Annotated in this window: 50 protein-coding genes and 5 pseudogenes (1 of these 55 running past the window's edge); 16 read left to right on the top strand and 39 right to left on the bottom strand. The window is 60.9% G+C overall.

The window, feature by feature from the left end; genetic code table 11:
* Positions 1-580: 580 nt before the first annotated feature.
* Positions 581-795, top strand: a pseudogene (locus AC1DGP_RS29720) (transposase); the annotation flags it as partial.
* Positions 796-814: 19 nt separating this feature from the next.
* On the opposite strand, the gene AC1DGP_RS29725 reads toward AC1DGP_RS29720, so the two are convergent.
* Positions 815-5971, bottom strand: a complete 5157-nt coding sequence (locus AC1DGP_RS29725; protein ID WP_476832900.1) for a RecQ family ATP-dependent DNA helicase — start codon at positions 5969-5971, stop codon at positions 815-817.
* Positions 5972-6441: 470 nt separating this feature from the next.
* Here AC1DGP_RS29725 and AC1DGP_RS29730 point away from each other — a divergent pair.
* Positions 6442-6654 (top strand): annotated as a pseudogene (locus tag AC1DGP_RS29730) (phage integrase N-terminal SAM-like domain-containing protein); the annotation flags it as partial.
* A gap of 100 nt (positions 6655-6754) precedes the next feature.
* Here AC1DGP_RS29730 and AC1DGP_RS29735 read toward each other — a convergent pair.
* From AC1DGP_RS29735 to AC1DGP_RS29785, 11 genes are all read right to left on the bottom strand, one after another.
* Positions 6755-7546, bottom strand: coding sequence for a metallophosphoesterase (locus AC1DGP_RS29735; protein WP_476770979.1), 792 nt, complete (start codon positions 7544-7546; stop codon positions 6755-6757).
* Between the two features lie 285 nt (positions 7547-7831).
* On the bottom strand, positions 7832-8926 hold the full coding sequence (locus AC1DGP_RS29740; protein WP_476776440.1) for an HAD-IA family hydrolase: 1095 nt from the start codon (positions 8924-8926) through the stop codon (positions 7832-7834).
* Between the two features lie 76 nt (positions 8927-9002).
* The gene (locus tag AC1DGP_RS29745) at positions 9003-9758 is read right to left on the bottom strand and encodes a metallophosphoesterase (RefSeq protein WP_476770977.1); all 756 of its coding nucleotides are present in this window, start codon (positions 9756-9758) and stop codon (positions 9003-9005) included.
* A 266-nt stretch (positions 9759-10024) separates the two neighbouring features.
* On the bottom strand, positions 10025-10279 hold the full coding sequence (locus AC1DGP_RS29750) for a hypothetical protein (RefSeq protein WP_476832875.1): 255 nt from the start codon (positions 10277-10279) through the stop codon (positions 10025-10027).
* 94 nt (positions 10280-10373) lie between these two features.
* Complete coding sequence (locus AC1DGP_RS29755) at positions 10374-10628, bottom strand: Txe/YoeB family addiction module toxin (protein WP_476776442.1); 255 nt, start codon at positions 10626-10628, stop codon at positions 10374-10376.
* Positions 10625-10879 carry a type II toxin-antitoxin system Phd/YefM family antitoxin gene (locus AC1DGP_RS29760; protein WP_089173402.1) on the bottom strand — a complete coding sequence of 85 codons (255 nt, stop codon included), beginning with the start codon at positions 10877-10879 and terminating at the stop codon, positions 10625-10627. The genes AC1DGP_RS29755 and AC1DGP_RS29760 overlap by 4 nt, the downstream gene beginning before the upstream one ends.
* Before the next feature lie 106 nt (positions 10880-10985).
* Positions 10986-11327 (bottom strand): DUF2958 domain-containing protein, encoded by a 342-nt coding sequence (locus AC1DGP_RS29765; protein WP_476770976.1) that lies wholly within the window; start codon positions 11325-11327, stop codon positions 10986-10988.
* 336 nt (positions 11328-11663) lie between these two features.
* Complete coding sequence (gene istB, locus AC1DGP_RS29770; RefSeq protein ID WP_476768778.1) at positions 11664-12506, bottom strand: IS21-like element helper ATPase IstB; 843 nt, start codon at positions 12504-12506, stop codon at positions 11664-11666.
* A 20-nt stretch (positions 12507-12526) separates the two neighbouring features.
* Entirely contained in the window at positions 12527-14026 is a 1500-nt protein-coding gene (gene istA / locus AC1DGP_RS29775) for an IS21 family transposase (protein WP_441508073.1), read from the bottom strand.
* A gap of 231 nt (positions 14027-14257) precedes the next feature.
* On the bottom strand, positions 14258-14857 hold the full coding sequence (locus tag AC1DGP_RS29780) for an amino acid synthesis family protein (protein WP_476832876.1): 600 nt from the start codon (positions 14855-14857) through the stop codon (positions 14258-14260).
* 59 nt (positions 14858-14916) lie between these two features.
* Positions 14917-15711 carry an alpha/beta fold hydrolase gene (locus AC1DGP_RS29785; RefSeq protein ID WP_476832877.1) on the bottom strand — a complete coding sequence of 265 codons (795 nt, stop codon included), beginning with the start codon at positions 15709-15711 and terminating at the stop codon, positions 14917-14919.
* Positions 15712-15776: 65 nt separating this feature from the next.
* Here AC1DGP_RS29785 and AC1DGP_RS29790 point away from each other — a divergent pair, with 65 nt between their 5' ends.
* The 5 genes from AC1DGP_RS29790 to AC1DGP_RS29810 all read left to right on the top strand — a co-directional run bounded on the left by AC1DGP_RS29790 (position 15777) and on the right by AC1DGP_RS29810 (position 21167).
* Positions 15777-16757: an aldo/keto reductase gene (locus tag AC1DGP_RS29790; protein ID WP_476832878.1), complete on the top strand. Its 981-nt coding sequence runs from the start codon at positions 15777-15779 to the stop codon at positions 16755-16757.
* A 72-nt stretch (positions 16758-16829) separates the two neighbouring features.
* A complete protein-coding gene (locus tag AC1DGP_RS29795) occupies positions 16830-18305 on the top strand; it encodes an aldehyde dehydrogenase (RefSeq protein ID WP_476832879.1) in 1476 nt (491 codons plus the stop codon).
* A gap of 92 nt (positions 18306-18397) precedes the next feature.
* Entirely contained in the window at positions 18398-19183 is a 786-nt protein-coding gene (locus tag AC1DGP_RS29800; RefSeq protein WP_476832880.1) for an ABC transporter permease, read from the top strand.
* Positions 19180-20211 (top strand): ABC transporter ATP-binding protein, encoded by a 1032-nt coding sequence (locus tag AC1DGP_RS29805; protein ID WP_476832881.1) that lies wholly within the window; start codon positions 19180-19182, stop codon positions 20209-20211. The genes AC1DGP_RS29800 and AC1DGP_RS29805 overlap by 4 nt, the downstream gene beginning before the upstream one ends.
* Positions 20211-21167 (top strand): ABC transporter ATP-binding protein, encoded by a 957-nt coding sequence (locus AC1DGP_RS29810; RefSeq protein WP_476832882.1) that lies wholly within the window; start codon positions 20211-20213, stop codon positions 21165-21167. The genes AC1DGP_RS29805 and AC1DGP_RS29810 overlap by 1 nt, the downstream gene beginning before the upstream one ends.
* Before the next feature lie 253 nt (positions 21168-21420).
* On the opposite strand, the gene AC1DGP_RS29815 is transcribed toward AC1DGP_RS29810, so the two are convergent.
* Positions 21421-22137 carry a GntR family transcriptional regulator gene (locus AC1DGP_RS29815; RefSeq protein WP_476832883.1) on the bottom strand — a complete coding sequence of 239 codons (717 nt, stop codon included), beginning with the start codon at positions 22135-22137 and terminating at the stop codon, positions 21421-21423.
* A 639-nt stretch (positions 22138-22776) separates the two neighbouring features.
* On the opposite strand from AC1DGP_RS29815, the pseudogene AC1DGP_RS29820 reads away from it, so the two are divergent.
* Positions 22777-23014, top strand: a pseudogene (locus AC1DGP_RS29820) (hypothetical protein); the annotation flags it as partial.
* Between the two features lie 124 nt (positions 23015-23138).
* On the opposite strand, the gene AC1DGP_RS29825 reads toward AC1DGP_RS29820, so the two are convergent.
* The 4 genes from AC1DGP_RS29825 to AC1DGP_RS29840 form a co-directional block, all read right to left on the bottom strand.
* Entirely contained in the window at positions 23139-24077 is a 939-nt protein-coding gene (locus AC1DGP_RS29825) for an ABC transporter permease (protein ID WP_476832884.1), read from the bottom strand.
* Between the two features lie 94 nt (positions 24078-24171).
* Positions 24172-24966, bottom strand: coding sequence for a hypothetical protein (locus tag AC1DGP_RS29830; protein WP_476832885.1), 795 nt, complete (start codon positions 24964-24966; stop codon positions 24172-24174).
* Positions 24963-26753 carry a hypothetical protein gene (locus AC1DGP_RS29835; protein WP_476832886.1) on the bottom strand — a complete coding sequence of 597 codons (1791 nt, stop codon included), beginning with the start codon at positions 26751-26753 and terminating at the stop codon, positions 24963-24965. The genes AC1DGP_RS29830 and AC1DGP_RS29835 overlap by 4 nt, the downstream gene beginning before the upstream one ends.
* Before the next feature lie 68 nt (positions 26754-26821).
* Complete coding sequence (locus tag AC1DGP_RS29840) at positions 26822-28348, bottom strand: ABC transporter substrate-binding protein (RefSeq protein WP_476832887.1); 1527 nt, start codon at positions 28346-28348, stop codon at positions 26822-26824.
* Positions 28349-28511: 163 nt separating this feature from the next.
* Between AC1DGP_RS29840 and AC1DGP_RS29845 the strand changes: the two genes are divergently transcribed.
* On the top strand, positions 28512-29228 hold the full coding sequence (locus AC1DGP_RS29845; RefSeq protein WP_476832888.1) for a GntR family transcriptional regulator: 717 nt from the start codon (positions 28512-28514) through the stop codon (positions 29226-29228).
* Positions 29229-29253: 25 nt separating this feature from the next.
* On the opposite strand, the pseudogene AC1DGP_RS29850 reads toward AC1DGP_RS29845, so the two are convergent.
* Positions 29254-29490: pseudogene (locus AC1DGP_RS29850) on the bottom strand (integrase core domain-containing protein); the annotation flags it as partial.
* Positions 29491-29563: 73 nt separating this feature from the next.
* Between AC1DGP_RS29850 and AC1DGP_RS29855 the strand changes: the two are divergent.
* Both AC1DGP_RS29855 and AC1DGP_RS29860 read left to right on the top strand, forming a co-directional pair.
* A pseudogene (locus tag AC1DGP_RS29855) lies at positions 29564-29815 on the top strand (IS6 family transposase); the annotation flags it as partial.
* Between the two features lie 691 nt (positions 29816-30506).
* Positions 30507-31244 (top strand): hypothetical protein, encoded by a 738-nt coding sequence (locus AC1DGP_RS29860; protein ID WP_441513492.1) that lies wholly within the window; start codon positions 30507-30509, stop codon positions 31242-31244.
* Positions 31245-31371: 127 nt separating this feature from the next.
* Here the strand turns inward: AC1DGP_RS29860 and AC1DGP_RS29865 are convergent, their stop codons facing one another.
* Entirely contained in the window at positions 31372-33612 is a 2241-nt protein-coding gene (locus AC1DGP_RS29865) for an AAA family ATPase (RefSeq protein WP_476832889.1), read from the bottom strand.
* Between the two features lie 351 nt (positions 33613-33963).
* Between AC1DGP_RS29865 and AC1DGP_RS29870 the strand changes: the two genes are divergently transcribed.
* Together AC1DGP_RS29870 and AC1DGP_RS29875 are read left to right on the top strand one after the other, a co-directional pair.
* Complete coding sequence (locus AC1DGP_RS29870) at positions 33964-34206, top strand: SLATT domain-containing protein (protein ID WP_441470837.1); 243 nt, start codon at positions 33964-33966, stop codon at positions 34204-34206.
* A 7-nt stretch (positions 34207-34213) separates the two neighbouring features.
* Positions 34214-34738, top strand: coding sequence for a hypothetical protein (locus tag AC1DGP_RS29875; RefSeq protein WP_476832890.1), 525 nt, complete (start codon positions 34214-34216; stop codon positions 34736-34738).
* A gap of 486 nt (positions 34739-35224) precedes the next feature.
* Here AC1DGP_RS29875 and AC1DGP_RS29880 read toward each other — a convergent pair.
* From AC1DGP_RS29880 to AC1DGP_RS29910, 7 genes are all read right to left on the bottom strand, one after another.
* Positions 35225-35988, bottom strand: a protein-coding gene (locus AC1DGP_RS29880; protein WP_441470062.1) for an IS5 family transposase whose coding sequence is annotated in 2 segments (ribosomal slippage) — positions 35225-35644 and positions 35647-35988 — 762 coding nt in all. Because the reading frame shifts where the segments join, the coding sequence is not laid out codon by codon here.
* Between the two features lie 406 nt (positions 35989-36394).
* The gene (locus tag AC1DGP_RS29885) at positions 36395-37576 is read right to left on the bottom strand and encodes an IS91 family transposase (RefSeq protein WP_476832891.1); all 1182 of its coding nucleotides are present in this window, start codon (positions 37574-37576) and stop codon (positions 36395-36397) included.
* A 9-nt stretch (positions 37577-37585) separates the two neighbouring features.
* Positions 37586-38455 (bottom strand): site-specific integrase, encoded by an 870-nt coding sequence (locus AC1DGP_RS29890; protein ID WP_476768886.1) that lies wholly within the window; start codon positions 38453-38455, stop codon positions 37586-37588.
* 99 nt (positions 38456-38554) lie between these two features.
* Positions 38555-39079 (bottom strand): SDR family oxidoreductase, encoded by a 525-nt coding sequence (locus tag AC1DGP_RS29895; protein ID WP_476832892.1) that lies wholly within the window; start codon positions 39077-39079, stop codon positions 38555-38557.
* A gap of 179 nt (positions 39080-39258) precedes the next feature.
* Positions 39259-39912 (bottom strand): HD domain-containing protein, encoded by a 654-nt coding sequence (locus AC1DGP_RS29900; protein WP_061971550.1) that lies wholly within the window; start codon positions 39910-39912, stop codon positions 39259-39261.
* Positions 39913-40065: 153 nt separating this feature from the next.
* On the bottom strand, positions 40066-40896 hold the full coding sequence (locus tag AC1DGP_RS29905; protein WP_476796544.1) for an alpha/beta fold hydrolase: 831 nt from the start codon (positions 40894-40896) through the stop codon (positions 40066-40068).
* A 494-nt stretch (positions 40897-41390) separates the two neighbouring features.
* Complete coding sequence (locus AC1DGP_RS29910) at positions 41391-42278, bottom strand: LysR family transcriptional regulator (protein WP_476796532.1); 888 nt, start codon at positions 42276-42278, stop codon at positions 41391-41393.
* Between the two features lie 74 nt (positions 42279-42352).
* On the opposite strand from AC1DGP_RS29910, the gene AC1DGP_RS29915 reads away from it, so the two are divergent.
* The gene (locus AC1DGP_RS29915) at positions 42353-43102 is read left to right on the top strand and encodes an SDR family NAD(P)-dependent oxidoreductase (RefSeq protein WP_476832893.1); all 750 of its coding nucleotides are present in this window, start codon (positions 42353-42355) and stop codon (positions 43100-43102) included.
* 72 nt (positions 43103-43174) lie between these two features.
* Here the strand turns inward: AC1DGP_RS29915 and AC1DGP_RS29920 are convergent, their stop codons facing one another.
* The 11 genes from AC1DGP_RS29920 to AC1DGP_RS29970 all read right to left on the bottom strand — a co-directional run bounded on the left by AC1DGP_RS29920 (position 43175) and on the right by AC1DGP_RS29970 (position 55490).
* On the bottom strand, positions 43175-43876 hold the full coding sequence (locus tag AC1DGP_RS29920) for a response regulator transcription factor (protein ID WP_061971278.1): 702 nt from the start codon (positions 43874-43876) through the stop codon (positions 43175-43177).
* Positions 43866-44255, bottom strand: a complete 390-nt coding sequence (locus AC1DGP_RS29925; RefSeq protein ID WP_476832894.1) for a response regulator — start codon at positions 44253-44255, stop codon at positions 43866-43868. The genes AC1DGP_RS29920 and AC1DGP_RS29925 overlap by 11 nt, the downstream gene beginning before the upstream one ends.
* Before the next feature lie 2 nt (positions 44256-44257).
* Positions 44258-44899 (bottom strand): response regulator transcription factor, encoded by a 642-nt coding sequence (locus AC1DGP_RS29930; protein ID WP_476796533.1) that lies wholly within the window; start codon positions 44897-44899, stop codon positions 44258-44260.
* Positions 44889-47813, bottom strand: coding sequence for a PAS domain-containing protein (locus tag AC1DGP_RS29935; RefSeq protein ID WP_476832895.1), 2925 nt, complete (start codon positions 47811-47813; stop codon positions 44889-44891). The genes AC1DGP_RS29930 and AC1DGP_RS29935 overlap by 11 nt, the downstream gene beginning before the upstream one ends.
* Positions 47814-47999: 186 nt before the next feature.
* Positions 48000-48947, bottom strand: coding sequence for a mechanosensitive ion channel family protein (locus AC1DGP_RS29940; protein ID WP_476832896.1), 948 nt, complete (start codon positions 48945-48947; stop codon positions 48000-48002).
* Between the two features lie 87 nt (positions 48948-49034).
* Positions 49035-49787 carry an SDR family oxidoreductase gene (locus tag AC1DGP_RS29945; protein ID WP_476832897.1) on the bottom strand — a complete coding sequence of 251 codons (753 nt, stop codon included), beginning with the start codon at positions 49785-49787 and terminating at the stop codon, positions 49035-49037.
* A 145-nt stretch (positions 49788-49932) separates the two neighbouring features.
* Positions 49933-50850, bottom strand: a complete 918-nt coding sequence (locus AC1DGP_RS29950) for an MBL fold metallo-hydrolase (protein WP_061971266.1) — start codon at positions 50848-50850, stop codon at positions 49933-49935.
* Positions 50851-51132: 282 nt separating this feature from the next.
* Positions 51133-51912 carry an alpha/beta fold hydrolase gene (locus AC1DGP_RS29955; protein ID WP_061971264.1) on the bottom strand — a complete coding sequence of 260 codons (780 nt, stop codon included), beginning with the start codon at positions 51910-51912 and terminating at the stop codon, positions 51133-51135.
* Positions 51913-52011: 99 nt separating this feature from the next.
* A complete protein-coding gene (locus AC1DGP_RS29960; protein WP_476832898.1) occupies positions 52012-52542 on the bottom strand; it encodes a hypothetical protein in 531 nt (176 codons plus the stop codon).
* A 243-nt stretch (positions 52543-52785) separates the two neighbouring features.
* Complete coding sequence (locus AC1DGP_RS29965) at positions 52786-54429, bottom strand: DHA2 family efflux MFS transporter permease subunit (protein WP_244493000.1); 1644 nt, start codon at positions 54427-54429, stop codon at positions 52786-52788.
* Positions 54426-55490: an HlyD family secretion protein gene (locus tag AC1DGP_RS29970; RefSeq protein ID WP_061971262.1), complete on the bottom strand. Its 1065-nt coding sequence runs from the start codon at positions 55488-55490 to the stop codon at positions 54426-54428. The genes AC1DGP_RS29965 and AC1DGP_RS29970 overlap by 4 nt, the downstream gene beginning before the upstream one ends.
* A gap of 95 nt (positions 55491-55585) precedes the next feature.
* Here AC1DGP_RS29970 and AC1DGP_RS29975 point away from each other — a divergent pair, with 95 nt between their 5' ends.
* On the top strand, positions 55586-56182 hold the full coding sequence (locus AC1DGP_RS29975) for a TetR/AcrR family transcriptional regulator (RefSeq protein WP_476832899.1): 597 nt from the start codon (positions 55586-55588) through the stop codon (positions 56180-56182).
* 12 nt (positions 56183-56194) lie between these two features.
* Positions 56195-56443, top strand: a complete 249-nt coding sequence (locus AC1DGP_RS29980) for a hypothetical protein (RefSeq protein WP_061971258.1) — start codon at positions 56195-56197, stop codon at positions 56441-56443.
* Between the two features lie 22 nt (positions 56444-56465).
* Here AC1DGP_RS29980 and AC1DGP_RS29985 read toward each other — a convergent pair whose 3' ends face one another.
* Positions 56466-56819 (bottom strand): SPW repeat protein, encoded by a 354-nt coding sequence (locus AC1DGP_RS29985; RefSeq protein ID WP_061971257.1) that lies wholly within the window; start codon positions 56817-56819, stop codon positions 56466-56468.
* Between the two features lie 467 nt (positions 56820-57286).
* Positions 57287-57671, bottom strand: the 3' portion of a protein-coding gene (locus AC1DGP_RS29990) for a hypothetical protein (RefSeq protein ID WP_061971255.1). It continues 197 nt past the right edge of the window; only the last 385 of its 582 coding nucleotides appear in the window; its start codon lies off the right edge, out of view; the stop codon is at positions 57287-57289.

Consider the following 57671-nt stretch of genomic DNA (forward strand, 5'->3'; position numbering starts at 1 on the left):
GATCCCAGTGAGCCGTCCTTCGCGGCGTTTCAGCAGCCCCGCTGAGGTCTGGCATTCATCATGGTTGGTTTATCCGGTTCTACTGAAATTAATTGCACATAAGCGTGGGAAAAAACCCCGTAGCCACCAGCTTGGGAGCCATGGCGCTAAAAGCCACACGGCGTACCGGATGATCTCAGGCGGGAACTGGTGACGGGCGTAGGAAATCGGCTGCATGCCCCTACCCTACCGGAGCAGGCTCAGATCGTACCATTCCCGTGACAATGCCTCCCCCTCTTTTGTTAACACCAGCGAACGCGCCAGCACCAACCATCAGCCGCTCCTCGCCACCCCTTCTTTACGTCACGCTGATGTCAGGCGGCGACACACCCTGGGCTAGTCTTTGCCTGCATCTACCTCCGCAAAGCATCCGGCGCATGCAGTACATCCCTCTTGAAGACGTCGAACCTACCACATGATTTGCAAGGCCGATGCTCGTGGGTGAAAGCTTGTAACGACATGGGCTTGATCTTAAAACTGGATCGCTTTGGGTTAGAATTTTCCGGGTCGTTCCCCTTTGGGCTGGGAGGAGCGGAAAGCGATGAAGGATTCGAAGTTCTCGGACACGCAGAAGGCGTTCATCCTGAAGCAGGGCGCGGATGGGATTCCGGTGGCGGAAATCTGCCGGCGGGCCGGGATCAGTTCAATTGGAAGTAGAAGTACGAGGGGCTGCCGCCGGCCGAGATGCGCCGGCTGAAGCAACTCGAGGACGAGAACGCGAAGCTGCGCAAGCTCGTCGCCGACTTGGCGCTGGACCTCCGCCGCTCTTGAGCCCTCAGTTGGTCGCCGTCGGAAGCGTTGCCTCGGGTGAGACCCTTCCTGAGCTGGACGGCCCGAAAGCGAGATCCGGCACTATCGTTTCCCAGACTTCTTGTTGAAGGCGCGCCCGGAACTCTTCCTGGTTGTCCGACTTGCGCCAGCGCACGATCGCGCCGACCTCGCCGCGCAAGAGGCTTAGATCTTCGGGAGGCGACCAACTCCCGGCCATTCGTCCAAGCGTTTGTCCTCGTCTGTCTTGGATCATCCAAGACTGGCCATCGCGCACGATTTGAACAGGATCTCCTACTTTTGCGACCGAGATTGCGGCAAGCGATCGATGCCCTGACCTGAGGCGTCCCGCCCATGAAAGATCCACATTCTTGAGGTCCGGAACCTGGTAAACCGTTGTCGGAAGCGTGATAGCATCAGTGACAGTTGGCGCAGGCCGGCGCAGCACATACGCTGCGTCCAGCGGAATGAATGGATGGCGCCCATCGGACATGATGACGAGGCTGCGTCGCGCTCGGGTCATGGCAACATAGAACAGGCGGCGCGGCGCGTCGGAATCCTCGCCTTGTGAAGCCTTGTCCCATCCACCGCTCAAGATGGCGACATCATCGAACTCCAATCCCTTAGCGCGATGTGCTGTTAGAAGTAGTAGGCCGCGTTGCTCACCGCGGGCATCACGTGCCCATTCCGCGAACCATTCGATAAGGTCCGGCACGGGCATGCTCTTGCTCGCCAGCTCCATCGCCAATGCAGCAATGCCTTCGGCGATCAGGTCCGTCCAGCGGTTGGACGGAATTGCGTTCAGCATGTCGATCAGATCGTGAACCTTAAGCAGTCGGGTAGAATGTCGCCGCAGGGCGTCGATGAACTGTTGCATCTCGCGAAGACGCCAAATGCTGGGCAGGCTCTCGTTTGCCATCTCCACCGGGATGCCAAGCGTTTCGGCATAGGCCCGCACCGGGATTAGCCGCCGCCAGTCGCGCGCGATGATCGCCGCACGGGACCAACTCCACTCTGGGTCAAGGCGCGATAGCCGGACGAGTTCATCAACCGCCGCCATCGCCTGCGCCACATCTCCGGTTGAGCAGTCCAGCACTTGGACCCGCCCCTGGGCCACGGGATCCAACGCCGCCAACTCTCCGCCGTGCGGCGCCTTCTTGCGCTTTCGATCGATGTCAATGTCGTGGCCAGCTTTCATGCGGGCAGCGGCTTGCGCAATGACCGCGTTGGCGGCGGCAATGATATGTCTGGTTGAGCGGTAGTTCTCGATCAGGAACTCCGGTCGCGCACTATAGTCGGCCTCGAACTGGCGGATAAAACGGATCGAGGCCCCGGCGAAGGCATAGATATTCTGATCGTCATCGCCCACCGCAAACAAGCTGATCCGAAGGTCCTTATCCTCCAGAGAACGGCCTGCAACGGCGGAGATCAGCGCGTATTCCTCAGGACCTATGTCCTGATACTCGTCCACGAGAATCCAGCGATGACCCGGGATCAGTGTTTCGCGTTGCGCTTCCGCCTCAGGCTTGCTGAGGCCTTCCCCGTTCAGTAGTCGCACCGCTTCCAAGACTATCCCGTCGAAGTCGTGCGTCGTCTCGCCGCTGGCTCCAGCAAAGCTGGCTCCCACCAGTCGCATCGCGAGGGCATGGCATGTGGATATCGTCACCGCATTCGCCTCCTCGCCGATCAGATGCCGCAGTCGGATGCGTATCTCGGCAGCGGCGTGACGGTTGTAGGTGAGCACGAGGATGCCGCGCGGGTCTTCGCGGCGGACACGAATAAGGTAGGCGATGCGGTGAACCAGAACGCGGGTCTTGCCCGATCCCGGTCCTGCCAAGACCAACACACTTGTCTCGTCACGAAGATCCGAGACGATCTTCTGCTGTGTCTGATTGTTCAGCGAATCGACGATTGTCTTCCACGACGCTCCGGTCGTCTGGCGTCGTATATCGGCGGCTTTTCCCGGCATCCATCGACTAAGGAAGGTGTCACGCTCCAGTACGAAATAGTCTTCGGACAGCCGCATCGCCTGATTTATCGCCGTAATACCTCGTTCGGCATACGCTGCCATCACATGGGTCTGGATGGTCTGCTCGGCGTAGTGTTCGTCCAAGGGCACGAAATCCTGCGCGGTGAACTGGCCGCCGGTGGGATTGAGGTGGACTGTCATAGCTTGCCGGAAGACTGTTAGCCCTTTGCCCAGCGTGACGACCTCCTGCTCGTGAAGCCACAGAAGCGAGCGGTCCATGAGCTTGGTCATGTCCTGAATACCGCTGCTGCGAAGAAAGGCGTCCCCCGTCAGGGCCGCGAGCAGATCGCCCATTGTGGTTTCGATCTGTATATCCTTGCCTCGGGAGCCTTTCGGCAACTTTCCCAGAAGATGGACTAGCAACAGCTCGGCCCCCTGCCGTCGTAGCCCTGCCGTCTGTTCCAATGCCTGCCAGGTCCGTTGCAGCGTAACCATCAAGGTGTTGCGCGAGACCTTACGCAGCCGCAGGCTACCCTTGCCGCCATCCTGATCGCGGCCGTCTCGCCCCATGCTTCGGAGCAATTTTTCCACGATGTCGGGACGAATTGCACCGTGCCCCTGATTGCGTAGCGCTTGGCAGGTCTCGGCCAAGTGAAGGGGAGCCCCCTCGCCACCATCGGCATCAGGGGCGGCTTCGCGCATCAGCGCAATCAGCGCTGTTTCGACCTGCGCCGCCTGCGCCAACCGCTGTTGCGAATGGCCCTCGACGGCGACATGGGCAAAGACCGTGACCACGACGTCGTTTCGGGCGACCCCGAGTGCCTCAAGATCGGCCATTGCCTGGTTCAGTTTGGTCCCAGTCAATCCGCTGATCCCGGCCAGCTCATCAGTGGAAATGCCTTGATCAGCAGGGGCGTTCATCAAGTGCCGGGTGATATCTAGAAGCTGATTGCGACGGGTGCCGGTGATAGCAGCCTTGGCAAGTATGGCCTCGGCCTCCTCCAGGGTGCGAATTCTTAGCGAGGAGGGAAATACTTGAACGCGGTTTTCTTCGCGGCTCAGCAACGCGGCTTCTTCTAGCCAGGACACCGCGGTTTTGACCCTTGTGTCGTCGGTCGCACTATCTCGCTCGAACTCCTGATCGCGTTCGGCTCGCACGATCTCGCCCGAAGTGGCAACCACGGTGCCTGTTTTCTTCAGCCGGTCGTTCAACCGTCGCAGGGCTTTGAGAACGGCTCCGATTTCGTGCCGGGCCAATCGCGAGCGGGCTGAAAGCGAGAACTGCCGCTCGACATCCTCGGTGGCAAACAGCAAGACGCAATGGGCATGGGCCCTATCGCGCCCCGCCCGCCCAGCTTCTTGCAAGTAGTTCTCTAGTGACCCTGGAATGTCGCCATGGACCACGAGCCGGATGTCGGGCTTGTCAATCCCCATCCCGAAAGCGTTGGTTGCCGCGATGATCCGCAATTCGCCTACGCGAAATCGTTCCTGGATGTCCCGCTTTTCCTCGGGCGGCAGCCCTGCATGAAATCGTTCCGCTAGTAGACCCTGCTGCTTGAGGAAGTCGGCGACGCGTTCCGTCTCGCCACGGGTAGCGCAATACACCACGGCACCCGAAGCGCCGTCCTGTGGTAGCTTGGCCTCGATTACATCGAGGATATCAGCCAGCTTTGTGCCGCGCTGCGTGGGCCGGACGTCAAAGCTGAGATTGGTGCGCACCGCGCCGCCGTCCAGCAGTAACAATTCGCGCTCAAGGCGCGACTGGAAATGGTCGCGGATGTCACGGACTACTTCGGGCTTGGCTGTGGCAGTCAGGCAGAGCACCGGAGCAGGCGCGTTATCGCCCGAGGACTCTTTGATAAAGCGGCTGACATAGCGGTAGTCCGGCCGAAAATCGTGCCCCCATTTCGACACACAGTGGGCCTCGTCCAGCACCCAGAGCCCGATCTCACGCTGCGCCAGAACCGACCGGACCGAATTGCTGCGCAATTGCTCGGGAGAGATTAGAAGCATCGCCGCCTCTCCCATGCGCACACGGTCCAGCGCCTCCTGCCGCTCGGGTATAGACAGCATTCCATTGACGGTGGTGGCTGAGGAAATTCCTACCCGTGCCATTCCCTGCACCTGATCGGCCATCAACGCGACCAGCGGCGAGATCACTACGGTCAGCGCCCCGATCTTGTCGAACTTCGAGAGGGCGGGGATTTGGTAACAGACCGATTTTCCGGTCCCGGTTGGCAGAATGCCGAGAAGGCTGGCTCCCCGCATCGCCTCATCGACGATCCGCTCCTGCAGAGGCCGGCCCATATCGTCCACTGGCTGCGCGCGAAAGGCTTCAAACCCGAACCAGCGAGACAGCGCGCGGACCGGATCATTCCTTTCACGGCACCAGGTGCAAACCGAGCTTTTGCAATCGGCGTCACGCAGATCCCGCACAATCTGCGCAGACTTGGGGTATTGCGCCCGCACCCATGGTGGCATGACGGAATCTCCGCCCGCGACCAGGATCCAGGACAAAGCATAAGCTATAGGCCATCCGAGTTGTGGGCTCGAAAGCCAGTTCAGTGTCTGTTGCACCCGTCTCTCGCAAGCGCGTCCCTCCAGTAGCTGGGAAATCGCTTCCCGTGCTTCGAGAGGATTGGGCGCAGGCGCCCCCCGCACCTCCTGGAATACCGCGTCGAAGCCGCCTGAGTTCTCGCTCCTTGTTGTAAGGAAATGAAAGGCTGCCACAGCATGGGGCTGATCGGCGTGTTGCTGCGTCAAAGCCGTCAGTTGATTGCGCAGCACCTGAAACACCAGGCGCGCATCCATTTCCGGATCGTTGACGTGCCCTGCTTGTAGGCGCCCGTCATGGTAGTGCTTGACCAAATGGTGATAGGGATTGCGTGGAAATGCGAGCGGATTGAGCCACAGCGTGTCGATCGGAGATTGCGCAATCCCCGCCAATCGGGGCCGCACCGCGGCAATGTGAGGCAAATCATGCCGAATGATGTTGTGGCCGATCAGATGCTCGGCCTCGGCCGACTCTGCTTCCAAGCGATCGAGGGCTGCCGCCAGATCGCGCTTCTTAGCCAGGATCGGTGAACGAGCATCATCGCGCACCGCCGCAAGAGCGAAGATCGTGGCGGTTCCTGGATCCACTTCGAGATCGATCGAAACGCAGCGGTCCAGGAACGCTTGGAAAGGCTCAGACATACTGCAACGATGCCAATCCGGGATGAAATGGTCAGCGATCATGATCGCGCGCGCCGAAAGGTCAAACGGGCCAGTAGAGTCACCGGACCCTTTGCCCGAGGGCCGCTTTCGGAGCGGTCCCAGGGGTGGCCCCAAGATCAAGACTTGGCGGCTCACAATCGACCGTTCACCCAGGGATAATACCCGGCACCGTCCAGTCCTACGATCAAGCGTCGGCGAGGGCCGAGCATCTCGCAAGCTAGACACTTAATGGGTAGGGCGTCCGCTTCCGACCCACGCCGGCTGCATGAGGGCCCGACGCCGCTGAGCGCCACAGGACTAAGCCGCTCTCGCGGCAGGGCGCTGCGGCGCGGTTATCGCGGAGATTTCGCCTGTGAGGCGCTGCATCCGAGGATTTCGGGGTCGTTTCCCCTGATCCCGTGGAGGCCTCCATGACCGATCCCGTCACCGTCARCCCGCTRCGCCAGCGGATGATCGAGGACATGACCATCCGCCRGTTCGGYGAGCAYACGCAGCGCGACTAYGTYCGGCAGGTCCGCGCGTTCACGGCCTTTCTSGGCGKCTCGCCCGACCGGGCCGARCCRGAAGATCTGCGKCGCTAYCAGCTKCACCTGGCKTCGYTSGRYGCGAGCTATKCSCGGATGAACCAGGCCTGCACGGCGCTGCGCTTCTTCTTCCAYGTCACGCTSGGCCGGACCGGCTTCGGCGACCGGATGGCGCTCCAGATCGTCACGTCGCGGCGACAGGCACTGTCAGCACGAGCGCCCATAGCTCTTGGATTGATCAAACCTCGACGACGCAGCCGGGATCAAACCATGGATTCTCGCGATCGCCATTGCGGTTGGGGTAGCCAGCTTGATTGGCCAGGATGCGCGTCCGACCGACCTTGTAGTCATGTGACCCATGATCATGGCCGTGGATCCAGAGCTCAGGCTGGTATTCCTCGATCAGGGCGCCGAGGTCCGATACGAAGGCCGGCGACAATTCGCTCCCCTGGTGCCTCGGTTGAACCGATTGCGGGTGTGGCGCGTGGTGCGTGACCACTACCGTAGGACCATCGTGCGGCTTCCCTAGCTCGCTACGGATGAACGCCAGATCGAGCCGATGCTCAGCCGCTGCATGCCACGGCATAAAGCGGCTGTAGTGACCGCTTTCCTCCCGGTAGCGGATAAGGCGGTGATCGTTCAGCTCCTGCCCGGCAAAGACCATCGACGGCTTGGGCGTCCCGAGAAGGCGGTAGTCCGTCCAAAGCGTACAGCCGATGAAGCGGACCTGCCCGATCATAACGGTGCGGCGATGCAGTAGATGGATGCCGACCTTGTCAGCGAGGTCGCTTCCAGCGGCCAGGCTGCCCTTCATCTCGCTCTTGTAGAACTCGTGGTTGCCAGCGACGTAGACGATTTCGCGGTCACGGAGCGGCCCGGCTTCCCGCTGCTCCACCATCCACTCGAGCGCAGCACTGATCGGCTTGTGCACATCGCCGGCGAAGACCGCGACATCAAACTCCGGCATCGGTTTGGCGAACAGGAACGGACCGAATTCGAGATGCATATCGGAAATCACCAAAAGGCGCATCCTGCCCTTCCTCATCTATCTGGCATTGTTGGCGGAATGCGCCTCGCTTCAGCCGCCTGACGCCGAGGAGCGCTACGCGATGCGCTTGGACCCAGCAAGCTGCAGCCTGCGGCGTCCACACGCGTTCGAACGCTTTATGACGCAGTCTGAAAGCTTTCCTGTAGCGTCCACACGCGCTCGAACGCGTTATGACGCAGTCTGAAAGCTTTCCTGTAGCGCCTACACGCGTTCGAACGCTTTATGACGCGTTAGATCGCGTCATAAAGCACGCACGTGCACGCGCATTCAAACATGGCTCGGCGCAACCGCGGCGCGTTCAAGGAGCTCGTTGACAGGTTTCGGAGCCCCGGGCGCCGTTCCCTGAGCAAGTCCGGATTCGAATTCGTCAATGTGCATTGCGAACAATCCAGCCTTCCGCGGGCCTATTACGTCTGCCTCGATGCTGTCCCCGACGAAAAGAACCTGATGCGGCTCCAAATTGAGCCGCTGGCAAACGAGCCGATAAATCTCGGCTTGAGGTTTCATCAGGCCGACCTCAAACGACAGAACGACCGTATCCGGCGCACCAGGCAGGCAATCGAGCAAAGCGTTCGCGTATGGTGCAGCGAGATTGGAGCAGACGCCAATTTTCAATCCGAGCTGCCCCAAGGTGTTCCAAATGGCATCGATTCCCGGTCGTAGCCGTGTCGAGGCGGTTTCCGCCAACAAGTCAGCCTCCAACTCGGCAAGCCGCGCATCGTCTGTGATCGTCGCAAGATCCTGGGCAAGATCGCGCAGGCTCATCGGAGTTGTCAGCGCTTGGGTTGCCGCCTTCGATGAAGTGGCACTGCCGATGAGTGCTCTGAACGGCCAGCGCTTGTCTTCAATTTCCACAAGTGTCCCGAACCCATCGAAGCAGACAGCCTGGATCTGCGGCGTAGCGTCCTGCCAGATCAGATTTGCCTCTGTGTATGGCGTGAAGTTCTCGTCGACCGCGTTTGGCGCGATCCCCGCACCCCATCTAATCGCTGCGACGTAGCTCCGCACAGCAAGCTGGTCGTCGAGTGTGCCGCTTAGAAGATCCAGGGCTGTCCGCCCGTTGAATGGCGCCGTCTTATGGTCATCAAACAGCCAATCCCTTTGTTGATCCGGTGATGCGAAAAGATGCTGCAGATCCGCATAGAGACCCAGAAGCGCAGAGATCCGCATCAGGACAGCAGTTTCAAGGACGAGTGATCCGTGTGTGCGCGCGATGGTCGACCAGTCGTGAAACTGAGCCGCGTCGCACTGCAGAATCGCGAGCCGGTCGGCCGAGGACAATTCCCAGCGGTCCGCGATGTTCAAGAACGTGCGGAGTGCCGGCGCGCTTACGCGAGCTCGTTCCTCAGGTGACCTTTCCATCAATGTGCTCCCAGCTTGCCACTCAGAGGAGACAGAATAGCTGATTTGCGGACGTCAAAGTTCGAACCGACCCGGCTTAGTTGGCGACCTCGACCACCAGGCTCTCGTCAAACGCCGAATTGGAGAACAAGGCTCCGGCTGGATTGCAGAGGATCCGTGTTCCGCCTGGCCGGCGCATGTCGATGCTGTGATGAACATGGCCGTGCACCCACATCTCGGCGCAGCCAGAATCCGTCAGCTCGGATAGGTCAGACGCACAGTTTCCGGCGATCCATTTTCCGGTGTCGGCCGGCGCTACGCAGGCAGGGTGCGGAGCGTGATGAGTTACAACCACGCGAGGGAAAGAGGTCTCCTGGTCTATGAGATGTCGCAAGCACTCGCGACTTGAGTGATGCAGCTGCTGAGCATCCTGAACGCGAAAGGGACGCTCCCCCGTTCCGTCGCGAAACCGAATGTCCTCACCAGTCGGCATTGTAGCATCGATGGCTCCTGCCAGACTGTAATCGGACCAGAGCGTAGCGCCGAGAAACTGCACGCCCTGGAGGTTGGTTGCGTCGCCCTCGAGCAGTGAGATGTCATTGGCTTCGGCAGCGCGCCGAGCGGCGGCGATCGTCGCACTCGGTTCGCCTCGCCAATGCTCGTGATTGCCGAGCGTTGCAATGACGGGCCTGTCTCCGGCCAGGTGGCGCAGGAATTGGAATCCGGCCGGGATATTCCCCTGCCAAATATCGCCGGCCGACACCAGGACATCGAACGCCGGACGGGGAGGAGCGAATGCCGAAGGAAATGGGAACCCTTCAAGATGCAAATCGGATAGAATCCAGATTCTCACTGCGCTCTTCTCTCATGGTGATTGCTTGGAAGATCCCGCCACCGAACGCATACCCGTGACAATCGAGCTACGATTCTCCGCAGAGGATCTCACTCGCATTGATCGGTCTGCCAAATTTGAGGGTCTTGAACGGGCCGAGTTTTTACAACGCGCCGCGACAGTCGGCGTAAAAGAGGCACTACGATCGTCTGAAATCGCCCAATCTTTTGACGGAGGCCGCGATGATTGAATGATCTCTGTAAGGGTAACTCACTCCATCAGCAGGTTTATGCATATACCCCTGCACGCACCGCCTCTAAATATTCTAGAACGAGATTTTCTTCACCCCCGCAAACGAGATCGTACGCTGTTTTCCCTGAGTACCCCGGAATAGGTTGGTTCTTGAACCAGTTTATGGCTTCTTTTTTGGAGCCCCGCATTTCAACAACTATTTTAGTAATATCGTCGATCAGTTTGACCAATTCGCTCTGAGGCGCGCCAAACTGCTTAGACAGCCGGTGGATGGACTTCTTGTCGATCACTGCCAGATGACCCCTAACTCTCAGGCGCGTATCGTTCCACTTTATACATTCTTAGGTATCACGGGCCCGTCTACCTGCCCTCGCGGACGCGCCATCAGTAGTGATATCGGCACTGCGCGATCATTAGACCGCCCTCACTCGGCCGATAGACCAAGCGGTGCTCCTGTGTGATCCGTCGCGACCACCAGCCCGACAGCGGACCGCGCAACGGCTCCGGCTTGCCGGTGCCATTAAATGGCGTGCGCATGCATTCTTTGATGAGCCCGTTGAGCCGGACCAGGAGCTTGGGATCGGTCGCCTGCCAATGCAGGTAATCCTCCCAGGCCTGTTCGTGGAAAACGAGCTTCATTCGGCAAGGACGCGCTCGGTTCCCTTGCCTTCATCGAGCTCCTTTACGGCCTTGAGCAACCGGTCGGCATTGCGCGGATTCCGGAGGAGATAGCGCGTTTCCTCATAAGAGGCGTAATCTTCGAGCGACATCAGCACCGCCGCAGGTTTTCCCTTGTCCCTGGTGATGAGCATTGGCGCATGATCCTCCGTCACCCTGTCGAGCATGGTGGCTAGGTTCTTTCGCAGGTCGGTGTAGGACGTTGTTCGCATCTCGCTATTGTACTCAATTACGTACGTTAAGCAAGCGCGGTGCGATCGGTCGGGCCACCGCCCTCCGACCGGCCAGGACTAGTTTGAAGCTGCAAATCGCCGGCAGCTAGGCTGAGTGCTCGGCCAAGTACTGGTTTAGCGTCTTCTGAGCCCGCCAGTGCTGATCGATCTCGACGCGGAGATCTGCTGGACCTTCCAGCGCAGCAATCTCGGCCAGACTGAAGTCGCCGAGCTCCGCCTCATCCGAAAAAATTGCGAGCCCAAATAGGCTGTCTCGATCGCGCGGGTTCATTTCAGAGACGAGCCACGTAACCGGCGCCCATGGCAGGAATAGCTTCAACACCGGCGTCGGATCAAAACTCTTGTCCTGGCGGCTCCGATGCCAATTCGAAGTCAATGCCTCCTGAATCTCCTGAGAGATCGCAATCATTTCCGGGCCCTTTGTCATTTATGGGGTTTACCTCGCCGAGGAAGTCAGCCCGAGCTCGCCAAGAAGTTTGCAGCTGCAAACAATGAGCGGCGCCCCCAGCCTGTGCGCATCGACTGCGGTCGCTCTATGCCGGCGGCGTTCGCACCAAAAGTTTGCAGCTGCAAACTTTTGGTGGCAGGGCTTCTGTCGAACCGGTTGTTATTACCATTCCTGCGAAAGTGGTAATAACCTGTCAACGGCGGCCGGATTCCAGGCCACTTGGGCGGAGCAAAACCAGGCCAGCGCTGGCGATGTGAGACGATAAGCCAAGGGCCCCGATCGGGGCCCTTGGCTTATCGTCGCTTTCGTTTCTGATCAGCTCTCCATGATCTCGCCGGTGTCGGGATCGACGTGTTCGGCCGTGGCCTGGTTTTGCTCCGCCGCGGCGTTGGCGCGCCGGCGGCCGGCGGATTGTTTCAGCCGATAGCTGTCGCCGTTCATGGCCAGGATGCTGACGTGGTGGGTGAGCCGGTCGAGCAGCGCGCCGGTGAGACGCTCCGATCCCAGAACCGAGGTCCAGTCCTCGAAGGGCAGGTTCGAGGTGACGATGGTCGAGCCGCGCTCGTAGCGCTGCGAGAAGGTCTCGAACAAGAGCTCGGCGCCGGTCGGCGAGAGCGGCACGTAGCCAAGTTCGTCGACGATGAGCAGCTTCACCGCCTGCAACTCGCGCTGCAGCTTGAGCAGGCGCTTCTCGTCGCGGGCTTCCAGGAGTTGATTGACCAGAGAAGCCGCGGTTGTGAAGCTGACGGAGAAGCCCTTCTGGCAAGCCGCCAGGCCAAGTGCCAGCGCGACATGGGTCTTGCCGGTGCCGCTATTGCCGAGCGCGATGATGTTCTCGCGGCGCAGGAGATAGCCACAGCGTGCCAGTTCCAGGACGAGCATTTTGTTGAGGCCGGGGATGGCGGTGAAGTCGAAAGTGTCGAAGCTCTTCACGGCCGGGAACCGCGCCGCCCGGATCCGGCGCTCGACCGTGCGGCGTTCGCGGTCGATCAGTTCGAGCTCGATCAGGCGCAGCAGATAGCGGGCATGATCGACGCCATCACGCGCGCATTCACGGGCGACCTTGTCGTACTCGCGCAGCACTGTCGGTAGCTTCAGCTGCTTGAGGTGATGGGCCAGCAGGACTTGCGGCGTGCCGCTGGTCGTTCCCGTCGGCATCGCGTGGCTGGTGTTGCCGGTCATGCCGCTTCCTCCGGCAGGAGCACGGCATAGTCGGCGGCCGAGGTCGTCCTGACCATCGTCCTGGGCAGGTGAGGATAGGCAGACAGATCGAGACGGGCCGGCCTGCGCTCGATCTGAGCCAGCGCGATCAGCTTGACCGCGTCGAAGCCGATGGCGCCGAGCCGGATCGCCTCGGTCACCGCGAAGGTCACGACCTCGAGCGACATCGCCTCCAGCAGCCGCAGGACCTGGATGAACTCGCGCTTGCCGCGATTGCCCATGCGAGCTTCCAGCAGATGGCGCAGGTGCTGGAAGACCTCGGGCAGATCCCATCCCTGCAACGCCGCCGCCTGGTCGAGCGCATTGGGCTTGGTCTCGATCAGCGCGAGATAATGCAACGGGTTGGAGACGAAGGCGCCTTCGCCATAGCAGCGCGGGTGACGGGCAATCTCGGCTCCGCCGCACAGGATCACGACCGCGTCGACGAAGCCCTTCACCACGACGTCCTGGAAGCCGTAGCGGGTCGGCACGGAGTAGTCGTTGGAACGGTAGCGAACGAGTGAGGTCGACGAGACCCGCGCGCTGCGCTTCTCGCACGGTTCCAGCGGCACGGCCGGCAAGGGACGCAACGCCGCCAGATCGGCGATGAGCCGGTTCCCGATCGTCCCGGCATGCCGTCCGGCCCGCTCGCCCTGCCGGGCACGGCAGCGTTCCGCCAGGCCGGCGTTCAACGCCTCGAAGCTGGCTGCCACCGGGATCGGTGTCATGAAGTTCGAGCGGGCGAACTTCACCAGGCCCTCGACCTTACCCTTGTCGTTGCCCTTGCCCGGGCGGCCGAAGCGATCCCGGAACAGGTAATGGCTCACCAACTCGGTGAAGGCACGCGTGCGCTCGCGCCGGCCGTCGCCGCAGATCTTCGCCACCGCGATGCGCGTGTTGTCGTACAGGATCGACAGCGGCACCCCGTCGAAGAAGCCGAAGGCCGAGACATGCCCGTCCAGGAACGCTTCCGTCGTCTCCCGCGGATAGGCCTTCACGAAGCAGGCGTCCGACTGCGGCAGGTCCATGCAGAAGAAATGGATCTTCTGGCGAACCCCGCCGATCACCCCGATCGCTTCGCCAAAATCCACCTGGGCGTGACCCGGTGGATGCGCCAACGGCACGAAGGTCTCGCGCCCACGGGCCCGGCCGATCCGCACGTAGTCCTTCACCACCGTGTAGCCGCCGGCAAAGCCATGCTCGTCGCGCAGGCGCTCGAAGATCCGCTTGGCCGTATGACGCTGCTTCACCGGCGCACTCCGGTCCGCGTCCAGGATCGCATCGATCACAGGCAACAGCGGACCAAGCTTCGGCTTCTCCGCCGGCTTCGTGCGCGTGTACCCCGGCGGCAGCGAGAACCGGCACATCTTCGCGATCGTCTCGCGGCTCAGACCAAAAACACGCGCCGCCTCACGGCGGCTCTTCCCCTGATTGAAAACAAAATCACGAACCGCCGCGTAGACCTCCACCGCGAACATCCCCGCCAACCCCAAAAGGGATCAGCCTATCCAACTGGTTGGCTTTTACGCCGCCCGCGCCACCACAAGCGAGGGCGCTTCATTGGATGGTTTTGTCACCGCCCTGCACATTCTGACCCCTATCTGTCCGGGACCACCTTTTCAGAATGGTTTCGTCCTGTGCCCTCGCAATCGCGACCGGGGCTAGTAGCCCCGGCCGGATTCCATGCGGACCAGCCAGATCCGAGTGGGTCAGGCGACTTTGGCACCCGTTTGATCGACGCCCATTGCCTTCATGTCTTCGTAGCGATCGCCGATACGTGCATGGGGGCGGCCACTCACGGCAGCACCAATCGCAACGACAATTTCATCGGCTGCCGGCGCATCCTGGATGATAATCGACGCCGTAAGAAAATGAGAACGCGTACCAGTGGCGCTAATATGGGTCAGAGGCAGATCGAGGCTAGCTCCCGGCCCCGCGCGCTTATTCGTGAAGCTAAGATAGGATGAGCCATTTACTGCCTGTCGCAGCGCATTGCCGAACCGAAGCGTATGAATGAGGGCCGATGCGTGCTCGACCTCACCGCCGACGCCCACGAGGGCGGCCTTTCCATAGGCCTCGACGACCTCCGGACCGCCAATGGCCTCCATCAGCCGCGGTACCAAGGCAGCCCCCAAATCCGGGGCAATGGCCAGGATGTCGGGCTGAAGATCTTCGACGAACCGTCCGTGCCAAGGGTTTTTAAGGACTGCAGCAGCCACAGCCGTCCGATAAGGTCGTGGAACCGCTTTCCCACCTTCGATCAGAACGTCTTCAGTCGTGACAACGTACTTCCGCACAAGATCTATCATATAATGGTCCTCGCCATCGTTTAAGTTTGTGGAAGAAATCTGGAGTCTATGGCTGAGCATTAGCTGCCTAGGAATCGCTCCAATCGGTCGGATATCAAGTCGGGCGCCTCCATGAGAACGCTGTGTCGCAGCCCGGGAAAGATTTCGAGCTGCGATCCAGCAATTGCGTGATGAATAGCCTTGGCCATACGAGGGTTGGAACCTGGATCGTCCTCTCCGGTCATCACGAAAGTCGGCGTCCCGACCTCTGTCAGATCAAGCCCTTCATCTGCCAGGCCAAATACGCGATAGGCTGCCAAGTAGGACGCGGGATCATTGCCCGCGAGTTCTTCCAGCCGCTGCTTGACGCGCTCGGGATGTTTCGCCTTGAACTCAGGGGTAAACCACCGTTCGGATGCCGCACCCGTCACGGCTTGAATTCCGTCGCGCTCTAGCAGAGCCGCTCGCTCCACAACACGCTTTCTTTCTTCAGGTGTGCGCTGCGCGACCGTACTGATCAGCACAAGCTTGGTCAGACGCCCCGGCGCGAGAATCGCGAAGCGCTGAGCAATCAGCCCTCCTAAGGAGAAACCAACCAGGGCAAAGCTATCTACATTGTTGGCATCAGCTAATGCCAGAACATCGTTCACAAAATCGTCGATCGTACATTCGGTCATCCGATCCGATCGACCGTGACCACGCAAATCAGCGCGGAGAACCTTATGCCGCTTCGCAAGGCGTTGAGCGATCTCGTCCCAACTCTGCAGATTGGCGCCGACACCGTGAACAAGGACGACCGGCGTCCCCTCTCCTTCACACCGGAAATAGATACGAACGCCATCCCGGCTCCGAAAAAAACTGTCTTGCTCAGGCACTAGCCATCTCCTTTTGTCTGATGGTATACCTATTTTAAGACAGCACGCAAGGCTGGTGAGGACCAATGAAATTTGTGCGTTTCGGACGAACCAACCTGATGGTTTCGCGGATTGGCCTGGGCGCGATGGGCTTCGGCGATGCCAGCTGGCGCGCCTGGGTGGTCGATGAAGAGGCAGCGCGGCCAGTGATTACGCGCGCGCTTGAAGCAGGCATCAACCTCATTGATACCTGCGACTTCTACTCGAACGGGGCGAGCGAAACGATCTTGGGCAACGTCCTCTGGGACCGTGTCCGCAGAGACGAGGTTGTTATCGCGACAAAGGCCGGAAACCCCATGGCCAAACACGTCAATGGCAAGGGCTTCTCGCGGAAACATCTGTTTAATGCCATTGACGCCTCATTGAAGAGGCTGAAAACCGACTATGTCGACGTTTTTCAGACGCATATCTGGGATCCGGCCACCGACCTCGAGGAGCTCATCGACGTTTTCGATGCGATAGTTCGGGCGGGCAAAGCTCTCTATGTGGGAACCGCCCAGATACCGGCATGGACACTCGCTCGAAGCGTCTCGATCGCAGAGTACGAGAGCAAATACGCCTTTCGCTCACTGCAATGCGAATACAACCCGTGCCACCGGGAAGCTGAACGAGAGCTTCTTCCATATTGCCGCGATCAAGGGCTCGCTGTGATACCTTTCAGCCCCATGGCGAGAGGATTTCTCTGCGCTGACAAGCGGAATGAGGGTGCGTTTACAGCCCGCGATCGCAGCGACGACTACACCCAGAAATACTACTTCCGCGATGCCGATTTCGCCGTCTTCGATGCAGTTGCAAACGTGGCAAACCGCCATGGGGTTTCGCCGGCGAGGGTTTCTCTCGCCTGGACGCTGCACCAACCGGGTGTGACGTCGCCCTTGGTTGGCGCTGAAACAGTCGCGCAACTCGACGAAGCTGTTCAGGCAGTGGATCTCAAGCTAAGCGCGGATGATCTGAAAGAGATTGAAAGTGCCTACCTGCCGAGGCCCACCAAGGGCGGCGGCCATTGACAGCTTGCACACTAGGCTGATTGGTATACCATAAGACAATACCCTGAATGGTCGCTGACCGGGAGGCTAAATATGAGCGGTTATCGACTGTTCATCGCGGGCGATTTTACGAACGCAGAAGGTGATCGGCGCTTCGAGTCGATCAATCCGGCGACAGGAGCCGCATGGACGTCAGTCCCCGACGCGAGCGAACGGGATGTCGACCGGGCGGTGAAGGCGGCGCATGAAGCCTTCAAAAATGGCCCTTGGCCGAAGATGAACGCTGGACAGCGCGCCGACCTCCTCCGCAATCTTGCCGATCGGCTTGCGAAGGAAGGGGCGGAAATTGGCCGGGTCGAGACGACGGATACCGGCAAATTGCTACGGGAGACTGTCTGGCAGGCAGAGAATACGGCGAAGATTTATCGCTACTTCGCCAGCCTCGCGGAGACCTTGGAAGGTTCGGTTGCTCCTTCTCCGGGGGACAAGCTCCTGAATCTTATCCTTCATGAGCCGATCGGGGTCGTCGCCGCGATCATTCCCTGGAACTCTCAGTTGCAGCTGGCCGCCTATAAGATCGGCCCAGCACTCGCGACGGGAAACACGATCGTGGTCAAGGCTTCGGAGGATGCCTCGGCTCCCCTCCTCGCATTCGCCAAGATCGCAGCTGAAGTCGGCTTCCCGCCGGGTGTCTTCAACGTTGTTAGTGGCCAGGCAGCGAATTGCGCGATCCCTCTAACGCGACATCCGCTTGTCCGGCGTATCGCATTCACGGGAGGCGTCGAGACAGCTCGACGCATCATTCCCAACAGTGCCGAGAATCTGGCACGCGTGACGTTGGAACTCGGCGGGAAATCGCCCGTCATCGTCTTCAACGACGCCGATCTGGACAGTGTGGTGAACGGCCAGATTGCCGGGATTTTTGGAGCGAGCGGACAAAGCTGCGCTGCAGGTTCTCGCCTCATTTGCCAAAGCGGCGTCTACGATGAGGTTCTCGATCGCCTGAAGGCGAGGATCAAATCGATCACCGTAGGCGATCCCCTCGACGCCAAGACGGATATGGGTCCGCTGGCAACGCAACGGCAGCGCGACCGCATCGAGCGGCTGCTGTCAGCATCCCTTTCGGCCGGTGCACGCCTGCTGGCGGGCGGCAAGCGACCAGAGGGATTTGGCGGCGGTTTCTATTTTGAGCCCACGGTTGTCGAATGCGCGGACCAGTCGTTTCCCGTAGTGCGCCAAGAGCTGTTTGGGCCCGTCCTGAGTGTTCTCAAATTCAACGATGAGCAGCAGGCCATCGATCTCGCCGATGATAGCGACTTTGCGTTCGCCGGCGGAGTCTTCACGCGAGATCTGCCCAAGGCCCTTCGTGTCTGTCGACAGATCCAAGCTGGACGAATCTGGGTGAACACGTACAGAGCCACGGCTGGAAACGTGCCTTTCGGCGGTTTCCGCAACAGCGGATACGGTCGCGAAGGCGGGCCCGATGCCTTGCTGGATTATACCGAGACCAAAGCAATCATGATCAATGCCACAGGCGAGCCCGTGGCCGATCCCTTCGTCATGCACTAGCGGCCTAAGATCATCGCGCCACGCGAAGATCGGTTGGCGCTAAAGTTGGATCGAAGCGAGCCAAGTGGCACTTGCGGCAGGAAATTAAACGAATGCGGTTTGGTCTCAGTATCCAGGGGATTGTGGGCGCTTCGATCATTCTCGTGATCGCCTGCATCGTCATCCTCGCTCCTCTGATCGCGCCGCATGACCCAACAGCCACGGGTGTGATGTTCCTCGCCGCGCCKGATGCATCCTATATCCTGGGGACTGACGATATCGGCCGGGATACGCTCTCGCGATTGCTGTACGGAGGCCGTTCCTCGCTACTGATAGGCATAGGCGCCGCTACAACCGCCATCGTCATTGGCGTGCCCGTAGGATTGATTGCAGGTTTCGAAGGCGGGCGAGTCGATGCCGTCATTCGGCAATTTATCGACCTCTTTATTGCTTTGCCGAGCCTGGTTCTCGCGCTTTTGATCACCGCAGTGCTCGGTCCCACGCTTTTAAATCTCATTCTAGTTCTCGGACTTGTCAGCTGGCCCCGCGTTGCGCGTTTGGTTCGTGGACAAGCCATCGCTCTTCGCGAAGCCGTTTTCGTAGAAGCTTCGGTTGCCGTCGGTGCAGGGTCGGGCTGGATTATCTACACCCATATCTGGCCAAACGTGACCCGGTTGGTCGCCGCTCAATTCGCTTTGACCGTCGCCTATTCGATATTCACGTCGGCGAGCCTAAGCTTCCTTGGCTTGGGGTTGCCTCCACCAACTCCTGATTGGGGCGCAATGGTGCGGACGGGCTTCGACTATTTGGCCCTCAATCCTCTCATGAGCTTGGCGCCGAGCATGGCCGTCGCAGCAACCGTCTTCGGCTTTTATCTCATCGGAACCAGCATCGAATGACGGTGGAGACAGCGAGTTCAGCTCTCGTCGCGGTGGATCGCCTCGACATCGCTTTCAACATTGGCAAGCGAACCGTTTCGGCTGCCCGAAAGATTGCCTTCTCAATTGATGAGGGTGAGGTCGTCGCTCTCGTTGGCGAGTCGGGCTCTGGCAAATCGACAGCCGGACTGGCGATGCTCGGTTTGCTCGACCCGAAACGGACGCAAATCAGCGGGGAGATTCGCGTTCGAAGAAAAGACGGCACCGCCCTTGAGGTCGTGACTGCCAGCGACCGCGCAATGCGGTCGATGCGCGGAAACGACGTTGCGATGATCTTCCAGGAGCCGATGTCATCGCTCAACCCGGTTTACCGCATCGGCGATCAGATTTCGGAAGCGCTGAGGATACATCGCAAATTCTCCAAGGCCGAAGCCTGGAAGGAGGCACTGCGTCTGCTTGAACTTCTGGGTGTGCCGAGCCCAGCCGCTTGCCTGACCTACTATCCTCATCAGCTTTCCGGTGGAATGCGCCAGCGGGTGATGGTTGCTATGGCGCTGAGTTGTAACCCCGCCCTGTTGATTGCTGACGAGCCGACCACGGCCCTCGACGTCACGATTCAAGCGCAGATTGTCGAGTTGCTGAAGTCACTCCAACGCCAGAACGGGATGGCGGTTCTGTTCATCACACACGATCTCGGTCTCGTCGCCGAGGTCGCCTCCCGCATTCTCGTAATGTACGCGGGACAGATCGTTGAGGAAGGCCGCGTGGCCGAGGTCTTTGCCGATCCTCGGATGCCGTACACCCGCGCCCTGCTCCGTTCGCGCCCCCATTTCCGAGGCGACAACCAGAAGATCAAGGCGATTGGTGGCGCCGTTCCAAATTTGGCTGCGCTGCCTAGCGGCTGCAGCTTTCGCCCAAGGTGCGAACACGCTGTCGTTGGGTTGTGCGATGTTCAAGAGCCTGAACTCGAAGCAGGGCCTGATGGCCGCAAGGTCAGGTGTTTGAGATGGCGCGAACTCGTTAGCGAGAAGAGTGAGCCGGTATTGTGATGCTTGAGGTCCGCAATCTGCAAAAGCACTACGATGTGCGCAAAGGCATCTTCTCGCGCGTGGTTGGCCGCGTTCAGGCGGTCCAGGACGTTTCATTCGATATCGGGGCAAGCGAGGTCCTAGGCCTCGCCGGTGAGTCAGGCTCCGGCAAAACAACCATTGGTCGTTCAGTTCTGCGCCTTGTTGAGCCAACGGGTGGCGAGGTCGTCTTCGACGGACAGGATGTTCTGTCGTTCGATCGGACACAGTTAAGAGCTTTTCGGCGTTCAGCCCAGATCGTTTTCCAAGACCCGTTCGCTGCAATCAATCCAACGATGACGATCGCTGAAGTCATTGGAGAGCCGCTCTTTGTTCAGGGCGTCGCCAAAGGAGCCGAGTTGGCTGATCGAGTCGAACGGCTGCTTCAAGACGTGGCACTTCCGTCCGATTTCTCCAGCCGCAAGCCGCAGGAGCTATCGGGAGGCCAAAGGCAGCGTGTGGTTATCGCTCGCGCTCTGGCGCTAGAGCCTCGGTTCATCGTTGCCGATGAACCCGTCTCGGCCCTCGATGTCTCAATCCAGGCCCAGATCATTGGGCTCCTGGAAGACCTGCGCCACAGCCGTGGCCTTTCGATGCTGTTCATTTCGCATGACCTCGCGGTGATGCGATATCTCTCGGACAGGATAGCGGTGGTGTATCTTGGTCGGATCATGGAGATTGGTCCTGCCAAGCAGCTTTGCGACTCTCCGCTTCACCCTTACACTCAGGCTCTGTTGTCAGCGGTTCCCGGCATGGCTGGCCCAAATGGGCGGATAGTCCTCAAGGGCGATGCCCCAAATCCGCGGAATCCGCCGTCGGGCTGCGTTTTTCGCTCGCGTTGCATGCATGCGACGGCTGAGTGTGCCAGGGAAGTTCCGCCTTTACGGGAAGTTGCACCTGGCCGTCAGCTTGCGTGTATTCGGTACACTAACAGTTGAAACAACTCGCTCTCGGCTGCTCTCGTCGCCATACTCAATAATCGGGTGGCAACTGCAAAGAGGCTACGAACTTCCCGTGGAGTTTGGCTCACCTCCGTCGCCAGACCTGCTTCGCAAGTTCTGATCCGCTAGGGGCGCCCGGGCTTCCGAGCCCATAGCCAACATCCCCTCTAATGTGGCCGACGTGCGTTACCACCGCAATGGCGTTCTGGCTCAAGCTCAGAGGCCTCCGAGCAGACTATTTTGCAGTGAGTTATATTCCCAAGCCTGCGTCTCGCGTGTGAGCGTCCGAAGGAAACTGAGGGGAACCGGCGACAAAATGCCGGCACTCGATCGCGGCAAGTTCGCCGTCTCGGCGAATTAGTGCGTTGACGATCTTGCCCATCTGCTCAACCGAGCTCTGTTTTCGTTCCGCTGCTGAAGCGTATGTCTGTCGCAGGGACCTGATGCGAGCGCGTAGGGAAAGCATCAAGCTCGCAGCGGTCGAGTTCTTTGCACCTGCGAAGAGATGCTCGAAAAATTTATCTATGGCCTCTCGATCGCCTTGCGGGTCGCGCCGCGCCGCGCGCCGAACCGCATTGTAAGCCTCGACAATCGTTTCCATTTCTGCGTCGGATGCGCGCTCACAAAAATGGCTAGCCGCCTCGGACTCTAAGCCTCGCTGCACCTCGTAAATCTCTGCCGCATCCTCGATTGTGAGCACGCTTACGCAAACGCCTTTGATGCCTCGGCTCTCAACTAGCCCCTCCGACTCCAGGTAGCGCAGGGCCTCTCGAATGCTGCTTCGACTGACGCCCGTCATCTGGCATAGGTCGCGCTCGACGAGACGAACGCCCGGCTTGAGATGCCCCGATAAAATGGCCTCCCGTAAGACCTTGAAAGTCTTCTCCCGGAGCATCGTCTTCTCCCCTACCCAAAGGCTTGGAACGCCGCGCTCGCCGGACTCCGCGACCGCTACAGTTGCTTTCATGATGTCCTCTGAGCATCAGTCATCATCGTCTAGATTTAAGTATCCCACGGAAGCCCCTCGCTAATTGATCAGGATCAACGTAATCGAAAAATGACTTGAGAAAATTTGGCCCGCTTGAAGTCGGGCTGGCGATCGAACTGCAGTTGACCTGGCTTTGTGGACACCCTCGCACCCATTTTCTGGAGGGTCCCATACCGAGTTTTTGAAGCGCCTATCCGCTAGAGGTCCGGCGGCATGGTGGAGTCCGATCCGGACGAACTCCAGAAGAGCTTGCTCGCGAGTTCGAACCGACTGCCCAGGTCATTGCCAACTGGGTTCGCCAAGCCTAGCGCGATGCCGGCAAGCCGCTGTGACGGCGCGCCAAGCGCAGGGAACTGATCCGTGTTCGCCGCGAGAACCAGCGCCTGCATCAGGAGCACGACACCTTGTCAAAGGCCGCGGCCTGGTTCGCGCGGGAGGGAGGCGATCCCGGGCGGTTTTCCGGCGCACGAGAGCGCAAGCCGCCGTGTCTCCGATCAAGACTATGGTCCGCGTCTTAGGCCTGTCGCGGTAGGCCCAAATCAGCACTCTACTCACGGGCCTTTGCGAGCCGTTGGATAGCCCCCACAGCATCGTCTATCATAGCGAAATCGCGGCTAGGATGGAGGCGTCAGGCCTTCGATGGGTCGGTGGACGACGCCTCGACAACGCCATGTGCGAGAGCTTTTTCGCAACCCTTGAATGCGCGTTGCCGGACCGTCATCGGATCCGTTCCCACAGCGTGCGACGCGACAATCACGATGCGAGTTCGTTCTCATCCAGATCGTCGCGCTATACACAGCGAGGTGCTGAAGGCCGTTTTCACTTCATCGAAGGCTTCTACAAGCCGTCACGCCGCCTTCGGCGCCGAGCCCGTCTCGCCCATCAAATGCGCAAGGAAGCTCTGGAGCTGCCCCGACCCGCCCAAGCCGCGCCCCGTCCACGGAGCCGGGTCAGCTCCAAAATCCGCACGTACGCGGGAATTACCGGATCCGGATTTGTGGGTTGGCTAGCGAGTAGCAGGCATCGGCGAGTGCATTCATCACCACCACTGCGGCGATGGTGATCATGCCGACAGCAAGCATGACTGGATAGTCTTTGGCCAAGATCGAGGAGACCAGCAGGCTCCCAATGCCCGGGATGGAGAAGAGCGCTTCGGTAACAACCGCTCCACCCATTAGCTGACCCAAGCTGAGCCCCACGTAGGTAATGACCGGCAGAATCGCGTTGGGCATGATGTGCTTGAAAGCGACCGCGCTGTCGCTCATGCCCTTCGCTTTGGCCACGCGAACGAAAATGCGCTTGCTGACTGTGTCAAATTCCGACCGATAGATGAGTGTGAAGGAGCCGTAGTAATAGGCGGAAAGAGTGACGACGGGCAGGATGAGGTGTCGAAAGTGCTCGACTACACCTCCATCCCAAGGGGACCAACCAATTGACGGAAGCCACCCGAGATAAACAGAGAAAACAAAAATCAGGCACAGCCCGAGCGCGAAGTTCGGCAGCGTGATTCCGATCACCGCGAGACCAGTCGCCACCGGCCGAACCACCCCGCGGCCAACTGTCAGCGTGTTGACGAAAACGGCAACGACACAGGCAAGACCGATCGCCAGGACGCCCAATTCAAGCGTAACGGGCAAGCGCGGCATGATTGCCTCCGCCACCGTCTGCTGCGTGGAGTAGGACCGGCCGAAATCGCCTGTGGCGGCCTTAGCGATCCAGTCGAAATACTGGACGACAAGAGGGCGATCGAAGCCTAGCTGAGCACTGAGTTCAGCAATCCGCTCCTTCGTCGCGTCTTGCCCCAGCATAAGGGCAGCTGGATTTCCGAGCAGACCAGCAACGCTGAAAAACAGGATCGCAGTGATAAAAAGCGCGCTGGGGATCGCCCAAACGAGCCTGCGGAGGAAGATCATCAGCATGGATTTTGGCTCATGCGTTCCCAGGTGTTCACTGCATCGACAGGCCACTTTTGCAACGCTAGGCGGCCCGCCCGCAAATCAGCTCAAGTCCTAGTCAGAACTTGCCATATCCCGCCTGCGACCGCGACCGATCCGAGGTCGGGGCCCAAGCCCGCGTTTCCAGCTGATAGAGGTAGGTTATGTCCTCCAGCGTCGTTTCAACGCCTTCGGTCCACGCCTTCCGCACTCGATTGGCTAGGTTGTCCGCTTGCTCAACGGGCCCTTGGCCCTCGCCTTTCCAGACGACGAGGCCAAGATAAGAGGACTCTGCCAAGCGAAGCTGACTGACGTGTTCGTTCCAAGACTTTTCGATCCTGCCTCTCTCAGCCGCCCCCTTCAAAATTGCCTCCGGCAGTTGCGCCTCGCCGAGCGGCGCCGGCTTACCCACATAGCCCGGTCCAAAAGCAAGCCACTTGAGCTCTGTGGAAGCATCACCCTTAAACACTGCCGCCCCGGAAAGTTGACGGTTGGCCAGGATGTTGCCCAACGCAGGCACGAAATTCGATCCGATTGCCCCTGTGAGAGCGAGGCTGCCTTGCCCGCTTTTGCGTGCATCCACGGTCGCCAAGTCGATCGCGGGGGGGCCGACTTCAATCAGATGGCGGGCGTGCCCCTGGACGTGTCGAGTGCCATCCTTCGCGGTTTCCACCGACAGCCCCGGCGCAGCGTAGGACGAAATGATGGCCTGCTCTGCCAGACGAATGCTTCGCATACCGCCGCCGACCGCCGCCTCGGTCCAGGCAAGCATAGGTACTGCACGTTCCKACACGCCGTATGAATAGCCCAGGCCGCGCAAGCCCCAGCCCCCGACGCGAACGATCTCCGCCATTGAAGACATTGTTTTGGTCATGCTGCTTGTCCCGCGGCGACGCTTACGGAAGGCACGGCCGGGAAGCGCCAACGCTCGCCGGCTCCTTTTTCGATATCCCCAGGCAAGGGTAGTCCTTGAAAAAAGACGCCTCGCACGTAACGGATGCTCAGTGGGTTTGAACCGTCGATCCCGAGCATCGCGAGAAAGAACCGGATCAGGTACGAGGGCAGGAAATCCCGATGGATCAGGTTATCCCGCACCTCGGCGTACGGCAGCCCCTGCATGTATTGCACTCGGGCGATGGCATAGTAGAGGTCGGGTTCCGCGACGAGCATGTCGGCGACCGTTACCTGGTCGTCGCAGCCGGCAACCCAAGCGCTCAATCTCTGGATCAGCCCGATGTGGTCGGTGAAGGACTCGAATTGCTCGTGGGGATCGATGCCCCTCTCGCCGCGGCGCTGCTCACCGTTGTCGACGGAATGGTACCAGAAGTACTGGCGGGCACTTGAGTGCCTGAGATCCAGGCGCAGCGCCCAATCATAGTCCCGACGGAGCAGCGACCTGAGTTCGCCGGCGGTCATCTCGGGGACGATGTCCCTGTCTCGCACCATCCCGATTGGGATGTAGGCAGCGGCATCGTCCGCAAAATTCTCATAAAGCCCGATCAACAAGGAATTGATCTGCTCGGCGGTCTCCGGGTCAAAGCTGTCCTGCACCCGGAGGGTGAAGTCTCCCCAGCAGTCGCCAGCGACTTTGCCGCCCCTCAGCCATTCTGCAATCTGCTTGAGATTGGAAGCGATGACAGAAGGCGGTGTTACAAAGTCTTCGCACTGGTAGTCGACATGAGCGTAGTAGGACGCTGACCGGTTCACGGCGCTCAGAAGCCCATCGATTGAAGCGGCATCCGGGCGTTGAGCAGCGGCGTAAGCAAGCGAAAGCTCACGAACTACAAGCCAGCTCGCAACCCACTCAGGCCAGCGCTGAAGTGCCACGCACATCCCCTGCCCTGACGAATTTCCGACGCCAATGTACCGGGCAACGTCGGGCTCAAGCTGTGCAGCTGCGGAATTGATAGCCGCGGCAACACCGTTCACGAGGTCAACCGAGACTTGGCGGATCATGCAAAGGCCGAACAGGTCGGCAAAGAAAGGTTTCCGGAACGGGTGATCCGCCGGAAGGCCGACAACCGACAGAGATCCCTGACGTCCATTCCCTAGATAGCCCCCGTTGCGGAGGATGTAGCCCCCACCGATCGCCGTTGGCTCAGGCTGCCGTCCGGCGACGAGTGATTCAACGACATAGTCGAACGCGCGCGCACTACGGCTCGCTGGCGTCCAGCCCGTCACATCTGAGCGCGTCCGCATGCGATCGCCATCTTGTATGTCGAAGACGGCCAGCTCTTCCTGGATACGAGCTTCGTCTGGCTCACCAAGAAAGATAGCGCCGAACATGTCTCGCTTCGCACCGTCTGAGCGCCGACCGACCTTCTCAATGCCATCCCAAGGATAGCATCTCACCACGTACGTCAGAGGGTAGCCATTGGCATCGATCCGATAGATGCCGAAGCCATCTCCCAGTGCATCGCAGGCGAAGTTTTCCTTCGTGATCTTCCAACGCTCCCGGACCATGCACTTCACGAGTTGACTCGCAAAGCTGACCGGAGTCGCCTTCATGGCGCTAAGCCGCGGGCCGTTCAGGCTCGATGCCGGCCTCATCCGTTTCAGAACTTCGCCGCGCTGTGCAGGCGAAACGTGCCGATTAAGGACTTCACTCAGGAACGGCGGGAGGTCCGGCGAGTACGCGGCGGAAAAGGTCTCGTGTATCATATGGTATACCAATTTATCCCATAAATTGAGACTGCCGCAGTTTCCCTTGGCAGCCTCATGGAGGTGGATTACTGAGCCTTCCACATGTCGCGCAGGCGCGGGATTTCGTCTGCAATCCAGACATGGCCGCGAACATTCGAGCGCATCGCTGCAAATTCCAGCGAGAAGAAGAGCGGCAAATAGGGAAGATCGTCGGAGATGACCTGCTGCATCTTCTGATAGATGGGCTTCCGAGCCGATTGATCGACGAGATTGCGAGCTTGAGCCAGAAGTGCGTCGACCTCTGGATTGCTGTAACGCGTCGAGTTGCCCGCGCCCTTGCTATCGAAGAGCAGCGTCAGAATGCCATCGGGATCGGGGCGCTGAGCCCAGCGCATGGGCGTGAAATTGATCGCGAACTGAATCACGCGCGGGTACCAGTCACTTTGCGACACAGGTTCCAGCTTGACCGTGATGCCAATCGCTTTGAGCTGCTCTTGGACGAGTTGATTGATCTGCTGAAGCAATGCCACTTGCGGGGTGGACAGGGTAATTTCTAGCCCGTTTGGATGGCCAGCCTCTGCCAGGAGCGCCTTGGCCTTCGCAGGGTCGTACTCGTAACCCGGGATATCCGGCGCCGCCCACCAGAGCTTGTTGGGAGTCGGGCTGTTGGAAACCGCAGCCTTCCCGCTCATCACGATATCGATGATGCGCTTGCGGTCGATGCCATGCGCGATCGCCTGCCTGAGCTTGGAATTATTGAACGGCGGTTTATCCACCTGCCACTGCAATGAATACCAGCGCCCAACAGTGCTCGGATCGAGCACCACCGCCTTGTTGTTTTCGATCTGCCGGACGTCGATCGGCGAAAGCGCCGAGGTATAGTCCGCTTCACCGGTCAAAAGGCGCTGGATCGAGACCGCGGTGGTCGAGATATCGCGGAAGGTGACGCCGTCCAGGTAAGGCTTATCCTTCTCCCAGTAATTGGGATTGCGCTCAACGACGAGACGGTTTCCGGGGACCCACTCCTTGAAAATGAAAGGACCCGTTCCGACAGGCTTAACGCCCAGGTCCTTCCCCAGCTTCTCAGCCGCAGTCGGCGAGACCATGAAGCCCTCGCGCTGGGCCAACATGCCCAGGAGGTTCGGGGAAGGCTGCGTAAGGCGAATGACGAGGGTCTGAGCGTCCGGCGCGTCGACGCCTTCGATCACCTCTACCAGCGGCCCACGCTGGGGAGAGTTCAACGTAGGATCCATTCGACGGTCGAGATTAAACTTCGCAGCGGCAGCATTGAAGTCCGTACCATCGTGGAACTTCACGCCGCTCCGCAGGTGAAGCGTGACGTGCTTTCCATCTTCCGAAACCTCCCAGCGCTCGGCCAGCTCAGGGCCAATCGAGAAATCCGGCTTCAGCGCAACGAGCGTATTGTAGATCAGGTAGAGCGGCTGGCGCTCCGAGAAGTTAACCGAGAACGTCGGATCGAGCGTCTTTGTGTCAGACGCAAATGCGACATTCAGGACCCCGCCGCGGCGCGGTGTCTCCTGCGCCGCTCCAACTGCGGTCCAAGCCGTCGACAGCGCCAGAGTCGCTGCCAGAGCCAAGCGCCGAAATTTCATCCCCTACTCCTCTTTTTGGATTTTCGCCCCGGAGTGTATGATGGTATGCCAAATACACGCAAGCCATTTTTGATTTGGATCCAGGAACCGAGTCATCGGCTCGTGCGCTTTGTTGAATGATCCGAGCGATGATATCTAATCGGGAAGGCGCGACGAGGACACCATGAAAGCGGTTGAAACTGTCACCGAAACCGAAGATCTCAGCTACCCGAGCCTTCGGGTCGATGAAAATACGATGCTCCGAGAGAAGACGTTCAGGGTCTTACGGGATGCCATCATATCGGGACACTTTAAGCCAGGTATCCGCCTGGTTGAGCGTGACTTGGTCAAAACGACGGGCGTGAGCAGAAGCAGCATCCGGGAAGCGTTGCGCTATCTGGAATCCGATGGTCTCGTCGAAAGCCGCGGCATTAAGGGGGTCTTTGTTCGAGTCCTCACACCTGAGGCGGCTGCCGAGATTTACGAGGTGCGGGGATCGTTGGAATCCGATGCAGCTAAGCACTTCTGCGAGCGGGCGACCGATGCTGAGGTTGAAGCGATCGTCGCGGCCTATAATCTTGTAAGGCGTGGGGCCGGACGAGATCCACTGGCCTATCGCATGGCGACGGACAAATTCTTCGAGGTTCTCTTTGCTGGTGCGAAGAACTCAACCGCGGAGAGCTTGATGCATTCCTTGCGTGCTCGGATCAGCTTCCTGCGACAGATCACGACAAACGTTTCGACGCCCGAGAGAAGTCAAGGTTCGGTCGACCAAATGGGCAATATCGTGAAAGCGCTTATCAGCCGAGACGGGGAAACCGCGGCGATCGAATGTCGGCGCTTTGTCGCACGTTCAGCGCGCTTTGCCGCAGAAGTGCTAGCTCGCAACGACCAAGCATGAATGGTCGCATCGTTTGGCATGCTGCCTAGGTGTCGTTTCCAAGAAGGTTGTTCAGTCTTGTCCATGGCGACTTTCCGCCGAGGGCTGAGTGAGGGCGGGAGAGGTTGTAGTTGTCGGCCCATGGTCCGATGGCGGCGTGGCGCTCTGCCGAGCTCTGATAGGGTCTTGCATAGGCCCATTCGCGCAGGCTGGTCTGGATGAAGCGCTCGGCCTTGCCGTTGGTTCGCGGGGTGTAGGGCCGGGTGCGGACATGGCGGGCGCCGGACAATTGGAGAAGCTGTCCTCGCCGATCTCGACGCCGACCGCCTTGCCCTCGACGAGGTTGATGTCGATGCATTGCGTCGCCTGGTGGCCGTCATTTCGACCGATCGGTGATCCTGCTGTGTGTTCGCTGGTATCTGGCCTACGGCCTGAGCCTGCGCGACCTGAAGGAGATGATGGCCGAGCGCGGCATCAGCGTCGACCATTCCACGATCCACCGCTGGGTCGTCTACTTCTCGCCATTGCTGCTTGAGCGCTTCAACCTGCGCAAACGCGCCGTGACCGCCAAGTGGCATGCGGACGAGACGTACATCAAGGTCCGCGGATGCGGCCGCACGTCCTCTCGGAGATCGGCCTAAATGATTCAAAAGAACCCGTAAGCAGGGCGGGTGGCTGCCCCGACCTGGCTCTCAAGGCGCACAGCGCCTGTCACCATCATGCGTATTTTGTCACCGCGGGGCATTCAATCTGTCACTGGCGCGGATCGGCGCCTGTTCAACAGGCGACACGTGGGGGAAGACGAACGAATGCCCAATCGCCCGAAGAGCGAGGTGAAGTGAAAAGAGAGGCATAATGTTGCCTCGATTTTAGGAAAAGTTCCGCAAAAAGATTTGCGCCGCGCGGCCATCAAGCCGGGCGGCGCTTTGCTTTTCAGCCAATCAGATCGGGCATTCGGGGCCGCTAGCTTCCAACGGCCTGGAACACGGCGCGTCGGCCAGCATCCGTCAGGCCTGAACTAAACGTGAGGTCGAAGACGACGAGCTTCATCACTGACTCGTGCATGTCAGCCCCTCTGATCAACAGGAGTGGCAAAGGGACATGAAGGACTGAGTGATGACGAACAACACCATCCTAGCAATGGTGACAAGAGGCAGCGGCGCCTCTCGGCGTCGGCCGATCCACCCGTCGCTGAGCACCGCAATCCGATGACGATGGTCCCGAGGATGGGAGCTCGCTTCGCTCTTGCCGAGCGCTCCGCTACGATCGGATCGAGCATTTTCCCGAGGTGTGATGCAAATGTCGGATGGGAATGAGGCGACGCAAGCCTATGAGGCACTCCTCAAGCAGCAGTACGGCTTTCCCGACGAGTGGTTCTACTACGAACGCATCGACGACCGCTCAGGAAGCGGGGGTGTCCGTGCATTCGACCAACCTCGATTGGATCGGATGCCCGAAAATCTGCTGAAGGACCGGGGCCTATTCAAGCGCCTGGTGCTGAGCGTCAGGGACCTGTCGCACGCCGGAAGCGCGATCGCCTTCATCGAGGAGGAGGTGGACCACGATGGACGATATCCCCTCGCGGCCGTGAGGAAGTTCCTCTGCTACGAAACGACCTTGATCGTCTCCTATTGCCGACCCTTCTCGGAATCGAGGGGAGACATTCCCTCCCTCTCCTACGGCGCCCTAGGGATCAAGCTCTCGCCATTCACCCGCGCCTTGCACGACGACCTCATCAGCAAGCGGAACACCATCTTCGCTCACAGCGACGCCAGCCAGGTCGCGTACAGAGCCCCCGTGGTGATGAAGGGCCGCGACGGCGCTGGCGAGCCTTTCACAACCCTGTTCCCGCCAAGGTTCAACGAGGGGATCATGCTGGACTACCAGCGCGTCCAGCAGGCCAAGATTCTCAACAAATCGCTGCTCGGCGCCGTCATGGCGCGCCTACAGGCGATGCACGTCCACTTCCTCGACGTTCTGCCGTCGATGGACATGGACCTGCACGACCCAGCCCCCGATGGCTACGATTCCGCGTAGCGCTGTACGTAGAGCTATGGGTTATTCTGTCCGCGACGAAAAACACCTGCTCACGCGTCGGCACGGTCGATACCCTCCACTCCCCCAGCGCACGATGCGCCGGAATGGCGAATGCCCGTTTGAGCCCCTACGCCTCTTCCAGATCGCGCGGTGGGGCCGCCGCGACCAACTTGCGATCATTCGTCGGCAGCAGGCCGGCCCGTTTTTCCGTAACCCAGGAAATCCTGCCGTACCGGCGCTCGACCGCGTCTTCGAACTTGGCGCGATCGAGGCCGAGCGTCTTCAGACCCCGTCGCAGCCGGAAACGGGCCACACCGTCCAGCAGGTTTTGGAACCCGATCTTCGGCTTCTGCTGCAACTCGCGGACCGTATGGTAAAGGCCGGTGAGACCCAAGATGCCGGCGGTCGCGACTGCAGCGGACTGAGGCAGTCCGACCACCGATCCAGCAGCTCCGGCCGAAAGGATGACAACCGTCGACCAAGTCAGTCCTGTTTCGAGGCGACCGATGAACCTGTTCGATCCCGAGATCAATGTGTCAACTCTGTCGATCTCGCCCTGTCTGGCCGCCAAGGCGATCCCGTGGAGTCGCTTGCGCTCCGCGCGCAACGCTTCCAGCTCAGCGTCTCGTTGCCCCAAAGCTCGTTTCGCCTCGGCGACATCTGCCTCATGGGCCTCTTTGAGCTCCCGCTTTTCCTGCCCGTGACGCTGCGCGGCCACCCGGGCCTTCCTCTCATATTCGCTGCGGACCTCGTTGGCGGTCGCGTTGCGCATCTCTTCCAGGAGCATCTGGGGATTGGCGGTGGTCGCTAGGCGTTCGAGGCCGAGCGTCTCGTCCATCAGCCGTTCGACACTGCGCTGGTCGGAGAGCAGCAGCTCGAACTGCTGGGCGCGTTCGGGGTCAAACTCCTTCAGCTTGTCGTGGACGGCCTTCAGCACTTCCTTACGCGGCCTGAGGACGCGTTCGCAGGAGGCGATGAGATGCCCGCGCGGAATGTCGACCTGCTTGGCCTTAGCATCGTCCCTGACGAGGCCGGTCCGAAGCCAGGCCGTCATCGCGAGCTCGCGCTTGATGATGACGGGCGGTGTTTGCCGATCGTTGATCATCCGGTTCTTGCGGCAGAAGTCGCGGGCGTAGTCCACGAAGATCGGGTTCGTGGTGACGAAGACGAACCTGGAGGTCAACGGGTCGGCGCTCTTGTGCCCCGCCCTCAGCCGCATGGTGAGCGCTGCGCAGGTTGCATCGTGCTCCCGGGCGTCGACGGAATCGACCTTCCAGCGGATACCGGCGAAAAAGTCGTCATAGGTCGCCTTGTCGAAGAACTTCGTCTGGGAGGGCGTCGTGGTCAGGTCGATCGGACGCACCGTAACACCGACCTGCTGGAGCGCGCGCTCGGGATCCCGGATCACCGACCTAACGAAATCCTCGTTGATCTCGTTTTTCATCAGGGCCGAGTGCGTCGGCCCATGGCGGGCGGAGAGCGGCTGGGAGAGCATGCTCTGCAGGTTTCTCGACATCTCCTCCACGCTGACCGGAAGGACGATGACGTTGCAACCGATGCCGCGCAGCGAGGTCACGACGTTGGCGATGTCCTCGCAGGCCTCCTTCCCCGACAATCCCAAAAGATCGAGCGCAACCGGGGTATCGAGGATCAGCGTGAGGTCGGACTTCTTGGTCTCCCCGGTCGGCTTGACGAAATCCTCGACGACCTCGGTGAGCAATCCGATCGAGGCCAACCTGGCGAGGTGAGGAACGAATTCGCTCTTGTTCTTGACCAAGTCGTGAACAAAGCGGGCGCACAGGTACTGCTCCTCGCGGCTCAGCGTCCGTCCGCCCTCCTCAAGCCGATCGAGGACAGCCTGGTTCGCCATCCCCAATCGGATGCGCTCGACATGCAGGGCGAACGCCTCCTCCGTGAACGCGTCGAAGGAAACCAGGAAGCGTATCAGAATGTCCTTCAAGCTCTCGCGATCCAGGGAGAACTGGAACAGGTCAGTGACCTTCGGTGGGAACTTTTCGAAATCGTCCACAATCCGATCCAGGACCTGAACAATCTCGATCTGGTTCTCGTCATCGTCAGCCGCGGGCTGGAACGAGACCGTGAAGACGGCGCCAGCCTGTCGCTTCAGATAACCTTTCGCAAGCAGGCGGCCTGTAAAGCTCTCGGCGACATCCTTGTTGAACCTCCACCCATAGATCTTCTGGACGCCGAGCGAGAGAAGGCCGCCGTCGAAGATGGTGCCGTTCATCGCGGCCAGGACCGGTTCGAGGAACGGAATGAGGGCGTCGAGCACGTCGCCGTCCTGGTTCACCTTCAACCCCGAAAGGGCGGCGTATACTCTCAGAGCATGTCTGGTGACCGTGGTCATTGGGATCGCTCACCAACCGACTTGGCAGGGAAATCCCGAGCCACGTCCCGTGGCGTACGGCATTGCAGGTCGACGCGCCGCCACGCAGCGCCAGGATGATGGCCGGCCATTCGCGAATCTCCCAGGCAACACCATTAGATCGCGTCGCGAGCTCCTCCACCAGCGGCAACTCCGCGATTAATCCCAAGTGTTCTTTAGGGATCCGAGTTCCTCGGCCCAGTTTGAGGTGGACAACTACCAGATGTCGCTCTCGCCGAGTATTGCTCCTTCCGGTTTCATCCTAGCCTCGCGACGAATATCTAAAGGAAGCTCGCGAGCGTGCCCGTGTCTGTTGCAATATCTGATAAGGTCGTGGCCGAGCTGCTGCGGATGGAGGAGGATTGCACCCACTCCGGCAAGGCTCATTTCAACGCCGCGACCCGCTGGACGAGGTGGAACTATATCTTCGGCATTCCCTCCGTAGGGCTGAGCGCGCTAGCGGGGGGCGCCTTCTTCCAGGATTACGCTGTCTCCGCAGGATTGATGTCGTCTGGCGTCACCGTGCTCACGGCGCTGATGACGTTCCTCAAGCCAGACGAGAAGCTTCATCACTGACTCGTGCATGTCAGCCACTCTGAAACAAGAGCGGCAAAGGGACATGAAGGGCCGGGCGATGACGAACAACACCATCCTCGCAATGGTGAAAAACCGCCTCCGCGACAACCTTCAGCAGCTCAATCATAAGATTTCCGATGAAGACACCGCTCGGTTGGCACGCTTCCTACTCGAGGACCTTGATGCCGCCCAGTGGCGGCTCGTTCCAGCAGCGCCGACGCGGGAAATGGTCACCGCATCGATGACCGCCATGCGTAAGCGCCGCAAACGTCAAGGCAGAGTTGCCGAGAGGCTGAAGCATGCGTGGAGGCTGGCCGCGGGCATTGAGGCTGCTCCTCATTGGAATGTTACCAAGCAACCATCTGGCGCGCTCCTCAGCGTCGACAAGAATGGCGGGCTTCGAGACGACGAACGACTACAGCTTCATGACAATGCACTGAACGTTGGGACGCTCGAGAGCATGTCGGATGAACTCTTCGAAGAGCCTAACGCCGAGCTAGCCCAGTACGAACGCGAGGGCGATAGTTCGTGACTTCACGTCGATATACGGGCTCCGTTGGCCGAAATGCCTACTTCGGCCTCTCCAAGGTGGCCGACAGTCGCTCAGCCGGAACCGGCCCTTTGCTGACGTCTGGAACGTCCGCTTCAGGGTGAGTAAATTTAGTGACCAAGCGACCGAAGCTTTTGCGACTCATCGACCTCGACGACTGGCGACCGACGCTGCGGAGCCTCTCAGTTGGCTGGATCAAGAGCCTGCGCCACGTACAGTCGAAGCCAGTCCTCGAAACGCGTAGAGGCGAGCTGGGGATGACTTGCCGGTATGAGGGTGTCATCGCGCAAGACCGCGCCAAAATACGGCGCTTCGGGATCGGCAATTACCGGGCGTGGGTCCTCGTTCGCAGCTAGTATCTGGCGCGCCAGTTCGTCGAGCCGGAAACGATCTGGTCCTGCGACTTCCAACTCTCGATTCCGGGGCCGCTGAAGGATTATGTCGCGTAGCGCTAGGATCCGTGGACAGTTATCTGATCCATAGGATCGTCGCGGCGATTGTCACGACGGCGAGGTAGTGCCTGGCTGTCTTCTCGAAGCGCGTTGCGACACGACGAAACTGCTTAAGCCTTGAGAAGCAGCATTCGATCAGGTGGCGCTGAGCGTAGAGGTGCTTGTCGAGGGGATATTTGCGCGCCCGTGACGGGTTGTTGGGAATGACGGCGATGGCGCCCTTCTCGGCAATTTCTCGTCTGAGGGGATCGGCGTCATAGGCAGCGTCCGCCATGACGACCTTTGCGGGCAGTCCCTCGATCAGGGCGTGAGCCTGCGGGCAATCACCTTGCTGTCCAGCGGTCAGGGAGAAGCGCACTGGGCAACCAAGGCCTCTGACGGCCATGTGGATCTTGGTGCTCAGGCCGCCGCGGGAACGGCCGAGGGCCTGATCTTCAAGGCCCCTTTTTTAGCACCCGACGCGTGCTGGTGAGCGCGGATGATCGTGGAATCGACGATCAGATATTCGAAGTCCGGATCGTCCGACATCGCCGCGAAGATGCGCCACCAGACGCCCTTGTGGCTCCAGCGGCTGAAGCGCCGGAAGACGCTGTTCCAGTCGCCGAAAACCTCGGGCAGATCGCGCCAGGGCGAACCGGTTCGCACGATCCACAAGACCGCTTCCACGAACATCCGGTTGTCGCGGCCAGACGAACCGCGCGTCCGCTCATCGCCGATGATGTGGGGCGATAGCCGCTCCCATTGATCGTCCCGAAGAATCAGGCGGTCCAGAACGCCCATGGCTGCCTCCAAAAGACAGCCTTGAATCACAGCTCAGCGCCTGTGGGAATCTGGAGGGTTCTGTGAGGTCGCGCGGCACTGATCGTGGAGCGAGGCGCGGCGCGCGACCTCATTGAAGCCGGATTGAACGAAGCCGCCGGCGCGAGGGCCTATGGGTTTTGTGCCTTGGGGCCGCTGCTCAAGGGGCCTCCGACAGGACCGATCGCAGTCCTGATGGGAGCGGGCTGACGGACGCTGCCGGCGGCAGAGCAGTGCGCGGCCGGGAGCCATGGGGGCGCGGGCGCGACGGGAGCGTCGATGATCCGCCTGATGGCTGTGGGACAGAGCCGGGCGCAGGGCATTGCTCGCCGCGACGCAGTGGTGTGCAGGGCAACAGGATCGGGACTGCGATGCCGATGGCCTCTGGTCATGACGTATCCGGGCAAGGCCGGCAGCGCGGGAGGGTCGCGATGACGCGCATGGCGCCGCCGCAGCACGGGCAAAGCGCCGGATCGAAGGCCGGGCGCGATGGACGGGCGGCCCCCTGGATGTTGGCGTCATGGTCGCTGGTGCGCCTGCTGGCGGTTGCGGCGATGGCCTGGCGGATGAAGACAAGCCTGGAGCGCCTGTGGCCGTTGGCGAGGAAGCCGAAGTGGCGGATGCGGTGGAAGCCGTCGGGCAGTGCGTGCAGCAGGAAGCGGCGGATGAACTCGGCGGGATCGAGCCTCATGGTCCGGGCGGCGTTGCCATGGCGATAGTCGCGCCAGCGGAAGGCGACGCCGTCATCATCCGCGGCGACCAGGCGGTTGTTGGCGATGGCGACACGATGAGTGTACCGCCCAAGGTAGGCCAGCACATGCTCCGGCGAGCCGAAGGGCGGCTTGGCGTAGACGATCCAGTTGACCCTGCGCTGCCCGGCCAGCGCGCTCGCGAACGCCTTGGACCCATTGAGCGCGGCCAGGTCGCCGAAGAAGGCGAGCTCGCCTGCCTCATGCGTCTGGGCAAGCCGTTCGAGGAAGCGGCGACGGAACAGACGCGAGAGAACATGGATGGGCAGGAAGAAGCTCGGCCGGCAGGCGATCCATCGCCCGTCCGGCGCCCATGCGCCGCCTGGAACGAGGCAGTGGATATGGGGATGATGGGAGAGGGTCTGCCCCCAGCTGTGCAGGATGGCGATTCCGCCGATCTCGCCGCCCAGATGCCGCGGATCGGCGGCGATGGTCTTCAAGGTCCAGAGCGCCGCCTCGAACAGAATGCCATAGACGAGGGCCTTGTTCTGAAAGGCGATCGCCCCGATCGCGGCCGGCACGGTGAACACGACATGGAAGTAAGGCGTGGGCAGAAGGTCCTTCACGCGCGCGGCGAGCCAGGCTTCCCGGGCCGCTCCCTGGCACTTCGGGCAGTGCCGGTTGCGGCAGCTGTTGTAGGCGATGCGCCGATGGCTGCAGTCGCCACAGGCTTCGAGATGACCGCCGAGCGCCGCCGTCCGGCACAGCTCGATGGCGCGCATGACCCGCGTCTCGACGCGGCTGAGATGGCCACGCCGTTCCTGGCGGTAGGCGGCTCCATGGCGGCGGAAGATATCCGCCACCTCCAGATCGGCTGCCATGGCCGCCGCTCAGGCAGGCGGCGTCACGGCCAGGTCGAGACGGTCCAGCGGGCTTTGCGTCCTGGCGATCGTCGAGGTCGCCACATGGGTGTAGCGCGCCGTCGTCGACAGATTGCTATGGCCCAGCAGCACCTGGATGATCCGGATATCGGTTCCGCTCTCCAGAAGATGGGTGGCGAAGCTGTGGCGCAGCGTGTGGACGCTGACCCGCTTGGTCAGCCCTGCCGCCTTCGCCGCCGAGCGGCAGGCGGCGTGCAGCACCTGGACATCGATCGGCTTGTCCGGGCTGCGGCCCGGGAACAGCCATGGCGCCGGGCGCGCCAAGCGCCAGTAGCTGCGCAGGATGGCCAGCAGCGCCGCCGACAGCATCACGGTGCGGTCCCTGGCGCCCTTGCCATGCCGGACCTGCAGCACCATCCGGCTGCTGTCGATATCGGCCACCTTCAGGCTCACCGCCTCCGAGGCGCGCAAGCCCGCGGCATAGGCCGTGGTCAGCGCCACCCGCGTCTTCAGCGACGGGACCGCCTCCAGAAAGCGCACGACCTCATCGGCGCTCAGGATCGACGGCAGCTTGCGCGGCGTGCGCGCATAGACGATCCGCTCGGGGATCTCGGCGCGGTCCAGCGTCACGCCGTAGAAGAACCGCAACGCGCACACCGTCTGGTTCAGCGCCGGCCAGGATATCCCCTGCGAGACCAGATGCACCTGGAACGAGCGCACATCCTCAAGCCCGAGCCGGTCCGGCGGGCAGCCGAAATGACGGCTGAACTTCGTCACCGCGTGCAGATACGATCGCTGCGTGGCCGGCGACAGGTTGCGAAGCGTCATGTCGTCGATCATGCGGCGACGAAGGGCGCTCATCGGCTTGGCTTCGGTCATCGGGAGCTCCTGCTGGGCTGGGTGGCTTCAACACCCAAACCCTCCCAGCAGGAGCCTCCCGTCACAAACCCCGCAGCTTTCCCGCGTCAGCGGGTTCGTTCAATCCCAAGAGTCCACGGCTCCTAGCGCGATATCGTCGCCGGCGACCGGCTGAGCGTGCGCCGGGGAGATGCGAAGTGTCTCCTCGGCCCCCCCTGCCTCAACGATCCCGTTGATGTATTCAAAGAACGGTGTCGACCTGAGGATCGTGTACGGAACGCGAGAGCTTCTCGTGATCGTCTCCTGCATCCGCTTTGCCCTGAAGTATCCGCTTTCGGGGAGTTTATCGGTCCCGACGGCAGATAGAACAACGTGGTGTTGGACACCGGCCGCTTCCTCCGATGCCATCAGGTTGCATCCGGAGCTCTCGAAGAATGCCAGGGCGGCTCCCGGATCGAGTGTGGGGGAGTTAGAAACGTCGACCACCACCCGTGCCCCGAACAGCGCCTCAGCAAGCCCTTCTCCGGTTACCGTATTCACACCTCGTGAGGGCGAGGCAGTTACAACTTCAAAATCGCAACCGCCCAGCACTCCAACGAGCTTAGAGCCGATGAAGCCGGTTCCGCCTATGACTACGATCTTCATTTGAATTTCCCGCGGCGCGCTTGTCGCCCGACTTCGTCGATGTCCCCGTGAACTCAGCGTTCCAGGCGCTGCGGTGGATCCTGGAGCGCCTACGTTGGACTGCATTGAACTCATTTGCCGCTCGCCCGACCTTCGCCAGGCGATCAGGTTCCCCGGCCTTGCTCCACGGTCCTAAGCCTTCAGTCGTCGAACGGGGCACGTTTGACCAAGTCGACCGAAGACGGCACGCGGTAGCCACTGACAAACCGCTCGCCGAAATCGCGCACGAAGTTGTCGTAGCTGGTTTCTGGTCTGACCCTGGCGATATGGCAAAAGCACTTCGTCATCAGTCGCTTCATGCCGAGCCTTGGATAGGCCGCGACGATGCGCTGGACCTCGTCGGTGGGGATCGCGTCGTATTGAAGTCCAACGACATCAAGGCAGATCCCGGCTGTGCAAAGCGCAACCTCCGCCTGCTTGTAGAGCGCGACGGACGGCGTCGAATTGAGGGCTACACTGTCCCAGATCATCTGAGCACGACGCTCGTCGAGGCCGCTCTCGCGGGCAAAGTCACGGGCGAGATCAGCGCCTTCGACCTCGAATCGGCGCGGCCCGTTGAAGCGCTCGTTCAGTGTGACATCGTGCAGGAGCGTCCCGACGGCGACAACCTCCTCATCATGCTCGGCATTTCGAAGCTGCCCAAGCCTAGCTGCGAAAAGCCACGAGCGAACGACGTGATTGAATAGGTACGGCTCGCAGGCACGGCGGGCATAAGCGAGGGCGCTGGCGACGAGCTCGGTGTCCGGCACGGAAACGCCGGCCAGAGTCTGTCGGCCATTTTCGGTCGCAAGCATGGTCCTGCAAGCCTCCGTTGACGGATCGAGATGGGACATTTCCCTGTGGCCGACGGAGAGCCCCTCCGGGCCGGCGCGAATGGCCCCTTGGCGCTTGGCTGTTGGCCAAGGAAAAGAACGAGGCAGTTTCGATCACCGCCTCGTCCCGGAAAATCAGCTTCGGACGAAAGCGAGGATGTCCTTGTTGATGACATCTGCGTGCGTAGTGGCCATGCCGTGGGGCAACTTGTTGTAGATGTTGAGGGTCGCCCTTTTCAGCAGCTTGGCCGAGAGAGGAGCGCTGTCGCCGATCGGGACGATCTGGTCATCGTCGCCATGCATCACGAGCGTCGGCACCGCGATGACCTTGAGGTCCTCGGTGAAATCGGTTTCGGAGAAAGCCTTGATGCCTTCGTAATGGGCCTTGGCTGCGCCCATCATTCCCTGGCGCCACCAGTTCTGAACGATGCTGGGATCCGTCTCGACACCGGGCCGATTAAACCCATAGAATGGTCCGGCCGCGAGATCGGTATAGAACTTGCTGCGATTGGCAGCCAGACTCTTGCGAAGCCCGTCAAAGACGTCGATCGGCAGACCACCGGGATTGCGATCCGTCTTGACCATGATCGGGGGCACCGCACCGATCAGAACAAGTTTCCCGGTTCGGCTCTTGCCATGACGTGCGACATAGCGTGCCGCCTCACCACCGCCGGTGGAGTGGCCGATGTGGACGGCGTTGCGCAGGTCGAGATGTTCAACAACTGCCGCGGCGTCGGCCGCGTAGTGGTCCATGTCGTGGCCCTCGCTCACCTGGCTCGAACGGCCATGCCCGCGCCGGTCGTGGGCGACGACCCGGAAGCCTTGCGCAACGAAGAAGAGCATCTGGGTGTCCCAGTCGTCGGAGCTCAACGGCCAACCATGGTGAAAGACCAGCGGTTGGGCCGATTTCGGACCCCAGTCCTTGTAGAAAATCTCGACGCCGTCCTTGGTGGTCACGTAGTTCATGAGCTTATTCCTGCTTCTGTTCGAGGAGGTGGTTGAAGTCGGGCCCGACCAGGCCGGCGTGGCACTGACCAGCGTAGCCGCCGCCATGCTTGCTGCCGTGGACAGGATGAGACGTCGGTCGACATAGGTTTCGTTGAGCCAGTGGTCGTGTGGCATCGGATCTCCCGCGCTGTGAGAGTGGGTTCAGACCAGAGAAGCGACGCCGTGGATCAGCGCCTTCGAGATCGTTTCGCTCGGCTTTCAAGCCGGACCTGTTCCCGTCCGCCCTATCGCCCCTGGAGCCCTCCACCGCTGTCACAGCGGCCGGCGCTCTCAGTGTCACGATTGTCGCGACCTCGGCCGGCGGGAACAATCAAACGCGAGCATCTTCGCCCTATCCGGCCGAATAGTGCTTCGTGTCTCCAGGTGTATCGTTCGCCGCATATCGGACTAGTCGCCCGCTGTACCGCTTCGGGCTCGCCTGGACGCGGTATCTTCAGCGGACGACGGGCCGGTCAGCGCCAGCGCGGCATCTCGGCGTCGAGGAACCGAAACAGCGCCGAGACGCGGCCGGGCACCGCTCGGGCAAAGCCATGCAGAACTTGGACGGGTACCGGCGGCAGCGGGTGTTTTTCGAGAACGGACACCAGTTGTCCCGCCGCTAGATCTTCCATCACCGACGCTCGCAGGAGCTGCGCGATGCCGAGGCCGTTGCGGGCAGCGATCCGCATGGCCTCGCCGCTGTCCGTGTCGAATACACCCTGCGGAACGAGCCGCTCTCCGTTCGCGAAGCTAATCGGAAAGGGGCGCCCCCGCAGCAGATAGCGGATGTGATCGTGCCTCGAGAGCGAAGCGATTGTGTCCGGCGCGCCCCGGCTAGCGAGATAGGCAGGCGATGCGACGAGAGCCATTGGAAGCATCCCCAACGGCTTTGCAATCAGATTGGTGTCGTCAACATGCCCCACCCTGATGGCCGCATCGAAGCCCTCCCGGATCAGTTCGACGGGCTGGTCGCTGAGCCCGACGTCGAGCCTTAGCTGCGGATAGCTATGGCTAAAGCGCGTCGTCAGCGCCTCCATCAAAACGCGCCCGAAATCGGCAGGCATGCTGATACGCAATCGACCGGCGGCGACGGCGCTCGGCGTGAGCACCGTAGCGGCCTCATCTATGGCACGGACCAGCGGTGCGACACGCTCGTAATACGCCTCACCCTCAGGTGTCAGGGAGAAGGCGCGGGTCGATCTTGTGAATAGCCGGGCTTCGAGCCTGTGCTCCAGCCTGGCCATGCTCTTCGACACGGCAGAGACCGTGGTGCCTAGCACGCGCGCGCCGGCGGTGAAGGATCCAGCTTCGACGACCGTCACGAAGTTGCTCAGGCCGTTCATGTTGACGGGTTGGAACAAGTGAAAGGCCGCTTGGAGTGCTGGCGATCACTGGTGGCGGTGAGCACCTCATGGACCATCCAACGGAGGTTTTCATGAAAGCACTGTCGAACAAGGTTGCCGTCATCACGGGAGGCAACAGTGGCATCGGCTTCGCCACCGCACGCCGTTTCGTCGCCGAGGGAGCGCGGGTCGTAATCGTCGGCCGACGCCCCGATGCCGTCGCAGAAGCTGCCGAGGCCCTTGGCGAACAGGCTATCGGGATTGCAGGTGACGTCGCAGCACTCGAGACACACGATCGCGTCGCTACCTTCGTCCGGGAGCGGTTCGAGGCCGTCGATATCTACATGGCCAATGCGGGCGGCATCCGGATCCAGCCCGGAGCCGCCGTCTCGCCCGATGACTATGACGCCCAGTTCGATACGAATGCGCGTGGCACGTTCTTTGGGGTGAAGGCGATCGTCCCGGTCATGCGCGATGGAGGCGCCATCCTGCTGACGAGTTCGATCGCGACCCATAAGGTCCTCGGCGGACATGCCGTCTATGCCGGAAGCAAGGCTGCGATAGAAGCCTTCGCGCGAAGCTGGTCGCTGGAGCTGAAGCAGCGGCGAATCCGGGTCAATGTTCTGAGTCCCGGCCCCACCGCGACGCCGATTATCGGCAAGCTCGGCGTCCCACCTGAGGCGCAACGTGACGTTGAGGAGCAGGCAGCGGGCATCATCCCCTTTGGTCGGATGGGGACCGCAGATGAACTCGCCGAGGCTGCTCTGTTTCTCTGCGGCGAGGCGAGCGGGTTCATCACCGGAGTCAATCTGGCGGTGGATGGTGGCATGACCCTGACCTGAGGCGAGCGCCGGCGCCGCCGAACGACCGGTGGCGCCGGCTGCGTGCATGTCACGGTGCACCGGCATAGATCATCACCTGAGCCGGGGTGCTTCGTCTTGCCGGAGGCGTGCAGGCAACGCTTCCCAGGCGCGGATGAGTTCGCCGATCGACGCAGCTTCCATCTTTCGCATCAGGTTGCCCCGGTGCAGCTTCACCGTGACTTCGCTGATGCCGAGATCGAAGGCGATCTGCTTGTTAAGTCGGCCACGGGCGACCTCTTGCATTATTTCGCGTTCTCGCGGTGTCAGCGTCGCCAGCCGCTCGACATAGAACTGTACGCGCGCGGCCTCCGCTCGCCGATCCCGGTCGATCGCGATGGCGGCGTTGACGGCATCGAGTAATGTCTGGTCGCGCACGGGCTTGGTTAGGAAGTCTATGGCCCCGGCCTTCATCGCCTGGACCGTCATCGGGATGTCGCCGTGCCCGGTCAGGAAGATCATCGGCTTGGCGATGCCTCTTCCCGCCAAGAGATGCTGGAGATCGAGGCCGCTCGCTCCGGGCATCCTGATGTCGACGACCAGACAGCCCGGGTTCTCCAGCGCATTTGTTTCCAGCAGGGCTTGTGTCGAAGGGAAAGCGGTCGCTCGAAACCCTGCCGATGCGAGCAGTTCGCAAAGAGCCTCGCGAAGCGAGGCGTCGTCATCGACGACGATGACGAGTGGCTGGATGTCGCCAGCGCTTTGCCGCGAGGCGTTTGGCACGTGGCTATGCGCGTTCGATCGGTCAAGCATCATGTTCAGTTTCCCCGTCCAGAGTGCCTAAGGCCTTCCCGATCGCAGCCAATAGTACGCGGCCGTCGAACGGCTTGCAGAAGAAGCTCTCCACCTCGCGAGCTCGGATTTGCTCGGCTATTTCGTGTCGCCCTGTGATCAGGAAGACGGGAAGGTCCGAGCGTTCGCTCATCGCCCGGTCCCGGAGCTCAAACCCGTCCACCCCGGGCATACCCACATCGGTGATCAGCAGGTCGAGGTCGGAGAAGCCGTGCCTGATCAGCGATGCGGCCGATGAAAAGCCTCGAACGGCGTAGCCGGCGGACTCGAGCAGGTCCTCCAGAGACTCGAGAAGCCGGGGATCGTCATCGACCACCGCCACAACATATGCGCTCCTGCCCACGCTCAGGCTCCTCCCAACCGACGTGAGTGTCGTATCGGGATCGCCAGCCGTTCCGCGATCCGCACGAGATCGGCTAGTGATGATGCCGCCATCTTCTGCATCACGTTTCGTCTGTGGATCTGGAGGGTAACCTCGCTGATGCCGAGTTCGGCGGCGGCCTGCTTGTTGAGGAGTCCGCTGACTACCAGCGGGAGAACGTCCCGCTCCCGTGGCGAGAGCTCGTGGTAGCGCTGCATAAGCAAGGAGAGCTCGGCGCGCTTAACCCTCACTTCCCGGTCCTGTTCGATCGCTGCACGGATAGCCGACAGGAGAGCGACATCGCTGAAAGGCTTGGTCAGGAAATCGACGGCGCCGTGTTTGATCGCGCGCACCGAGGAGGGGATGTCGCCATGCCCGGTGATGAATACGATCGGGGGATGTTCGGCCTGCGCGATCTGGCGCTGCAATTCGAGCCCATTGATATCAGGAAGCTCGACGTCGAGGATCAGACAGGCCGGGAGGTCGGGCTTTTCCGACTGGATGTAGTCACCAGCGGAATCGAACGAAATCGCGTCGACGCCGTTGGCGGCCAGCAGCTCGACGAGCGCCTCTCGTAGAGCCGCGTCGTCGTCGACGATGAAAACGATGGTGTCGTCAGCGGTCATGATCCGCCTTCGTTTCAACCGGCAGCGTGAAGATGAACGTCGCTCCAACAATCGGATTATTCTCGGCCCAGAGCCGTCCGCCGTGGGATTCGATGATGGTTCGCGCAATCGCCAGCCCCATGCCCATCCCATCGGGCTTGGTCGTGAAGAAGGGCTCAAACATGCTGTCCTGCATCGTGATGCCCTGGCCTAGGTCGCCGATCTCCGTCTGGATGACGTCGCCGTTATGGAAGACACGCAGGCTGAGGACCTTGGCGGTGGCAACGGCATCCATCGCGTCCATGCCGTTGCGCATCAGGTTGATGAGCACCTGCTGGATCTGAACCCTGTCGAGGGCGACCAGCGGAATATCCCCGTCGATCTCGACATCCATCCGGACACGACGGCGCGCGGCTTCTTCAGCCACGAAATGTTGCGTTTCGGCGACCACAGTCCCGAACGGCATCGTCGTCCGCTTTTCCACTGATTGCTTGAACAGGGCCCGGATTCGCACCACCACGGCCGCTGCCCCGTTGGCATCGCGAAGGATGCGCTCGACCGTCTTTTGAGCACGCTCGATGTTGGGCTGATCGGCCGCCAGCCAACGCTGGCATGCGTGCGAATTGGCGACGACCGCCGCGAGCGGCTGATTGACCTCATGGGCGATCGACGCGGACAGCTCCGCGAGGCTCGCGGCCTGGCTCGCCCGCGCCAGCCTTTCCTGTGACAGGCGTAGCTCCTCATGTGCGCGGATCTCGCCGTCGATATCGAGGCAGATCACGTTCCATTGCACAATTGCGCCGTCAGCGCGGCGCATCGGCGCGGCTCGGGTCTCGACCCAGCGATACTCACCGTCAAACCGGCGTAGCCGGTGCCTCCTTGCATAGGGCTCGCCCGTGCAGAGGCTGTGGGCATATTGGGTCTTAACCCCCTCGACATCGTCGGGATGGACTCCGGCATCGAGGGTGGCGAGCAACCGCGATTGATTCTCGCCATCCAGCTCCTCGAGCTCGTAACCGAGGAATTCACGGAGCTGGCGACTGCGATAGACCGGCTCGCCATTGGGCTTTGCGCAATCGATCATAGCCGGCAAGGTTTCGACCAACTGCCAGAGGAAGCGCTCCCGTTCGCGCAGCGCCTCCTCGGTCCGGAGCTGATCATCGATGTCATGGGACAGTCCGTACCATTGGAGAATGCGGCCTGTGACATCCCGAAATGGTTCGGCGCGCCCCTCCATCCAGCGATAGACGCCATCGGCACGACGCAGGCGATATCGCATCGAGAAGCGCTCGCCGGTGGCCAGAGAATGGCTGAGTGTCTGCTGCAATCCCGCTGCATCCTCAGGGTGAACGGACGTCCGCAAGATTCCTGCCAACCGGTCCGGCGCAATCTGCTCGGACGCGGCGTCATTCAGTCCGAAAAAGTCGATGAGGCGCTTGTTGAAGAAGCTTGGCTCGCCGTCCGGTTTCAGTTGCCAGAGAAAGCTCGGCACCAGATCGACCAACTGCATCAACTCGCGTTCGCGGTGACGCAATTCGGCCTGCGTACTCACAAGATCATGAATGTCGACGCTAACGCCGTACCAACGGAGAATAGCGCCGGTCTCGTCGCGCAGCGGATCCGCGCGGGTCTCGGTCCAGCGATAGGAACCATCCGCCCGAAGCTGGCGATATTTAATCCTGTAAGGCTTACCCGTCGCGATCGACTCCATGTAAGCTTTGATTGCAGCCTCGCGATCATCGGCATGAATCATGACGTTCAACGACATCGAACCGTCGGGCGCCGTAATCGTGTCCAGCGTCGCGCCCGTCACCTCGGTGAGATGTTTGTTGACGTACACAGGCCATCCCTTGTCCGTCGCGCTCCAGATGGAGGCTGGGACAGTCTCGATAAGTTGCTCGAGAAGACGCTCCCTTTCCCGGAGGCCTGCTTCGGTTCGCTTGTAGACGTCGATGTCGATCGAAGTACCGAACCAGCCGACGACGGCGCCGGAGCTGTCACGCACGGCGCGCGCAGAGCTGCGACCCCAAGCAAAAATGCCAGTCTTACGACGGATACGAAACTCCGCGTTGAGGGGCTCGCCCGTCCGGAGGCAGTGACGCCATTGTCGGGCTAGTTCATCATGGTCTTCTGGATGGACGATCTGCCCCCAGGCGATATCGCCCTCATCGCATGAGCGGTTCAGGTCTTCAGGCGTCAAACCCAGAGTGGCTTGAGCGAAAGCCGGCAGGTAAATCCAGCGTCCGTCCCGGTCCAGCGCCCAGCCATTACCAAAGAGATCTTCGATCGTTCGCGCCTTGGCGATGACATCGCCGGCGTCGTCACGAGATGGGCCGCGCTCCACGACTGCCTCATGCGGGTCCAGTTCCGGCACAGAGACACCCGGCTTAGTGGCAGGCTCCCAACGCGATCGTACCCAGCGATGCGAGCCATCAGGTTCGAGCTGACGATGCTGAAGAACCTGGGGCACACCCGTCCAGAGCGCCCGCGCCATGGCGTGCGCGACGCCAGTGCGGTCGTCCGGGTGAACGGCCTCGAACCGGGGCGCGCGCTGGATGGCAGCCTCGCCATTGCCATGCAGTACTTCGGCATCATCCCGTGCTGGATTATCTCGCAGATGGGCCGACGCGCCTTGCGCACAGGAACTCACCGTAACCGCGCAGACGGAAACCGCGATTGCCGCCAGCGGCAACCAGGTCGGCAACGATTCTGGCAAAGGCGTCCCATGGAGAAAAACAGTGACCACCAGGAGGAGAATGAGAACCGCCAGCGCCAATGCGATGTGCAGGGACGATCTGAGTTTCACATAGGTGGATAGCGCCGCGAGCGGGGCAATATACCCGTACATCGCACCCGTGAGCCAAGCGACGGCGATCCCGACTACGGATGCCATGATCGCGATCGCTACTCGATGATCCAGTCGTGCCGTCGCCATTCGACCGTCCTCGTCGAAAACATTGAGCCGCTCCGTCGGCATGTTCGCGCGGCCAGAGGACGTAGGCCGAACTCGCACCCAGCACGGAGCCACAGGTCATTCGGCACGCTAGCTGTGCGAAGCCTCCAGCGCACTTATGGAAATCCATGATCTGCGTGGAGTTTCGTGAGCGATGGGAAAGAAGGCTCAGGCGGGCGGCGCCAGCGAAAGTCCGCTGGTCTCGCATCGGCCATGAATCAGGTCGATGATCTCGTTCTTGGCTGATATCCCCATGGCAACGCTCGCGACCCGGAATTGCAATTCCACTTCGATTGCCACCGCGTCGATGGCTCTCAGAACGACGGTCGGCGGCGGATCTGCGACGATCCGGATACTGCTCTCGAGCACGGTCCGCATGGCCTCCTCGACAAAGCTCGGCCTCTGTCCGGCGGCGAAGCGCACGCCCAACGTGATCTGATGGGTTTCGTCGGGTCGGCTCAGGCTTGTCAGGCTCTGCCTTGCGAGCTGGCTGTTCGGCAGCACGACGATATTGTTCACCGCAGTCAAGAGGTTCGTGGAACGCCAGTTCGATTCCGTGACCCGTCCCGCCGTGCCGTCGCTCAACTGGATCCAGTCACCGATCGCATAGGCCCTGCCCAGCGTCAGAGCGATGCCTGAGAAAACGTCGCCCAGCGTATTCTGCAACGCCAGACCCAGGATGACCGCTACGACACCCGAGGTTGTCACCAGGGTGGCGATCGGCATGCCGAAGACGAAGCCCATGACCGACAACGCCACGCCGAGATAGATGACGGCAACCGCCATATCCATAATCAGATGCGCCTCACGCGGCTTGCGATTGAGACTGACATAGATGTGGATGAAGCCGATGGTCGTCCACGCGAGATGAGTCCACCAGAGGATCATGGCCGATTTCGAAAGCAGCGCGGTGAAGCCCTGTGTGTAGATGCTTTCGGGCTGAGCCGGAGCAATGTCTCCAACGTAGAGCACCAGGCTCATACAGAAGAAAAACAGGATCTGAACGATCAGGCGTGCTGTCGGTCGGTTGCTGCCTTGAAGGTGCCACACGACGACACCGGCAGCTCCGAGAACATTGAGGAGTACGATCGGCAGGAAATGGTCATCGCCGAACATGAGGCCCTCACCGAAATCTGCCGAACCCGTGGAAGTCAGAGCGTCGAACTGATCGGGCCGCCCATTGGGCGGCCCGTGAGCTTGTGGCTACTTTCGAGGTGCCGTCGCGAACCAGCGGTCGAAGTCGATCCGCCCCATGCGCGGATTGTTGTCGGAGACCAGCGAACCCGCGTCGAGCCGAGTACCGAAGTAGTGGGCCTCGGGGTCAGCAATGACCTTGCGAGTATCGCCAATCGCCTTGAGGTAGCGCTCGACGAAATCGCAGAGGCGCGCACGCTCCGGCCCGGCGATCTCGATGATTCCATTGGTCGGCGCCGCCAGGGCCGCTTCCGCAACGAAGTCCGCGACATCGTCGGAGGCGATCGGCTGGAGATTGCCTGTCGACAGCCGGGTCGTGTCGCCGGCAGTGCCTGCCTGCGCGATGCCGCCGAGGAATTCCATGAACTGAGTGGAGCGAAGGATTGTATAGGGGACTCCGGATTCCCGGACGATTTTCTCCTGCGCCACCTTAGCCCGGAGATAGCCGCTGTCCGGCAGCCGATCGGTGCCGACGATGGAGAGCGCCACATGGTGTTTCACACCGGCCTCTTCCTCCGCCTTCGTCAGGTTTCGGCCAGAAACCTGGAAGAACTCGAGCACCGCCTTGTCCTCGAAGGAGGGAGAGTTCGCGAGGTCGACGACCACTGAGGCGTTCTCAAGCGCCTTCTCCAGGCCTTCCCCGGTGATCGTATTCACGCCGGTGTTGGGCGCCGCGGCGACGACTTCGTGTCCGTGCTTGCGCAGGCGCTCCGCAGTCTTGGAACCGATCAGGCCAGTTCCACCGATGATGACGATCTTCATGTGATCTCTCCGTTCGCAGCCGCTCATGCGACGTGCCAATCGATAGGCATTGAGGGGAACCGACCTCGTCGAGGCCGGGCTTGTCGGCCGAACCGGGAGCGTCGTTTGTGGTGGGTGGCCCGGTCCGGCCGCGAACAGGAAGCGTTCAGTAGTCCCAGAAAACGGGCACCCAGCGGAAAGTGTCGCCATCCGCGGCCACACGTCCGACGGACGGGAATGGCAGGTGAGTGGCCACCAACTGTTCGCCGGTTTCCGCCAGTTCCGTCAGGAGACGGATGCGCACGCGGGCCGCCTCCTCAGGGTCGTGCTCGAAGCCGTTGTGCCAGTCGGGATGCTCGAAGCCGACCGCGAACACGGCGTCACCAGCGAATGTCAGCCGGTCGCCGCCCGAGGCCATGCGAACCACACTGTGGCCGGGGGTATGGCCTCCAGTTCGACGGGCGACGACGCCGGGGGCGACCTCATGCTCATCCTTGAACAACCGAAGCTGGCTGCGGTACTCCTTCGCGAACCGCTTGGCTGTTGCCCGGAGCGCGTCCGGGAAGCCCTGCGGCATGACGGCGTGGGTGAAGTCGGGCGCCTCCCAGAACTCGACCTCGGCGGCCGCAACGTGGATCCGAAGGTCCGGACGCATCCGCTCCTTGACCCCGTCGACGAGAAGCCCGCCGATGTGATCCATGTGCATGTGTGTCAAGACAACATCGGTTACGGACCCGAGATCGATCCCTGCCGCCTCCAGCCGCTTCACGAGTTGTCCGGCGCGCGGCAGGTTCAAATTCGGGTCCAACCCGAGCCCGGCATCGACGAGGATGGTCTGGCTGCCGCTCCGGACAACGACCACGTTCAGCGACCAATCGAACGCATCCGGCGGCAGGAACATGTCGTTCAGCCAAGCCGCCCGTTCGGTGGCGTCGGCGTTGTGTCCCAGCATCTTGGTGGGAAGCGGCAGAACTCCGTCGCTGATCACCAGCACGTCGATCTCGCCGACCCGCACGGCATAACGTGACGGAACTAGCTCTTCTGGACCCGGCTTCCCGGGACGCAAGGCGATGTCTAGGCTCATGATTATCTCCTGCTGATTACCGCTCTAATCACGGCTTGATTACGATGTATTAGAACGAATTGAATATCGATTGATCTTAGTGTTAGAAGATTCTATACTATATGATAGATAGATCATTGGAAATATAACGACTTGCTATGTGCTGATATTACGCAATATGAGCGCTACTAAAACTATTAAGGGCAGAGCCCAGGAAGGCCAACTTTTCGCGGGGGCAGGCATGGCCAAGGGTTCTCGCCCAGACCGAGATGGCGTGCGGATTTGGCTCCCCGCTGCCGCCGCCTAGCGCGACGCGGCCAGCTCGATCAGCGAGGCGACCCGCGCGGGATGAGAAATCATCACGACGTGCGAAGCTCCCTTGACCCTGACCGTCTTCACCGCCTGCGCACGCTGCGCCATGAACGCCATTGCCGCCGGCGGGATGTTCAGATCGCCCGTCCCGTAGATCGAGTAGGACGGCAGCGTCTTCCACGAAGGTGTGCCGGAGGGTTCCGCCAGTGCGGCTTCGGCGACGGGACGCTGCGTAACCGCCATCGCGGCTGCCTGGCGCCTCGGAACATCGGCAGCGAACTGGCTCGGGAACCTGTCCGGCTTGATGTAGAGATCGCGTCCTCCACTCACCAGTTCGACCGGGTGGATCGCGCTACTGAGAGTGCTTCCGGGAAATCTGCCGGTGAGCGACAGGCTGGATTCTCCTGTATCCGGCGCGAATGCGGCGACGTAGACCAGCGCCTTCACGTTCGGTTGCCCATTCGCAGCCTCCGTGATCACCGGGCCACCATAGGAATGGCCGACCAGCACAACGGGGCCGGCGATCGATCGGATGAGCGCTCCGACTTCCGCTGCATCGGCCTTTAGGCTCCGCAAGGGATTGGCGGCGGCGATTGCCCGGTATCCGCTCTTGTTCAACCGCGAGACCACGGCATTCCAGCTTGCGGATTCAGCAAAGGCGCCGTGGACGAGGATGATGGTCGGTCTGGCATGCGGCGCTGCATACAATGGCTGACTTGGCGCGCCGGCCAGTGCGGCTGCCACTGCGAATGTGAATGCGCTCGGTCTCATCTGCGTTCTCCTGTGTTCTCGGAGGGCGGCATGGCGAGGGTGCGCTTAGCGCGAGAGGACCGCCGCCAGTTCTGGGAATTCCCCGGGCAAGACGGGTTCTTACTTCCGGGATGGATTGCCGCGTGGGCAAGGCGAAGGGCAAAAGCGTCCTGCCGGCACGGGCCGCATCTCTGACGTTTGCAGCACAGCCTGTGGCGCGTTGCGCACTGCCCAGAAGGTCAGTACCAGTCCAAGGAGCGCCGGAAGCGTCACCGCTGGAAAGTCTCTTGGAATGACCGACGGAGAACAGATACCGACGGCAACCTCCCAAAAGTGAAACAGCGCGTGAGAGCAGAGCCATGCCGTCGCGGCCGCCCAGTATCCGACGCGGCGCTCCGGCAGGAGCAGACCCAAACCAAACGACACGCCCAGGAAGAGCTGAATCATCCCGATGTCGCGGATGAAGTGCTGGTTGAAGAAGCCCGTGTCGGTCACGCCCGGCACCAGTTCGTACCAGGCCAGCGGAGCAACGAGCATGAAGGCGCCGTTCAGGGACAGAAATATCCCGTTGAAGGCGACCATCGTCACGACGGCCGCTGCAACAGCGCGGTTTTGAGGCAGGACGGCCTTACCTGCGAAGACTTCTTTCATAGGTAGCTCCTCCCGAATGTGCGCCACGCCATGCAATCGAAATGAGTCCGAGAGGGCCGGCGGCGCGAAGACAGGACCGGAATTCTTCACATCGGAAGCTTGAGCCGCTATTGCCCTGACAGCAGCCTGCTCTCGATAAAAGTCGGTCCGACCTGTACATCTGCATAGGGATGACGGACCAAGGTCGTGCGCAGGGCTGCATGGTCGAGCGGTTTCGGCCGTTCGCCGCTCGCTTCGCGGCCTTTATCGATCCGCCAGTCGGACCGACAATTGTTCTGTTTTTTCCGGCCGAGATGGTTGTCGCTTGGAGCGGCGGACGAGCCCGATCTTGACCGCGACGAGCACCGGAGCCGCGACCACAAACAGCATCGCGACGGCAATGAACGCTGAGTCGAATGCGATCACGGTTGATTGCACGGTAACGGACTTTCCCAGCATGCTCCTGGCTCCTTGGGCGGCCGCCACTGGGTCGAGACCCTTTCCTGCGAGAATGGCGGCCACCGCCGTAAGGCGCTCGTTCACGGTCGGGATGCCCGAACTGATGTGCAGAGCGAATACGGTGGTATTGGCGGCGACGTTCCGGTCAATCAGCGTCTGGAGGGCGGCGACCCCGATAAGGCCGCCGAGCTGTCGCCCGGTATTGAAGATGCCGATGCCAGACGCAAGATTGTGACGGCGGAGATCGCCGAAAGCGATCAGCGTGATAGACAGGAACAGGAACCCGAGACCGAATCCGCGCAGCAGAACCGCCGGCATCATATCGGCGGTGCCGCTCTCGCTGGTCGATCCGGACAGCATCCACATCGCCGTCATCACCATGAGGATGCCGAAGGGCACCGTGGCGATCGGCGGAAGGCGACGAAACTGCATGAGCACGGCTGCCACGAGTAGTGCGGCGATGAAAAGCGCGCCGCTCGGGAGCAGGAGTTGTCCGGCATCTGTCGGCGTGAACGCCAGGACGGACACCGCGAAGGCGGGAATGAGATAGGCACTTCCGAAAAGCGCAGCGCCAGCTACAAAGCTGACCATGAAGGCGAAGAGGAAATCCTGAGATCGAAAGCAGCTAATATCGAGCAGACCTCGACGCTTCACCGCCGCCTGCTGCCCGATAAAGCCGACAAGGGAGGCCGCGCCGAGCCCGCTCAGCCATCTTATCCGTGGCTCTTCAAACCAGTCCCAGCGGCTGCCTTGGCTGAGAACATAGGCGAAGCAGAACATGGTGATCGAAATGAGAGCGACGCCAAGCCAGTCGAAAGGGCGTTTGGCGATGCTGGCGCTCTGCCGGTGTTCCGGGAGCAGGAGGATGCCGGCTCCCGCCAAGGCGATCGGAACGGCGCTGAAGAAGATCCAGTTCCAAGACTGATCGTCGAGCAGCCAGCCTTGGAGAGCGGGCGCTACAGTAGCGGGCGCAACGACTGCCCCAATGGCAAACAAGGCTTGAAGGACAGGCTGGTGTCGGCGCGGATAGGTGATGAACAGCAGCATCTGCCCCGCAACCAACAGAGTGCCTCCGGAGAAGCCCTGAGCGGCCCGCAGCGCCACCAGCAGGTCCAGCCGAGTGGTGACAGCGGCCATGGCGCAGGCCAATCCCATCAGGAGAGTCGATCCTATCACCAGGCGATGTGGCTCAACGCGACTTGAAAGCGCATGGGCGGTCATGAAGGCGATCAGCTTAGATGTCGTGTAGGCAACGTCGAGCCACGCGAACTCGTCGGGCGTGGCGTGAACATCTCCGATGATGTCACTTCGCCCCAGCGACAGGACGGTGCCGGTGATCGCTTCCGTCAGCGTCGTCAGAACGATGCCCACGACCAGAAGCGCGTCGGATACGGCGCGGTTGCGAGTGGACACAATTCGAGCCTGCGACAGGGGAGCGGGCTCGGTCACGACGGGCTCGACAGGTCGATCGCAACGCGCGCCGAGAGGCCCGGTACGAGGCGGCCGGGCGGCGGATGGTCGAGAAAACGGATCTTGACCGGGACGCGCTGCACGACGCGAACGAAATTCCCGGTCGCATTGTCCGCGGGCAGCAGGCTGAATGCTGAGCCGCTGCCTGGGGCGAAGCTGTCCACGACACCGTGGAAGGCCTCGTCAGGATAGCCGTCGATCGTGATACGCAGCCGCTGCCCGGGCTGAATGCGCGCGATCTGGGTCTCCTTGAAATTTGCCACCACCCACAGATCGGCGATGGGCACCAAGTCTAGGAGCGCGACACCGGGCGCGACGAGCCTTCCGACACGGACCTGCCGATTGCCGATCACGCCATCGATCGGTGCACGGACGACGGTGTTATCCAGATCGATCTGCGCCAGTTCCTGTGTTGCCTGCGCCTGCGCGACAGCGGCTACCGCGGCCTCGCGCTGGGCGGCCAGAACAACGAGACGCTGTCGCTGCGCTTCCTCCGTTGCCGCCGCCGCCGACACGCCTGCCTCGGTCCGCGATCGCGCGGCCTCCGCTTCGTCGAGTTGCGCTTGGCTGACCGCACCACGATGGATGAGTTCGCTACGGCGATCCCAAGCCCGCCTTGCCAGGCTCAGCTCCGCCTCGGCCGATCGGTTCTGCGCCACAGCTTGCCTGATGAAGGCCTGTTGGAGTCGGGTCTCAGCATCGACATTCGTGACACGCGCTTGGGCTGCCTCGAAATTGGCGACCGCTTGTGCCAACCGGGCGCGATAGTCTCGGTCGTCGATACGGAACAACACGTCGCCCGCGCGCACGGCCTGATTGTCTCCCGCCTCGACGACAGTGACATAGCCAGCGACCTTCGGCGCAAGCGATGTCACGTCTCCCCTGACATAGGCGTTATCCGTAAAGGCCTCGTCGCTTGAGCTGGTTCGCACCCAGCCGCCGGCGGCTGCTGCCACGGCAACGAGGCATAGTGACAATCCGGCGATTTTTTTCTTCCTGGACAGCGTCACGGCGCAATCTCCGGTAATGATCGTTACCATTGACCTTTATGGTAATAGGAATTACCGGTCAATGACGTGTTTTTTGGGAAGGACCGTGAAGTCCCGTGAATGGATCGAAAGAAGAGCAATCGAGCATGCGACGTGAGGCGCTGCTCAGAGCGGCGGCCGAGGAGTTCTTCGAGCGCGGCTATGTCGCGACGAGCATCGACGCGATCATCCAGCGCGCCGGCGGATCAAAACGCAACATCTACAATGAGTTCGGCAACAAGGAGGGCCTCTTTCTCGCCCTTGTGGAGGCGAACGCTGACGCGGCTCTCGCCTCCTTGGAGCTGGACGAAATCGATAGCCGCGACCTGCGTGAAACGCTGACCAAATTCGGCCTGCATCTTCTCGCCGTCTACATGTCGCCAACGCTGATCGGCATCTACCGTACCATCGTTACCGAGGCGACCCGCTTCCCCGACCTCGCCAAGTCCTTCTACGAGCGCGGCCCGGGGCGCACGACATTGCGGCTGGCAGTCGTGCTCGAAACGGCCAAAGAACGCGGCGAGATCAAGTCTGACGACACCCTCCGGCTGGCAGGCCATTTTGTCGGTATGATCCGCGACAATCTGCATCTGCAAGTCATCCTCGGCCTGCGCGCCCCGCCATCGGTTGCTGAGGCTCGGGAAGCCGTGGTCTCGGCCGTCGAGGTCTTCCTGAACGGCGCGGTCTCGCGAAACTCTACGTAGCTGTCCGCCCCAGTGAATGCGCGTTCCGACCTTGGCAACGCTATCCGGTCCACCGAGCGCACGCTGTTCGGCATGCATTTCGCTGGTACGAAACGCCTCGCGTATGTCGTGCACGGTCTGAGCATCCCGCTTCATCACCATTTGGATCAGCGTGTCAGCCAGAAGTTCTTCAAGCGTCGGCTCGGAAATCTCGCACATGTTCACCCCGATCGTGATTTTGAGGGGAACTCCGAGGCGGCCGATCAAAGCCGCCTCGAATAATCGTCGCGCATAGCGGCCAGGGCTACTTGAGCGGAGCGGGGCGAGCACTGCGTTTCGCGAGGATCTGGGTCGCCGCGATTGCCGCGATGCAGAGCCCCATCACCACATGTGTCCACATCGGAGCGGCAACGGCTCCAAAGCCCAACACGAAAGGAGCAATCACCGCCCAGGAGCCCAGGATGAGATTGTACCGAGCGGCGCCATTCTCATTTCGGTATAGTGCGATCGCGGAAAGGCACGCGATCAATCCCCCGGTGATGCCCGCGTTCCATGCTGCCAGCGGCGACCCGGCGAACGCCATAGAAGCGCAAGCCAAGCTGACTCCGAGGATCAAGTTGGTCCACTCAAGACCCTTGCTCGGCACTTCGTTCTTCATTTCAGTATCCTCTTTGCGAATTTTGGGAACCAAGAAAACAATTAGGTGCCCAATACGCAAAGTCTGATGATTTCCGGCGCCAAATCACGCTAGCTTATTTGAGAAATAACTTCAATGTTAAGACAGGAATCATGTTATATAGATGCGCATTATCCTCTCACTCTGATGAGTCAGATATATACCTTTGGATATGTGGGTGTAATTCTTATAGCGCGAGCATTAATCCATGCCCGGCGTGCGATAATGGCGTCAGGAGAATGGCCTGCGTGTGCTTACTCGATGGCTCGCCAAAACGCTGTTGGACAGTCGACCATGTCCGGCCCTTGCCCGTCACACAGTCGGTTGCAAGACGCCACCGAACAAGACCAGCTTGTCGGGGCCCGAAACCAGTGGCTCCTCGCCGTGGCCTACGGCACATCGGCGCGCAGTTTCGACGTCGAACCCGAGCGCAGCCTATTGAAACCAGCTTAGGCCATTCTGTCGACGCCCGTGGTGGCCGTCCTGCGGTCTACGATTGTGCCGTCGGGCGAATAGAAGAACTTGGCGCCGCTCGCTATCTGGTCGGAGTTGACGCCCTCCTTCGTGAGTTCCTTCCACAGGGCCGTCTTGTTCAGGGCAACAGTTGGGTTCTGCAACTCGGCATCGCCCTGATGGCGGGCGATGATCGCGTTGATAAGCTTCTGCTGGTCGGCCGAGGGGATTGCGACGTAGCCGCGCTCGTTCGCTGGGATTAACATTTGGATTGCAGGGTAATCGCCCGAAGCTTCCTGCTGGGCTTGATAAGCGAGCAAGTCGTCCTTGAACTCCTTGAGCTCCGCATCCGACGGCGATTTTTGCGCTTGGTTGGGCAGC

Source organism: Allobosea sp. 05T433 (assembly GCF_056396065.1).

What these genes read in the sequence shown, in the direction of transcription:
- AC1DGP_RS29725 (WP_476832900.1), bottom strand. Translation starts at nt 5,971, where the DNA reads ATGTCTGAGCCTTTCCAAGCGTTCCTGGACCGCTGCGTTTCGATCGAT.
- AC1DGP_RS29735 (WP_476770979.1), bottom strand. Translation starts at nt 7,546, where the DNA reads ATGCGCCTTTTGGTGATTTCCGATATGCATCTCGAATTCGGTCCGTTC.
- AC1DGP_RS29740 (WP_476776440.1), bottom strand. Translation starts at nt 8,926, where the DNA reads ATGGAAAGGTCACCTGAGGAACGAGCTCGCGTAAGCGCGCCGGCACTC.
- AC1DGP_RS29755 (WP_476776442.1), bottom strand. Translation starts at nt 10,628, where the DNA reads ATGAAGCTCGTTTTCCACGAACAGGCCTGGGAGGATTACCTGCATTGG.
- AC1DGP_RS29760 (WP_089173402.1), bottom strand. Translation starts at nt 10,879, where the DNA reads ATGCGAACAACGTCCTACACCGACCTGCGAAAGAACCTAGCCACCATG.
- AC1DGP_RS29765 (WP_476770976.1), bottom strand. Translation starts at nt 11,327, where the DNA reads ATGACAAAGGGCCCGGAAATGATTGCGATCTCTCAGGAGATTCAGGAG.
- istB (WP_476768778.1), bottom strand. Translation starts at nt 12,506, where the DNA reads ATGCCGACGGGAACGACCAGCGGCACGCCGCAAGTCCTGCTGGCCCAT.
- istA (WP_441508073.1), bottom strand. Translation starts at nt 14,026, where the DNA reads ATGTTCGCGGTGGAGGTCTACGCGGCGGTTCGTGATTTTGTTTTCAAT.
- AC1DGP_RS29780 (WP_476832876.1), bottom strand. Translation starts at nt 14,857, where the DNA reads ATGATAGATCTTGTGCGGAAGTACGTTGTCACGACTGAAGACGTTCTG.
- AC1DGP_RS29790 (WP_476832878.1), top strand. Translation starts at nt 15,777, where the DNA reads ATGAAATTTGTGCGTTTCGGACGAACCAACCTGATGGTTTCGCGGATT.
- AC1DGP_RS29795 (WP_476832879.1), top strand. Translation starts at nt 16,830, where the DNA reads ATGAGCGGTTATCGACTGTTCATCGCGGGCGATTTTACGAACGCAGAA.
- AC1DGP_RS29805 (WP_476832881.1), top strand. Translation starts at nt 19,180, where the DNA reads ATGACGGTGGAGACAGCGAGTTCAGCTCTCGTCGCGGTGGATCGCCTC.
- AC1DGP_RS29810 (WP_476832882.1), top strand. Translation starts at nt 20,211, where the DNA reads ATGCTTGAGGTCCGCAATCTGCAAAAGCACTACGATGTGCGCAAAGGC.
- AC1DGP_RS29815 (WP_476832883.1), bottom strand. Translation starts at nt 22,137, where the DNA reads ATGAAAGCAACTGTAGCGGTCGCGGAGTCCGGCGAGCGCGGCGTTCCA.
- AC1DGP_RS29825 (WP_476832884.1), bottom strand. Translation starts at nt 24,077, where the DNA reads ATGCTGATGATCTTCCTCCGCAGGCTCGTTTGGGCGATCCCCAGCGCG.
- AC1DGP_RS29835 (WP_476832886.1), bottom strand. Translation starts at nt 26,753, where the DNA reads ATGATACACGAGACCTTTTCCGCCGCGTACTCGCCGGACCTCCCGCCG.
- AC1DGP_RS29840 (WP_476832887.1), bottom strand. Translation starts at nt 28,348, where the DNA reads ATGAAATTTCGGCGCTTGGCTCTGGCAGCGACTCTGGCGCTGTCGACG.
- AC1DGP_RS29845 (WP_476832888.1), top strand. Translation starts at nt 28,512, where the DNA reads ATGAAAGCGGTTGAAACTGTCACCGAAACCGAAGATCTCAGCTACCCG.
- AC1DGP_RS29860 (WP_441513492.1), top strand. Translation starts at nt 30,507, where the DNA reads ATGTCGGATGGGAATGAGGCGACGCAAGCCTATGAGGCACTCCTCAAG.
- AC1DGP_RS29865 (WP_476832889.1), bottom strand. Translation starts at nt 33,612, where the DNA reads ATGACCACGGTCACCAGACATGCTCTGAGAGTATACGCCGCCCTTTCG.
- AC1DGP_RS29875 (WP_476832890.1), top strand. Translation starts at nt 34,214, where the DNA reads ATGTCAGCCACTCTGAAACAAGAGCGGCAAAGGGACATGAAGGGCCGG.
- AC1DGP_RS29885 (WP_476832891.1), bottom strand. Translation starts at nt 37,576, where the DNA reads ATGGCAGCCGATCTGGAGGTGGCGGATATCTTCCGCCGCCATGGAGCC.
- AC1DGP_RS29890 (WP_476768886.1), bottom strand. Translation starts at nt 38,455, where the DNA reads ATGACCGAAGCCAAGCCGATGAGCGCCCTTCGTCGCCGCATGATCGAC.
- AC1DGP_RS29895 (WP_476832892.1), bottom strand. Translation starts at nt 39,079, where the DNA reads ATGAAGATCGTAGTCATAGGCGGAACCGGCTTCATCGGCTCTAAGCTC.
- AC1DGP_RS29900 (WP_061971550.1), bottom strand. Translation starts at nt 39,912, where the DNA reads ATGCTTGCGACCGAAAATGGCCGACAGACTCTGGCCGGCGTTTCCGTG.
- AC1DGP_RS29905 (WP_476796544.1), bottom strand. Translation starts at nt 40,896, where the DNA reads ATGAACTACGTGACCACCAAGGACGGCGTCGAGATTTTCTACAAGGAC.
- AC1DGP_RS29915 (WP_476832893.1), top strand. Translation starts at nt 42,353, where the DNA reads ATGAAAGCACTGTCGAACAAGGTTGCCGTCATCACGGGAGGCAACAGT.
- AC1DGP_RS29920 (WP_061971278.1), bottom strand. Translation starts at nt 43,876, where the DNA reads ATGATGCTTGACCGATCGAACGCGCATAGCCACGTGCCAAACGCCTCG.
- AC1DGP_RS29930 (WP_476796533.1), bottom strand. Translation starts at nt 44,899, where the DNA reads ATGACCGCTGACGACACCATCGTTTTCATCGTCGACGACGACGCGGCT.
- AC1DGP_RS29935 (WP_476832895.1), bottom strand. Translation starts at nt 47,813, where the DNA reads ATGGCGACGGCACGACTGGATCATCGAGTAGCGATCGCGATCATGGCA.
- AC1DGP_RS29940 (WP_476832896.1), bottom strand. Translation starts at nt 48,947, where the DNA reads ATGTTCGGCGATGACCATTTCCTGCCGATCGTACTCCTCAATGTTCTC.
- AC1DGP_RS29945 (WP_476832897.1), bottom strand. Translation starts at nt 49,787, where the DNA reads ATGAAGATCGTCATCATCGGTGGAACTGGCCTGATCGGTTCCAAGACT.
- AC1DGP_RS29950 (WP_061971266.1), bottom strand. Translation starts at nt 50,850, where the DNA reads ATGAGCCTAGACATCGCCTTGCGTCCCGGGAAGCCGGGTCCAGAAGAG.
- AC1DGP_RS29955 (WP_061971264.1), bottom strand. Translation starts at nt 51,912, where the DNA reads ATGAGACCGAGCGCATTCACATTCGCAGTGGCAGCCGCACTGGCCGGC.
- AC1DGP_RS29960 (WP_476832898.1), bottom strand. Translation starts at nt 52,542, where the DNA reads ATGAAAGAAGTCTTCGCAGGTAAGGCCGTCCTGCCTCAAAACCGCGCT.
- AC1DGP_RS29970 (WP_061971262.1), bottom strand. Translation starts at nt 55,490, where the DNA reads ATGGTAACGATCATTACCGGAGATTGCGCCGTGACGCTGTCCAGGAAG.
- AC1DGP_RS29975 (WP_476832899.1), top strand. Translation starts at nt 55,586, where the DNA reads ATGCGACGTGAGGCGCTGCTCAGAGCGGCGGCCGAGGAGTTCTTCGAG.
- AC1DGP_RS29985 (WP_061971257.1), bottom strand. Translation starts at nt 56,819, where the DNA reads ATGAAGAACGAAGTGCCGAGCAAGGGTCTTGAGTGGACCAACTTGATC.